The organism is Dyella ginsengisoli LA-4 (assembly GCF_000334915.1).
Classification (GTDB): Bacteria; Pseudomonadota; Gammaproteobacteria; order Xanthomonadales; family Rhodanobacteraceae; genus Dyella_A; species Dyella_A ginsengisoli_A.
Genome location: NZ_AMSF01000033.1, coordinates 54,889 through 110,281 on the forward strand (window position 1 = coordinate 54,889; position 55,393 = coordinate 110,281).

The window sequence follows — 55,393 nt, forward strand, 5'->3', positions numbered from 1 at the left end:
CAGAACTGGTCAAGCGGAAACCCAAGAGCGTTTTGGCCAAGGCTGAACCGAAGACGATTAAGCACGATCACGAAAAGTGGCTGAAATACTTCCTCAGTCAGCGTGAAATCGAGTTCATGCGCGAGCTGCGCAGCTCTGACGTAGCCACCCCACTATCGACCCATGCGAGCGTCGATGTGGGCGTCGTCACCGGCCGCAACGAATTCTTTGTGCTGACAAGTGAACAGGTTGAAGACCTGGGGTTGAACGGCTATACGGCACCATTGGTGTCACGCTCGGCTCATCTGCGCGGAGCGCGCGTAAACATGATGGATTGGCGGGCCATGGCCGAAGCCGGTGACAGGGTTCATTTGCTCGACCTCAAGAACCTGACCGAGTCAAAGCTGCCAGCGGCGCTCAAGCGCTACATCCGCTTTGGCGAAGAGCAGGAAGTCCATACCGGATACAAGTGCTCGATCCGAAAGCCGTGGTATGCCGTCCCTTCTGTCTGGATCCCCGACGGATTCTTGTTTCGCCAGATCTATGACTTTCCGCGCGTCGTCTTGAATGACGCAGGCGCCACGTCAACGGACACCATCCATCGGTTCACTGCAAAGAACGGAAACGCGGAACGCATCATCGCGAACACATATTCGTGGATGACCGCTGCGTCCGCGGAGATTGAGGGGCGAAGCTATGGCGGTGGGGTGCTGGAATTGGAGCCCACCGAAGCAGAACGCTTGCTCATGCCTGCGACCTTGAACGGCGCCCTTCCAGTCGAGGAGTGTGATCGTCTGACACGACTTGGGAAGATTGACGATGTTCTCCAAGAGAACGCACGCATCGTGCTGATGAAGCACATGGGCTTGACGAAAGCGGAAACGCTCCTTCTCCGTGACATTTGGATAAAGATGCGAGACCGAAGGCTATCGAGGCGGAAATCCGTCAGGGCTAACAGCGCGCCGGGTCCATCTGAATGAACGCTGGAACAGGGATGTTGGAGGCACGTGAGCGAGCGCGGGAAGCGGTGGCGTTGCTCGTCGCCAAGTTTCGGCGTAACGAGGCCGACTACCAACGCGCCGTCTACAATGAGACGCAGGCCCGAACGGAGTTCATCACTCCGCTGCTTGAAGCCTTTGGCTGGGATGTGCATAACGCCGCCGGCCTTCCGCTCAGCCTGCGTGAAGTGGTCGAAGAGGCTACCGTTGAAGTCGGCCCCGAGCGCCTCAACAAGCGCCCAGATTACGAGTTGCGACTGGCAAGGCAGCGCAAACTGTTCGTCGAGGCGAAGAAGCCCTCCGTGTCTATCGACAGGAGCCAGGAGGCAGCGTTTCAGACCAGGCGCTACGGATATTCCGCAAGCCTCCCTATTTCGGTGCTCACCAATTTTCGGCAACTTGCCATCTACGATTGCAGGCCAGTCCCTGACGCGCAATCGGAAGCGCGCGTCGCGCGCATCTTGCTGCTGACTTATGACGAGTTCGATGCTCGGTTCGACGAACTCTGGCCTCTGCTTTCGCGGGAATCGGTCTACTCAGGTAAGTTCGATGAAATATTCGAAGCCGACGAAGCTCGGCGCGGCGCCGACCAGTTCGACGACTATTTCCTGACTCAAGTCAGGCGCTGGCGCGCAAGGCTTGCTGAGGACATTTACGCAGCAGGATCAGCCCTTACTGCGAAAGAGCTGACCTACGTTGTCCAGCTTTTCCTCTCACGCATCATCTTCTTACGGATCTGCGAAGACCGGGACATCGAGCGATACGAAACGCTTAAGGACCTCCCGGCTGACAACACGTTCGACGCCCTCATGGCAGAGATTCGCCGGGCTGACGCGTTCTACAACTCCGGAATCTTTCGCCTCTTGGACGACGCCCGCCTGGGAGTCCGTATCAATGACGACACTTTGCACGGGATCCTTGCGGAGCTTTACTACCCTGAAAGCCCCTATACCTTCGCGGTCGTGGAGACGGAGGTTCTCGGAGAGATCTACGAGCAATTTCTGGGTGAAGAGATCCAGATTCAAGACGGCCACGTGGCCGTCGTCAGTAAGCCCGAGGTGCGAGAAAGCGGTGGAGTGGTGCCAACTCCCCGCTACGTGGTCGATGCCATCGTGGATCGCACGCTGCTACCTTCGCTGCGAGGAAGGAGCCCTGAGGAACTTGATGCATTTACGATTGCAGACATCTGCTGCGGTTCCGGCATCTTCCTCCTCTCGGTATTCGAGATGCTCCTGGACCACTACTTGGCGTGGTATGAAGGTCATGATCGTGCGTCGCATGTCGGAAGTCGCATCTACGACGCAGGCGCGGGTCAATGGCGCCTGACCTACGCGGAGAAGCGCCGCATCTTGTGCGCCCACATTCGCGGCGTCGACATCGATGCGGGTGCTGTTGAAGTCGCGCGCTTCAGCTTACTTCTAAAGCTCATTGAGGACGAGGAGGCCGCGAGCCTCCAAGATTTCGTCAACCACCATGGTGCGCGCGCCCTTCCATCCCTCGACAGTCAACTCAAGGCGGGAAACAGTCTCGTCAGCGAAGAAGAATGGGAAGCCGCTCTCGGCCCCATGACAGAACGACTTGCCGAGAAAATAAATCCATTCAGCTGGAGGCTCGAATTTCCACGCGAGTTCGAGCGGGGAGGTTTTGATGTCATTGTCGGGAACCCGCCCTACATCCGCATCCAGAACATGGCGACCTATTCACCGGAGGAGGTCGCTTATTATCACGACCCTCGGTCCCCTTACAGCACTGCCCGGCGCGACAATTTCGACAAATATGCGCTGTTCATTGAGCGCTCGCTCGAACTTCTAACGGACACTGGCCGTCTCGGGGTCATCACTCCCCACAAGTTCATGAACACTCAGGCGGGCCGATCGTTACGCTCCCTGCTGACAGCGCGCCCCATCATCGAGCACATCATTCACTTTGGGGTGAAGCAGGTTTTCGGTCGCCGCGCCGCAAACTACACATGCGTCTTGATCGCGTCCAAAAGTGGAGTCGGTTCGGTGACTCTTGAGAAGCCGAGCAAACTTGAGGAGTGGCGCTATAGCGGCAGCGCTGAGATAACTGAACTCGCTGCAGAAGCTCTGACTGCCGATAATTGGCAGTTCCAGGATGAATTGGTCACCGAGCTTTTCGAGCGCATCCGCGAAGCGCATCCAACCACGATTTCTGACGTCGCCGATGTCTTCGTAGGCGTTCAAACAAGTGCTGACGAAATCTATATTTTCGAGAGCGTTGGAGAGACGGAAGACACAGTGACTCATCACTGGGGCGGTCGCGACTGGCCGATCGAAAAAGCGGCGTTGCGACCTTCGCTACTTGATGTTCAGCTGCATGCCTACGCTCCCTGCCAATCCAATACTTGGATGATTTTCCCTTATGCCATCGAGGACACGGGAGATAAGCAAGTTGCTCGCTTGCTGCAACCAGACGAGATGGCCGCGCGCTTTCCCGTATGCCTTGCTTATCTGACAGCCCGTCAGCAAGAGCTTGAGCGTCGCAACGTCCAGGGAGGACCGAAGGCGGAGCGACAGTTCTACCAGTTTGGCAGGTCACAAAGTCTGAAGAAGTTTGGCACGCCAAAAATCATCTTTCCGGTTCTGTCTCTCGAACCGAGATATTCCTACGATGATACTGACGTCGTGGTCACCGGAGGTGGAAACGGACCCTACTACATGGCCCGCTCGCTGCCTGGTGCTCCGATCGATGACTACTACCTTCTCGCTTCGCTAAACCACCCTGTCAGCGAGGCCTTTATTCGAACAAACACCAGCACGTTCCGCGGTGGCTACTACTCCCACGGCAAACAGTATGTCGATGGGGTTCCCATCCCTCTCCCGAGCGAAGCCGACCTCACCTCTATCCGTGAGCAGGTCACCGAGCTGATCCAATTGAAGGCAAGGGCCGACAGAGCGGGGACCCCGCATGATCGTGAGCGAGCCGAACGGCGAGTGAGAGTGCTGCAGTCCCGCATCGAGAACAGGATGACGGCTATTTGGGGACTAAGCGAGGATGATATGGAGCTGATCCACAGCGTCCCCGTCCCAACGTAGCGTGTTCGATTTCCCCAATCGCGGCTTGATGCGCCTCGCCAGTAACTCGACACCGCGTTCTCGGTGTCGAAAGTTCGTGCCATCGATGGTTTGGTCAGCTAGTTCGTCCTGTTGAGCTCGTCCCACGCCTCCCGATAGGGATCCAGCCATCCAAGCCCACACCCGATTGCGAGCCCCTTCCGGTCGTAGTCTGGCAAGAACCGCCGCAGAACGCCGTCCTGATGGGCCTGCCCGCTCTTCCCAGGCGCCGCCAGCCACGCGGCGTGTGAGCGCTTGATCACATCCGCGACGACGGTGCTCGGCACCACCCAGCAGCTCGGTGCCTCATGGGCTTCGGGCGCTCCGAAGTCGACGAAGACATAGAACAGCGAGGGGCTGACGATCTCCTCATGCTTTGCCTTCATGTGCCAGCCGCCATCGCTTCCCTTCGCCACCCGCGACTTCACTTGGATCGCGGAGAGGCGGTGGCCCAGATCGTCGGACACGATGATGTCGGCATTTGGGACACCGGCCGGCGCGAGGGCGGCGATGAAGCCGCGCCGCAGGAGCTGGCACATCACGTAGTGCTCGCCAGCGGCGCCGAGAAGCGAAGATTTCGAGACCATGGTGTCCATGTTGGTGTCCCCGCATGGTATGGGCAAACGGATAGCCCCTGCCGCGCCAATCCGACGTCCGAAGGTGTGTTGCGCCTACATCGCCCGGTCGCTCTGGTGGGCATGCTGGCACTGCCCCGCAAGTCTGGCCCGATCCGACTGTGATGTCTGGCGATCGCCTGCCGACGTCGATGTCCGGTGGAACCGACGACCGGGGCATCCTTGTTCTGCCCCCCCCCTACGGTTCTGGCCCACCGATCTCGGCAATCGGGCGGGGGCCCGTCGTCGTTTGGATGCAGGGTTATTGAATGAGTTATAATTTGCATGTATTTTTGTCGTGCCGCCTCCACTCCCCAGAGCACCCGCCATGGCCAATGCCGACCTTGAAACTGTTCAGACCGCGCTTGCGCCCGTGGCGCCCATCCTGATCCGGTCCTATATCCGGGCTTGGGCGGACTGGCAGAAGGCGGGCTACCAGCACTGGCGAGCGCGCGGTCGCGCCAACTTCGTGTGGGAGCAGGCCGTCCACTATGCAGTTCTCGCGCTGACTGACGTCCCCGGCGTCACCATCAAGCTGCACAACGAGTCCTATCACTTCTTGATCAATGACACAGTCGCGTTCCGGCTGAAAAAGGCCGACAACGAGGGCTTCACCCGAAACTACCCCACTCAGGAAGCACTCGCCTTCCACGATCCGCAGATGCCGCTCACCGGGGTTCCGGCAGCCCAGCGCGTCGAAGTGACCTACTCCCTCAATCGCACGCAGACCGACCTCAGCGACATCGCAGTAGTGTCGCGGGAGGGGGACGCGATCGCGTGGAGCTATTCCTTGTTGCTGACCGATTCGGTAGCCTCCCTGCCCTCTTCCTCCACCCCCGCGAAACCCTCGTCCAGTGATGAGGCGGGTCGAACCGGATTGGTTCGCCGCAAGGGGCAGGACAACAAAACAGATGACACCGGTGAAGCCGGTGAGCAGTGATGGCCACGTTCAACAAAGACATACTCCGCACGGTCCGGCAGGCCCGCGGCAAGAGCCAGGCACAACTGGCCTCTGACGCCAAGGTCTCGCAAGCCGCCATATCCAAGATTGAAGCAGGCCTGATCGCCGACCCGTCACCCGACATCATCGACCGCCTCGCCCAGGCGGTCGATTTTCCTTCCAGCATTTTCTTTGAACCAGATCGCTCGTTCGGTCTGCCGATCAGCGTGCACGGCAATGCCATGTATCGCCGAAAAGCCAGCACCGGGAGCCGTGCGCTGGAGAAGTTGGAGGCCGATCTCAACATTCGCCTCATGCACGTCCGTCGCTTGCTGGCGGCTGCGGACGTTGAGGCGCAGTTGCCGTTGCCTGCGTTGGATGTGGACGAATATCAGGGCAACATCGATCTGATCGCTGAGATGGTGCGCCGCACTTGGCTGATCCCCAGCGGCCCCCTCCATAACCTCACGTCCTACATCGAGCGCGCCGGCATTCTCGTCGTCGAGTGCGACCTTTCCTCGGTCGGGGTGGACGGCCTCACGATCCGATCACTCGGCTCACCGCCTTGCATTTTCATTGACCAGTCCGCCCCAGGTGACCGCCAACGCTTCACATTGGCTCACGAGCTGGGGCACTTGGTCATGCATAGCGTCCCCTCTCCAACGATGGAGGACGAGGCCAACCGTTTCGCCAGCGCGCTGTTAATGCCCAAGCGCGACATCCGCCCCTACTTGATGGACAAGAAGATCAGCCTGGCCAAGATCGCCGCGCTCAAGCCGATCTGGCGGACGTCCATGGCGTCCCTGATCATGTGCGGCCAAGCGATCGGGAGCATCTCCGATACGCAGGCCCAATACCTGTGGCGGCAAATGAGCGCCATGGGCTACCGAAGGGCGGAGCCCGAGAGCATCGCCATCGAGCGCGAGCCCACGCGCGTCCTCGCGGAGCTCGTCGAATTTCATCTGGGCGATCTCGGATATAGCCTCGCCGACTTGGCCCAGAGCCTCCACATCCATCCCGATGAGCTCTGTGCGCTCTACGGTCTTAGTCAGGTGCCGAAGAGGGCCGGAGCCGGTGGCCACCTGACGTTGGTGAAGTAGCAGCCGGACAGCAGAGATAGACGCGGGCTACATCAGCCCGCGTGCTGCCAGGCTGGTCACCGGACCCGCGGTCACCAGCAGGTGATCGAGCACCCGCACTCCCACGATCTTGAGCGCGTTCACCAGCTCCGTGGTGAGCGTGCGATCCGATGCGCTGGGTTCTGCCACCCCGCTCGGATGGTTGTGAGCCAGAATGGCGGCTGCGGCGTTGATGTCGAGCGCTGCCCGGATGACTTCGCGCGAGTGGACGCTGGCGCCGTCGATCGTGCCGGTGAAGAGCTTCTGGCAGTCGAGGATCCGGTGGCGATTGTCGAGCCACAGGATGTGGAATTCTTCGTGAGGGAGGCTGCCGATGCGCATCCGGAGATAGTCGCCTGCATCGCTCGGGTTGCTGATGCTGCCCTGGCGTTCCAGCTTCGCTCGCAGAAGCGTCTCGGCGGTGCTCAGGATGTCTTGCTCGGTGATGTCGCCCTTGCGGCGGTAGTTGCCTTGGCTGTCGCGGATGAGGCTCATGTTCTTCTCCCGCGGCGCGGGATTGCGCCGTGGGCCCCGGTGAGCGACGCGAGAAGAGGCCTGCAGCACCGGAACGCCCCGCCGTGCGGGGACGTAGAGGCGGGAACACCGTGGACGAGGGGCGTGCCCCTTGCGCGGGACGATCGCTAGCCATCCTGGCTCACAACTAGGCGCCATTCCGGGTTGCCGCGGGAGATGTTGGGCATGTAGGCGTCCGCGCCTTGGGCGTGTCGTGCGCACATGACATCTCGGCCATGAAAAGATCGACGTGCGGTCGGGGGGACTTCCGATCCGGCGGAATATGGCTAGCTTGAATTAGGACCCCGGGCAATGTCGCCCGAAACGAACAGGTCCTAACCATGCGCCAGAAACTATTTCGAGCCGGCTCCCTCGCCCTCGCGCTCGCCCTCCTCGCCCCCTCCGCCTTCGCTTCAACGTGCCCATACACGTATCTCTGCGTCGGCGACACGACCAACGCGCAGCTTCCGAACCCCGCACCATCGACGCAAGCTCTTGGGGCGCAGTCCATCGCGTTCGGCGGGCAAGCTTTGACCAACGGATCGACGGCCATTGGAAGCGGGTCACTAGCTGGCTACAACGGCGGATTCGACCCCGCGACCACTCCCGCAAACGAATACGCGACGGCTATCGGATACTCCGCCCACGCATATGGCGCTGAGACGTTTGCTGGTGGTTACTCCAGCACGGCGAGCGGGATCGGCGACATTGCCATTGGCTCGCACGCGACGACTGACACTCAGAACACGGGAAGCACGAAGTATTCGACGGCGATCGGTGCCTACGCGCAAATCGATGGCTATAACGCCACCGGCGTGGGCACAGGTGTCGTTGTCAAAGGCAACAACTCGTTCGCGGCTGGCGTCAGCGCGCAAGCGATTGGTCTGAGCAACATCGCCATTCTCGGGAGCTCTACTGGATCCGATCACTCGATCGCGATCGGCGGCATTGCGAGCGCGCAAAACGCCAACGCTTGGGGCTTCTATGCCGAAGCGACCGCGCCAAATTCGGACGCAATCGGCGCGGGCAGCCGCGCGACTGAACAGGACACGGTCAGCTTCGGTGACCCGAACGCCACCTCGATCGGCAGCCCTACTGTTGGTTACTACCGCCGCCTCGTGAACGTTGCTCCCGGCACTGCGGAACACGATGTCACGAACCTGGGCCAGCTCATGGCCAGCACGGCCGCACTCGGCGGCGGCGCGTCGTTCAACGGCGGCGTTTTCACCGCTCCGACCTACTCGCTCGGCTCGCAGACGTTCCATGACGTGGGTTCCGCACTGACTTACTTGAACGGGCAGATCGGAACCGGCTCCGGTAGCGGCGCGACCACGCCAGTTTGGCTCGCTTCGACGGACACCACCACGGCCGCCAGCGCCCAGGGCACTGACGGCGCAGCCGTGGGCGCTGGGGCACAAGCCGGCAACGCCAACACGGCGTTCAACGTCGCGATCGGCGCACGTGCGCAAGCCGGAACGCTTGGCGCTGCCGCGAATGGCACGGGTGGCCAAGACACTGCTGTGGGCGTAGGTAGTTCCGCGACTGGAGTCGGTGCCGAGGCTTTCGGTTACCAAGCGCAAGCGACCGCCGCGTTCAGCACTGCGATCGGGAACGGCAGCCTCGCGGATCAAGCTGGCACGGTGAGCTTCGGCAACGGTCAGTCGGGCATCTACCGCCGCCTCGTGAATCTGGCCGACGGCACTGCGCCGCATGACGCGATGACCGTTGGCCAAGGCCAACTGGTCACGTCTATCTTCGGCGGCGGCGCGAACTTGCTGACTGACACCGCACCGACCTATGTCCTCAGCTCGCCGGGCGCTGCGGGTTCGTATTCCGACGTGGGCTCCGCGCTGTCGGCGCTGGATAACGGTTTGAACGCGGTCAACACGCGCATCGACAACTTGCCGCCGCCCGGCACGGGCCCAGCCGGTCCGCAGGGTCCCGCGGGTCCGCAAGGCGCCACCGGAGCGACTGGTGCAACCGGTGCTACCGGCCCGGCAGGCCCGCAGGGTCCGCAAGGCCCGGCTGGCACTGGCGGTGGCAATGGCACGGACACTATGGCGGTCCATTACGACGACGCTGACAAGGCGAGCGTCACTCTGGAAGGCGCCTCGGGGACTGCTATTCACAACGTCGCCACGGGCACCGCTCCGATGGATGCCGCGAACGTGGGTCAAGTGAACGCGGGCGATGCGGCAACGCTGGCCAGTGCCAACACCTACACGGACAAGCAAACGGCGCTCGACGCGAAATACGACAACAGCGGCAAGTCCACGATGACGCTCGCTGGCGCTGACGGCACCACCATCAGCAACGTCGCTGCAGGCGTGGCTCCAACCGACGCCGCAAACGTGAGCCAAGTCCAGGCCGCCGAAACCTCCGCCGTGAGCACCTCAGAGACCTACACCGACACCCAGGTCTCCAACGTCCGGTCATGGGCGCAGAGCTACACCGATCAGCAGTCCGCTGCGGCCGTTCGTCAAGCGAACGCATACACCGATTGGAAATTCCGCCAGCTCGATGACCGCTTCTCGCGTGTGACCGCCGTCGGCACCGCCGCCACTGCGATGGCTGCCAACTTCCGGGGCGACAACAGCCTGTCTGCAGGCGTGGGCTTCGCTGGTGGGCACAACGCCATCGCAGTCGGCTACCGCCATGTGATGTCCGGCGGGCACGTGTCTGTGAGCTTTCACGGTGCGATCTCCGGGTCCGAACGGACCGTGGGCGCTGGCGTCGGCTACAGCTGGTAAGGAGCACACGACATGAAATCCATCCTCTCTTCTCTCGTCATCGCTGCGGCCGTTCTGGCCGCGGCACCGGCGATCGCTCAAGACAACGTGCATCAGGCAGCCCAGGCAGCGGTAGAGGCCGCTGCCGAGGTTCGCGGTTCGCATGACGGTGCTTATCCCGATCTGGCCAATCCCCGTCAGGTGGCATCGCTGCCTTGGGGCGACCTGAATGCGTTCTCCGGTCCCCGCTTCGCAGACGTGTCCTCGTTCGAGCGATTTGGGCTGCACTCAGACGGCCTGCCTCGCACTGACTGCATGCCATTCATCACCCAGGTTGCGCCGCACTTCGATGACGTCTGGATCGCCGACGCCGACCCGCAAGCCGTCGGCGGATCGGTCTACACGAACGGCCATCTCGACCCATCGAAGCTCGCGCGCGCATGCCGCGCTCACGCCCGGCTCGGCTTCGACCTCATCACGCATTGATCCAAGGACCTCCCCATGACCACCATCGCTCTCAATCTCCACCATTACCGGCGCCGGCAAGGCTTCGGCTTGCTCGAAGTCATCCTGGTCTTCGCGCTCATCATTGCTGCTGCCGCGGGCACGTTCGCCGTGTTCCAGTCGGCCAACGCGTCTTCAAACGCGTCTACGGTCACAGAGCAAGTCAACACCGTGATCGCTAATCTCAGGACGAGCCCGTGGGGCATGGCACATGACTACACGACGATGCCTCTCGACGCATTGGTGACCGCTCGTCTGGCTCCACCGTCGATGATCCAGGACGGCCAAGCGGTCACGCCGTATGGCCCAATTCTCGTAGCACCCTGGTATCTGAATCAGCGTCAGTTTGACATCAACTTCAACCACATCCCCGACCTCGGCGGCGAGTGTTCGAAAGTGGTCGCGGCGTTCGGGGCTATGGGATTCGATGACATCCTCGTTGCGGGCAGCGGCCCGAATGACATCGGCGGCTCTGTGTATACGAACGGCAAGCTCGACATGAGCAAGGTTGCTCACTGGTGCAGCGGTCTGAACACGTCCGATGCGTCGGTCGGCATGGATCTCGTGGGGCACTGACATGACTCACGACGACATGCCACTGCACGCCGCTGTGATCACAGAAGACCTGGCTGAGCTTGATCGCTTGCTCGGCTTGCGCCACACCCACCCCGATATCCAGGTAGACGCGGTGGATGAACTGGGGCGCACGGCTCTGCATTACGCGAGCCTCAATCGCATCGAGGGCGCAGCGGAGAGGCTGATCCGGGCGGGCGCATCGCTTCAAATTCGGGATCGGTGCGGCGCCACACCGATCGACCTCTTCTTCGACGGCGAAGACGACCGACAGCTTGCTGAGCTGTCGATGTGACATCGATGATGAGTTGGCGTTAGGGCATAGACAGCCGGCGGATTTCTGCGAAAAAGAATGAATGGGGCGCGCATTTTGGCGCCCCAATAGCCATCCACTTCGAGAGATCACGACCATGAAAAATCTGTTGCCCGTCCTCATGTTTCTTGCGTTAACTGCGACAAGCGCGCACGCCCAATCCACTGCGCGTCACTGCCTTGAGTGCGACTCTGTAGCTGCTAGTCCGGGCAACATGGCGCTGATCAGTGCTGGGGCGTTCGCCATCGGTCCATCCGACTTCCATGGCTTCCATGGCTTGTATGGCTCAGGTTGGAATTCCGTAGCAAGCGGCAGCGACATCGATTCCCATGGTTTCGCTTCGATAGCCTGGAAACCGACTGGGAGCGAGCCAGACGGAATGAATGCCGTCTCCATGCCGGACTTGCCAGACTCGGTTTACACGAACGGGAAGCTCGACATGTCGAAATTCAATCACTGGTTGTTCAATCACTTGTTGGAAGAAGACTTCTGGCGCGAGCGATCTAGGTGAAGTCAGCGCCGTTTCCGCCCCCTTCCGCGCTAGCTAACCTGATGATGAAGATCGACGACGCTCGATCGACACTTAGCCGCTGATCGACGGTAACGTCATCTCACACACCGGGAGCCAGGAGACTGCTCATGTTTTCTTTCTTCAACCGCCAGCGCCAGCACCAGCGCATAATGTCGACGCTCAATCAGGTCACGCTCGACGCCGCGGAGCGTATGCAGCAAGACGCCGAGCGCTCTAATCGCCGCGCAGAAAATGCGAGGGAAGATCTGGCAGAAGACCAGCACTCCAGTTACATGCGGAAGGTCGGTGAAGCGCAGTTTTTGGAGAGCGAGTGCTACCGACTGAGTGCCGAGCTTGCCGACTACAGGGCGCTCGCTGAATACTGGAGCAACAGCTACGAACGTGCGCGCAGGACGGTGAATGTCCTGGTCGAGAACTGGCGTCCTACCGAGGCGTTGGACGAAGATATGGACGCACGCCAGGCTCGCTTGAAAGCGATTCATCAGGCGAGCTGGGAAGCCATCCTCGCGGACGAAGGCTGGCCGGCTCGCCGTGAGGCAAAGAACCAGGCTCGGATTAAGGAGCGCCGCGGCTAAAGCACCGCGGCCCGCCGCTGCTGTTGTTTCTGACGCGGCGTCGGCGTGGGGTTGTGCACCCGCTGCCATGCCTCTTTGAAGGCGGTGGCGACGCGTTGGAACAGCGGATCCGGCGTTGCTTGCTTGGGCGGTTCGGCGGCCTCTGGCCGCTTCGTCGTCCGCCCCGTGAGCCCTTCTTCGGTCACATTGAGCTGAAGTTGATCGCTCGCAATGTTCGCGTCGAGCGCGGGCCCATAGATGCCATCGACAGTGCCGTAGAGCGCGTAGCTCTGCTTCATGCGCGTGAACGCTACCAAGGCCAGCTGGCGGTCTGACACGCCGCCCGCGTTCTCACCCGCATAGTGATAAACCTCAGTTTTCGACTGCCCTTGCGCCTTGTGAATGGTCGATGCATAGCCATACTCGATCGCGCTGAAATCGCGCGTGTCGAACGAGATCCTGCTCCCGTCGTCTTTTTTGATGTCGCTGATCAGCGTCGCTTCAATCCGATGCCCGCCGCCTTCCAGGGCTTCGATCGCGTCGATGCGTGCGCGGCTGCCGTTCACCAGCCCCAACTTCGATTCTTTCGCGTTGAACCGCACGTGATCGCCCACAGCCAGCGGCAGGGGGCGTGTCTTCCCTTCTGTGCCATACGCAACTTGGATCACGTGGTCAGGTCCCAGTCGCCCGCGCGCGTGCAACCCTTCTCGGACCGCAGCGTTGAGCGCGTTAACTTCGGCCCGCTTGCTCGCGAGAATCGGCTTCTCGTGGATCGCTGTCGGGCTTCCAAGGTAGTCAGCGATCAGCGTCCGCATCGCCTCCGCGTCGTCATCGAACGCGCGGATCTGCCCACGCTTCTCCATGCGCGCGAGGATCTCGCGCCCTGCTTTTGCATTCTCGCCACGGCTCCGCAGTTCATCGCCGCCGACCGCGTAAAACAAGCCAGCCGTCTTCGTGTCCTCACTGTGCTTCTGCCGCCGGATGTCCGCAAGCGTTGCCCCGCCAACCGCTTTCGTGATCGCACGCATCGCGCCACCACGCTCCACGCTTTGGAGCTGCAAAGGATCGCCCTGCAAGATCACCTTGGCCTTTGCTTGCTCAGCGTGCTTCAGAAGCGCTGACATGCTGGGCGTTCCCACCATGCCCGCCTCATCCACCAGGATCAGACTCTTCGGCGTCAGCTTCGTCCTGCCGTCGTCCAGGCCTTTCAGCAGGGCTGCGATCGACTGCGAAGGGATGCCTGCTTCTGCTTCGAGCTTCTTCGCCGCATCCCATCCCGTCGCCGCACCGATCACGTCGTAGCCAGCGGCTCGATGGCTGGCAACAACGGCTTCGCTGACCGTGGTTTTTCCGGTCCCTGCCCGACCAACGAGCGATTGGACGGCGCCTTGGGATTGGGTGAGGTGTTCGACGGCCTTGCGCTGCTCGGGCGAGAGCTGGAAGCCGCGCGCCTTCTCCATCTGGCTGATCGCCTGCGTGACCTTGGCGGGCTCAACTCGATGGTCCTCGGTCGCCCTGGACTTCACGCTCTCAATCATGGAGCGCTCCTCTTCGACCACGGCTTGCGACGCGTAGCGCACTTGTCGATGACGCCGGGCGAGATGATCGCCCCGCTCGTCGTCGTGGATTTTCTCCGGTTGAATCACGTGCAAGTCGTTGCGCTGCACGAAAGCGTTGCACGCCTTGGCGACACCGTTCGCGTCGAGCGTTCCGGCATTTCGCTCCGCAATCTGTTGCAGGAGGTCATGCCGCGTCCAGACCGTTTTCATCTCATGCAACTTCGCCAGGATCTCAGCATCCTCCTTCGCCTGGTCTCGCATCACCGGCTTGCGCTCACGCTGCCGCAACGCCTCGGCGTCGGCGGGCATTCCGAGTTCAGGATGGCGAAGCCGGAAACTGTCGAGATGCGCTTTCCATTGTTGAGTCAACTCTTCAAAGGGTGGCTCGTCTTTCTGCTGCCGCGTTTTTAGGTTCGCGGCTTGGGGCGAGAGCGAAGGATCAGCCTTCATCGCTTGCTCGATCTGACCACGCCGACCGCTCATCTCTTCTGCGAGTTCGTCCGGGATCCCGGCGACTTTGAACGCGCGGAATTTTTCCTTCCCAGCATCGTCCAGGTGAATCTCGTCTTCGATCCCGAAGCCTAGGCCGGCCATTCCCGCTGCGAGTTCAGCCCGGTAGAGCGCCCCGACAGCCATTTTCTGGCGATAGATCTCGACCGTTTCCAGAGCGCCCCATTTGCCCTGGGCGTCGAGGGCTACGTTGTAGGCGACGCAGTGCGAATGGAGGTCGGGATCGCACTGGCTCTCGCTGCCGTCGAACGTTTGATCGTGGGGACGGGCGGCGAAATGGGTGTGGCGTGAGATGACCATTTGGGCATCGTGCACGTCAACACCGTTTTTCCCGCGACGCGTCTCTGCCGCTTGCTTCTCGATCCAGTCCAAGCTTTTGGCGACCGCGCGATGGTGAGCGTCGAGGATCTGATCGCGCAGCTCGCCGTCAGCCGCGGCGAACGCCACAGACACCGTCTTGGGCGCGCTGAACGTCATGTCCCAACCGATCCTCTGCTGGACCTCGCGCAGGATTGGGTTGCCGCTTTCATCGAGGCGGGGGTTCCCTTGGCGATCCTTCAGCTCGACCACCGCGGGCTTTTCGCCCGCGTTGCGGCGGAGCTTCGTGCCGTCCGGTGCAAGGCCCTGAGCCAGCTTCGCCATGTCCTCCACGTCGACGGCTTTTCGAGTCAGTCCGAGGGCCTTGGCGCCGCTGCCGAACCAGGCGGAGGCGACGACCTCCTTGCCGTCCGCACTCTGATAATAGTGCGTTGAGGTGAGATACTCAGGGATCGAGCTTCCTCCACTTGATCCGCTCTGAGTTTTCAACGCGCGAATGGTCAGCATGACGTTCTCCGATGGCCGCAAATGAGTTGTTCCAGGTGCTCTCTTGTGCACCCGGGTTGCGTGAGAAATTCGATGAGCCGGTGGCCGCTGACGATGAGGACGCGGCCACCTGCGTCGGCAATCGCGCCGCGGGAGCCTTCGCCGGTTCGCCCGGTGTGCACGAACAGCCCCAGAGCGCCATGTGTAGCGCATAGGGAAGCGAAGGCAGCGACATGCGCGCGCTGGATGTGCGCGGAGTAGCGCTTCGCTTGAATCAGCACGCGCTGACCGCGATGGGTGAGCTCGCCGTCGATGCCACCGTCGCCGGTGTAGCGGAGATTTCGCTGAATTCTGACGTTGTCATCTTCGACAGCGGTCAAGATCAGCTCCTCGAACGCCAACGGGTCAATCCTGCGGAGATAGCCCAGAGCGCGAGCAAAGCCGTTTTCTTGCCCCGCGATGTCGGCAATCTTCTGGCGTAGGCTGCGGCTGCGAGCCACTTTGTGGAGATGCCGGCGGCGCCCCCGCAAGCGAAAGCGATTAAGGAAACGAGACCACCAAGTGGTCCATCGAATCGAAGTAGGATTCAAGATAGCGTTCATCTATCGACGCTACCGAAACGCCGCCGGCTGTCTAGCCGCTATCGACCGGGTATTTGCACCGGCAGTGGTGGCAACTGTAGACCCGCCTCGACGCCGGCAAGCGGACTGGTTTCGCCCTCTTCCCGGAGCTGCGCGGCCAGATCGCTCAGCGGATGCGCTGTCTGCGCTTCTAGTGCAGCCCTCGCCCAGGCCTCAGCCAGCGCGATAGACGGGCTCGGCGACGGTTGCGGAACTTCGAGCTCAGGGGTGTCACCACCACCCGCCTTCGCTTTCCCCGCCACGACCTGCGTCCACTTAGCGGGACGGTGCGGCGTGCGGCGCTTCTTCGGGCTCGTCCCCTCGAAGTCGAGTTCGAGCAGATCGGGGCCGAGGCCCGCAACGATGGCGCGGATGCCCCAACCCAAGGGGAACCGCTTGCCTTTCTGCGGCCCCAGGCGATCGGTCAGTTCGTGAGGTGCGATGACGGGGCGCTGCTCTTCGTGCACCGAGAAATTCGTGTTCGTGGCGCTGCCGCCGCCGCTTGTGCTGACGTTCGTGATCGACCAGCGCGCTTTCCCGAACTGGTCCGAGATAGCGTCTCGGCTGAGCGACGGCTGCACGCGAAAGACGAGATGCGTGCCGATCATTGAGCCGAGGCTTCGCATGGTTTCCTCGCCCCATACCGCTCTGACTTGGTCGAGCGATTGCACAGAGGCGATGAAGACAACACCCTTCGAGCGGCCGCGCTCGATGAGACCGGCGAAGTCGATCTTGCCGACCGAGGGCAGCTCGTCGATCACAACCGCGATCGTCCGACCGTCTTCGTTGTCAGGCAGCGCTGCGGAGAGGAGCCGTGGGGTGAGGAGATTGAGCATTGCGCTGGCGAGCGCGGTGGTGAGTGAACGGTCAGGCCCCGCTTGGAAGATGACCTGGCGGATCTCGCCGTTGTAGCCATCCGCAGCCCATTGCCGCAGGGAGATCGACGGCCGCATGTCACCCGTTCCGGGGTCTTGTCCGTCGCCCCATGCCAATGCCAAGTCATCAACCAGCTTCGTGTAACTCGACAACGTGGCGAGGACGCTAGACGTCGCACTGCTCGCGGGATCAGCGACCAGGGCGAGCGCCTTGGGGAAGTCTGCGGCCATCCTCTCTGCCATGCTCTTCGCATCCACTGCGAGCCGGTCGGCCAGGCTCCGCCACCCCCAGTTCGTGCCATGGTCGTTCTGCAATGACCGCAGAACACCCTCCAACAATTGGCGTGCGGCGATCGACCAAAAGCGTCCGCTTCCCTCTTCTTCTCTGATGAGCGACGCGGCAAATACTTGTGAATCACTGGGGGTTCGCACGTCCTTTCCGATGTCCCAGACCAAACTTCGCCGATCCCACGGGCACACCAGCCCGACGGAACCGCCAAGAAAGTAGGACGTAAAGTCGCCTTTGACGTCGTAGATCCACGCCCGATGACCAGCATCGATGAGCTGCTGGATCGCCGGGACCAAAACGACTGTTTTCCCGGACCCGGGCGAGCCGTAGAGCAGGATCCCGCGGGTCGCCCTTCTCTTGTCTAGAGCGAGCGGTCCGAGTTGCAGGAAGGGCTTCCCTCTCGCTTCGTGCTTGCACGATTGCCGTGCTGCCTGGACCGCTTCCTTGCCTCTTAGCAACTGCGGCCCGGCCAGGTGGCGCATCCTCCGCGTCGGTCGTAGGCCGGCTTTCAGCACCCATCCGCCAACGATGCCCGCGGCAGCGAGCGCGGGCGCAAAACAGCGATGCACAAGCGACAGGTCCGGCGCCGCCGGGTTATCCACGATCGCATGGGGGTTGAGCCACCCCGCGGAGAGTGCATGGAGCACGATGCCCGGGTAGTCGAGGGCTTGTGCCAGGAAGCCACCGGCCGGGGGATGAGGAAGCGCGTGCCAGATCGCGGCGCTCAATCCGGCATAGACGATCGCGCCGACACCCAGGCCTGCGCCGACAGCATGGTCAACGCGCCGAACCCATCGCGAAGGTTCGAGACCCGCGGGCTCCGACTGCAAGAACAGGTTGAGGACGTTGTCTGCCATCACAGCCCCAGCGTTGGTTCCAGGCCGCGAGCCACGCGCTGCGCGTTGTGCTCCGTCAATCGCTTCAATGCGAGGCCGTAGTCCAGCGTCATGGCCAGCGCCTCAGGCGTGCGCCCGTCTCGATCACGTGGGCCATGCGGGTCTGCGCCGTGTGCGATCAACAGCTCCCAGGTTTGCGGTGACTTGCTTCTAACGAAAGCAGCTTCGTGAAGGGGTGTGCGACCAAACGTATCCTGTGCGTTGGGATCCGCCCCACCCGCCAGCAAAAACTCAGCGACGTGAATGTGGCCCTGGGCGGCTGCGATGTGCAGCGCTGTTGCTCCGCCGGGGCCGATCGCGGTTGGGCGAGCACCCGCAGCGCAGGCGGTCTTCGCCATTGGCACGCTGCCCGTGGCCGCTGCCTGGAAAAGGGTCTGCTCGGCGCTCATTGGACGCCTCCCGCTCGAATGAAGACGCGCGTGAGACGTGCGCGTCGCCACGCTCGATCAATCGCGCGATCCAAGGCTTCCACGGTCTCCCAGTAGCCTTTTTCGGCTGGTGCGGGTCGCTTCCCGTTGATGCGCCAGCGCGCCAGTGCGCCAGCGTCGAGCACGATGCCGAGTAGCACCTGGACAGTCAGCATCGGGATGAAGCGTTCGCGCTGCGCTTGGTAGATCGCTCGCTCGACGCGAGCCATGGCGCGTGCATGGGAGCGGCGGCAGACCGGGTTGTCGGGCGTCCACGCCAGAGCGCGCTCTGCGTCGAACGCCTGGCGGGCCGCTTTCTTGATCGCTTGGCGAAGGATATGGGGGCGCTTCATCGGCTCAGCCCCATCGCTTTTGTGGGCATCACTGGCTTGATCCGGGGCGCGCGGGCGATGGCAGGCTCCGGACGCTCACGCTGAGGCTGAGCCGTGGTCGCCTTCTGCCTCTCCTGCGTTTGCTCTTGGGCTTGGTAGAGGTCGAACTGGCGGATGTGCGTGACGATTTTCTCTGCGTCAGCGCACGCGCGGAAAATCTCGCGTGGATCTTGCCGAAGGGCTGCGAGCCAGCTCCCGAGATACGCATCGTGCTGGCCCGGGTCATGAGCGAGCCCCATCTCCTGACAGCTTAGATAACTTCCGATCTCAGCTCTCAGCTCTTCCCGGGCGTAGTCGGGCGATCCGAACGCGTGGGCCATGGACCGGTTGAGGCGCGACGGGTGCCCCGTCCAGTGCCCCAACTCGTGCAGCGCAGTGGCAGCGTAGCGGCCAGCATCCAAGAACTGACCGCGCTCAGGCATCACGATCCGATCTTTCGTGAGCGAGTAATGTGGCGTCGCGCCCGGCTCGTGGCGAATGTCAGCTTGGCTTTCTTTCAGCAACGCTTCGACACGCTCGATGGGGTCCCATGCGTGCTGCTGGATTTCGAGCGGCGGCATACCGTCGATTTGCGAGGCATGGAAGACCGCCGCATAGAACGCTCGCGGGCGTTCGAGCTGCACGGTCCGCTTTTCCCCGGTCGCTTTGTCGGTCTCCTCCTTTTCGAACTGCCAGAACTCCACACTGCGAGACTTCTCGCCGCGGCGCACTTGCCAGCCTTGGGCTTCCGCTTGCTTGTATGTAACCCATCGCGGATCTTGGTTTGGTTGGGCCATCAGTAGCGCGATGGCGTTGATCCCGCGGTAGCGCTTCCCGGTGGTCGGATTCATCGGGAGGCCGCCGAACTGGCTTTCTTCATACGGGCGCTGCCATGGAGCCGTGCCTGCTTCGAGCCGGGCGATGATGTCCGCTGCGACGCGCTCAGCGAACGGGATCTTGTCAGTGCTGGCCATGGTGCACCCCCTGGCCCCACGCAAATTGTTCCGGGGTGCGAGCAGTCAGCGCGTCATCGAGTGACAGTGCGTCTTCACGGAAGACGCCCGGGTCGTCAAACTGGGTGCGGACAGCGCGTTCGACTTCGCGCATACGAGCGCGACGAAAAAGATCAGCAAGTTGCAGCATGAGTGGAGCCTCGGCAGTGGGTCTCTCTTGACCGTAGGCCGAATCTGCCGGATCGGAAGTCCCCCCTCTGCTATGACGCCCGCGCGTAGCGCCGTGCTTTTCACCCCATCGCCTGGCAGGGCTCTTCTTACTCTTCCTGCTCTTGTCCTTGCCCTACGGAGTGCAGCGAATGCGGCACAACGCGAAAAGCCGGAGAAGCAAAAAAGCCCATCTGCCCGGCCCTCCCGGGCCAGTCGGGGGAAGAACGGAGCAAAACCCCACGGCCTGCCGAACTACATGCCTCACCAGCGCGGACGGGGCCTTGGGCGAGGCGGATCGGGCACCCGCTGGGGCGATGGCGCCGCGATAACTTGGGGCTGCGACGCCATAAAAGCGGCGCGCATGAAGCGCGACATCGGGACCGCTGTCTTCACCCAGACGCCCTTCACTTCGCCCGGCGCGAAACTGGCACCGCTGCACCGCCACTGCATGACCGCGTTAGCGACTTGCATAGCTGAAATAGGCGGCCTCAGCGCGTCTTGAAACTCACCCATGCGCTCGATGCCTTCGAGCAAGTGGCCGAGATGTTCGAGGCCGAAGCCCCCAAGGATGATCCCGGCCAGGGCGCCACCGAACGCCTCGGCGAAGCCGCCCTCGGTGTCCAGCTCGTTGCTTTCAGGGTCGATCGGGACGAAGACCCACAGGTCCTGCATGTCGGTCTCTGGTGTGTAGGCGTTAGGCGTCATGTCGGTCTCCGGGTGAGCATGCCGGCAGCGGTTGAGGTCCCCAGGTGTTCGCGGATTGAGCGATGGCCTGGGCGGCTTGGACGGTCCACGCGGTGGCCGCGGCGCATGATGCGACAGGGGTTGCAGCACCTCCGTCGATCCAAAGGAGCGAGCCTTCAAGTTCGCCCTTGCGATCGAGCTGCGTGAAGACCGCCGGGTTGAGAGCGGGACATCCTAGCGACCGGCCGACCGGGCCCGTTTGGCTCACGTAAGTCGCAGGGTGCAGCACCACGCCGCGCTCTCGCGCGTGAGCGTCGCTCGGGCTCAGTCCATCGAGGCGGTAAGCCTTCCCATGCTTCGCCATGTCATACGGCTCAGCGACTCGATAGAGGCCGAGGCTGGTCTCCCCACTACCGAGCGCGTCGCCGAACCGCGTGGGCCATCCGGTTTTGCCAGGATCTGAGCCCGCACCATGCGCGACCCTGGTCACGGCATCTACGATCGGATGGCTGGGATCTGAAAGATCGAGCACCCAAAACCGGCGCTGTGTGCTCGGTCGAGTCATGTCTGCGAGTAGCAAGCGCTTCGGCGCGTGGCCGGTAGTGCAGATCGAAGCCGTGACAGCTCGATCAATGGAGTGAGGCGGGGGAAGTGGTGGTGTGGTGGTAATCATCGCTGGTGGTCTCTAACGGGGTGGTGCCACCCCTCTATATTCACCGTAGGCGAAACCAGGGTTTTGTCGAGTCGATGTCGATCATGACTTTCAAAATGAAGAAGCCGTGGTTCTCAAGCCACGGCTTCTAGTCAGGTGGATGGGTCACGGCGGGGTCACATGCTCATGCCGCGTTTCTGCGCTTTCTTCGGCGGGGCAATCTCGCCGACTGGCACGGGGTTGTAGAAGCTCGGATGCGTCGGTTTCGAGAGCTGGCCCTGCCCGCCGCTGCCTTGGCTTCCTTGCTGCTGCGTCGGTTTCTGGGCACCCATGCTCAGCGCGGCGGCGAGGCCCATGCGCGGGCGCTGTTGAGCTTGCTTCTGTGCTGCGGAAGGTTCCTTCTGCGGCGCGGCCTGTGGCAGCGGACGCTGCCAAGCGGCGGGTGCCTGTTGTTGAGCGGCTTGCGCTTCCTTGCGCTGGCCGGACCGCCGACGAATGGCGTCTGGGGTCATCATCATCATTTCTCCTCTGTCGTTTCGATGGTTTCAGGGTTACGAATGGCGTCCAGCAGCGCTGTCAGGGGCTGGGGAGTCTCCTCGTCGTGTGTGATGGAAAGCTGGTCCTCTGCGTTGGCTCGCTCCGCTTCGGACGCCAGCGCAGCCTGGATCGCCTCTTGACGCGTCACCGCATCTTCTGCGGCGAGATCGCGGCGACCGGCGAAGTCGGGGTCGAGCAAGTCGTCGGGGATGGCGTTCATGGGCGCAACGACGCGCACGTAATCGCGTCGCGGCACACCACCACGCCGGACGCTCGCGAACGCCACGCCAAGCTCGCTCGTCAGCGACGAGAACTGCGACATTTCCAGGATCGGCTCTTCCTTCATTTCCCGGACCAGGATCAAGTCGTTCGCCAACTGATCCTCGAAAAAGGCTTTGTCGCCCTTGTCCATGCGCCCATCTTTGAACCGAGTGCCCCCCGTCTTGCGACGGAACGCGGCAAGCATTCGTGCCATTGGGTGGCCTTCGTCCCAGAGGGGCGCGCCGTAAGCCTTCGAAACCGACCCGACGAAATCGACCATCGCCGCGTCCGTCTCGCGCCGCGGCACGCGGCCCATCCCGACACCCTCTTGGATCCATTTCGCCGTTGCGGGGCTTGTGCGCATAGCGACACGGGACAGAAGACTGGCGAGCATCGCTTTCGTAGCGTTCTCGTTCTTGCTCGTCTGCAAGAGGCTTTCGATCGACTGCGTCGCGACGATGTAGTGACCGCCGAGACTGCGCGCCTTCGGGATCAGATCGGCGTCTGCGGTGGTCTGGATGTCTTGGAATTCGTCCAGGATCAGAAAGCACGGCGTCGCCGTCGGATCGACTTTCTGCCAGTCCCCGTTTGGACATCCAGCGCGCTGTTGCAGCTCACTGAGAATGCGTGCCTTCAGAAACTTGACGACGAGCGATGCGGAGGCCTGGCCATACAACGAGCCACTGATGTCCAAGCCAACGGCTTGCCCGTGCAAGCAAGCCTCTACGTGAGCGCCCGTATCAGCAGCAGCCCACCTCATGAGGTCTGGATGCGACAAATACGGAGAGAACCAGAGCGTCCAATTAGCCAGAACAGAGCCGCGCGTCTCAGCCGCCATGGCTTGCACCGTCTGCGTCGAGTAGAGATACGCTTCTTGAAGCATCCCGTCGATCACGCCTTCGCGCTGCGCGATCTGAACCCAATAGTCTTCGATCTCGTCGAGCCCATCTTCCCCGGACAGGAAGAGCTTCCCAAGACGGTCATGACACAGCAGCGACCACTTCCACGGTTGTCCTGATTTATCGCAGATCTGGTGCTTGACCATGGCTTCGAGCATGTAAGCCGCGGGCCGACAACAGGCGGCGGTCATGCCGTTCCAGGTGCGCTCGGAACCGCCACCACCGCCGACCGAAAGGTTGTTCTCTTCGTGCTGCCTCGAAATTGCTGACGCTGAAAGGGCCTGATAGAGACTTACCAGCTCATGCTTCGGGTTGAGCGCTACGTAGTCCCGCATACCGACGTGCTCGCCAGCGAGTGCGCCTTTGCCGTCAGCCAGCAGCAGACCGATCTTGTGTCCCGCACGACGTGCCCGCATCAGATCAACGATCTTCGGTCGCAGCTGGGTGCTCGTCTTACCGGAGCCGGTCTCGCCGAAGATGATCATGTGCGTCGAGAGATCGCGCAGGCTGATCGCCATAGGCAAACCTGGATCGGCAGCGAAGCCGTCTCCGCGGTGGGTCAGCTTGCCCATCGTCTGGCCGATCGTGATCAACGGGCTATCGTCCTTCGCCGCCGCAATCGCTTGAGCTTTCCGGGCGGCGACGTGCGATGTCACAGCGCTGCCGTCCTCACCGCCGGCCTTGCGACCTTGAATGGCCAGCCGCCTGGCGCGCTTGCGCTGCTCGCTCCACGAATGCGCGAGCGGCAGGAAGCAGCTCGGCAGAAAACAGATGAATGAGATGAGCGCAGACCGGCTCGAAGACGCCGCAAGAACTGGCAGAACCAAACCGAACAATGCAGCGGTGACCGCCCAGCCTTTCCGGGGTGCGGTTGCCGTGCGAATGAGCAACAGCGTCGCCAGGGCCAGCGCACCAGTGATGACGCCCAAGCCGCGAGGCAGAACCGTCGTGAGCATCGCGAACACGCCCAGCACGCCGAAGAGCAACGGGGTCGCGGCGCTGGTCGCACCGCTGCCGAGGTCTTCGGCGAGCATACGACCCGCAACCCGATACTGCCGGCCGCGAGAATCTGGGGCGCTCAAAATATACCTCGACTGACGATCCTCCAGATCCTTTCGGAGCGGCAGCATCTGGCCGTTGCCGGCGTCGAACAGGCCTTCTTTGTTCGCTTGCGGCACGTCCCAGCGCACGGCCAGGAGCTGAGCTTCATCGACGCTGAAATCCAGGATGGACTTCAAGGGCATCAACGTCCCTAGGATAGATTTGAGCTTCATGTCAGTGGCTCCCGAAATTCAGAGTGGGGGTCATGCCGCCGACAGGCGACACGTGCGAACGGATTTCGTGCGAGGCACCCACGATCAGCGCGAGCGCCAGAGCGAACGCGGCCAAGCCAACGCTCGTCCAAGCCGCGACATGACCCAGCATCCGGCGACGAACAGCGTCGATGATGAGCGTGCGCCGCTGGGTATCGGGGTTGCCGATACCGCCTGGCGGCTCGGGGCGATCACCGGGCACGTAATAAAAAGAAGCGGGGATCGGCGGCGCGATGCTTTCTGGTGTGCCGATCGCAAGGCACCCGAGGAAGCTCAGCACGCGAGAAGTGATTGAAGGAGTCATGGTGGGGACCTGTGTGTGGGGTGAGATCTGTGGGGATACAGATGACCCTAGGCCGAATCTGCCGAGTCGGAAGGGGTGATCAGTGCTTTTTCTTGAAGAAAGCGTCGAGCCGGGCTGTCTGGTCTTTCGCCCATGCGTCGTCGCTCTTCTTGTCCGCGTGCTGCATCGACTTCTGGATGTCGGCGGCGTGCGCGACCTTCCATGGATCCTTCTTCGGTGACACAACCACAGGACGAGGAGTGGGATGCACCACTGCGGCAGGCGGTGGCGGTGTGGTCGGCGAGATAGCGGGAGCAGCCGGCACCGGCATGGTTGCCGCGATGACCGGAGCGGTCGGCTTCTGAGGCGCCGTCGTGGTGACGACGGGCGGCGTTGCGACTACAGCGGTGCTCGCCACCGGGGCGGCAGACGCCTCGGCTTTCGCCGCAGCTGCTGCCGGGCTGGCTGGCCGGTGCATCCACCAGCGCACGCCGAAGGTCACACCCACCGCTAGCACCAGCACGCCCAGTCCGGTTGCCCACTGCTTCGGTGACACAGCCGCGATGGCCTGACCCAGCCGACGCGCGCCGGCTTGGCTTGCACGTGTGGCCGATCCCAGGGCCGCGCCGGTTTTCGCTTTCATCGCCTGCGCCGTCGCCCTGGCCGCGTCCGCGGCTTCGGGTGACAGAAAGCCGGCATCCGGTTGAGCCGAGCCAGCGCTGCCCCCGAACCCGTCGAAGTCATCAGCTATGGCCGGCGGGGGCGGCGAAGCCGCCGCCCCCTTGGCCGATTGTGTGGGTGCCGGCGCGGGAGCCGGACCTGACAGGAAGTCATCATCGAAGCCGCTCATCGCTCAGCCCTCCGACTTCGGGATCGGGCTGATCACAAGCCGCGGCGACTTGCCGGCAACCTCGATCACGCGAACCGTGGAGCCCGCGCGCAAGTGAGCGCGGATGCGAGAAGCGATCCAGGTGCGCTGAGCGACCGTGCCGTGCACCTCGATCGTCGTCGGATCGGAGGCGCCGTCCGCCAGGTTTGCGGCTTTATCGAGGACCGACGCGACATCGGCGGCATGAGCCTTCACGCCAGCGGCCGGCAAGTCGATGGTCAGGCGATCGAGCGCGTCCACCTGGGTGGCCTTGCCTTGGCCGTCTTTCGCTTCGACGGGCTTCGTGACCACGGTCGCCTTCCCGCCCTTGACCGCCTCCGCTTGCGCGGCCAGGGCGCGAGCCTGCGCCAGTTCATGCTGGTGGATCTGGACAGCGCTAATCGCGCCGACCGCAGCGCCGGCAGCGCAGCCTTTCAGCATGTCCGAGCCGTCGCCGATGATCTTGCCGAGCACGGCGCCTGCACCGCAGCCAAGGATGGCGCCCCCGGTTGCGGAGCGGGTGGTGTCCGATTTCGAGCCGAACACGCCGCCGACTTTCTGAGTAGCGGTGTCGATAGTGGCGCAGCCCTGCAACGCGAGGGCGGCGGCGAAGGTGGCGATGAGCGTGGCGTGAGAAAGCACGCGGGAAATGGATTGAGACAGTGTGCGCATGTGGGGATACCTCTGGTGTGGGGTGGGTGGGGAAAGGGAATGGGTTAGGCGAGCGCAGGCAGTGGCTGCCGCGGCTTGAGGCTGCGACGCTTGCTAGTGCGAGGAAGGACGCGACCGTCGATGGACGTGGCGACAGCGAGACGCCGGACAGCGCAGTCGAGCTTCTGCGGGTGATCAGCGAGCTGCTGCCAGATCAGCCAGCCGACGGGATCGCCGACCTCCTGGCTTTCACTGAGCGCTTTGCGCGCGAGGTCGTAGTGACCAGCGAAGTCGGCGGGCATCAGCATGTAGCGCTTGAATGTCGTGCTGGCGAGGTTCACGAGCGTGTCGTGCAGCTGCTGCTTCATCGCGGCGTTGCAAAGTGCTTCGACAGATTTCAGTGATGGACGTGAGGGCATGGGTGGTCTCCTGATTACCCGCGCTTCGCGGGCGTGACGGTCTGGCTGAGCGCTTCGATGAAGCGCGCGATCAGGTCGCGGTTGGTTTTGTCGGCAGCGCGGCTCGCCTCGACTTGCTGAGCGAGCGCCAACTTCGCTTCTGCGCGAAAGCGATCGGTTGCTTCACTGATCGCGGCGTGTGCGGACTGCTGAATGAGCTGCGTCGTCTCGTGCGTGTGCAGCAGTGACGCGACTGCCTCGCGCAGCAGGTCAGGCCGGCTCTTCCCAACGCGCTTCGCCAACGCGTCGAGCGCGGGCATCTGGTCATTCGGAATGCGGATCGTGATGGCGGTCTGCGTGCGCATCGTGGGGTTTCTCAGTCAGCGCGAAATGCGCTTCTCTAAAACCCAACGTAGGCCGAATTCGCCGGATCGGAAGCCCCTCTGGACCTGCAGTCGATCACGACATGGCAACGCCGTGAAATGGCGTTCTGGCGCGGTTATTGGCGGAATGGAGTGCGCGCACGGCAACGCGAGCGGGTTGCGGAGGCAACGCGCGGGTTCGTTTGCAGTGCTTGGTTTTGACGGCTATCAGACGCGCCGTTGCGATGCCGCTCGCTCCCATCGGAGGTGCGTCTGGTGTGTATCCCATTTTTCTGGGGATTAACGCTCCGCACAGAAGCTGAAGCATCCCGAAGCCGCCCCAGGTTCCCCGGCAAGAGATGCACGCTTCCCTGTGCGCACCCTCCCTCGTCTTCGCGCATGAGACGCCCCTCAGGCACCATCACGCGCATGGCCTCCGATGACTCCGACCGATCTCTCGAACGTGCCCGCCGTCTGCTCATTGTGCGGACCTGTGCTGCTCTTGCTCGTCTTCAATCTCGCGTGCTTGATGAGCGCTTTTCGTATGCGATGCCGGGTGAAAGTGCACCTGGTCAGACGCGAACAACGTGGCCCGTCAGCTCACTGTCGCCTTCCTCTCCTTGGCTCGCGGGTGTTCGAGACACGCTCTCTCTCGACTACATCCTCACCGCAATCTCGCGCGCCCAAGCCCAGCTGCTCGATGCCGTCGCCTCCTCGCAGCCGCTCGATGCGCTGGGGGTCTGCGTCGTGCTTCAGAGCGTCGCTGTCGAAGCGAGCGAGTGGACGCCACCCGTCCAAAAGCTGGCTCAGCAGTGGGGCGTCGAGCTGCCTAAATCACCGCAAGCGTCAGGCCGCTAGCAGGCGCCCCCTTCCGATCCGGCGTTAATTCTCTAACGTGAATGGAGACCCCTTCTCGGAGCTGCTCCATGTCCTCACTCTCACGTCAGCGCGACTGGCAAAACGCTCACCTTGGCTTGGATCGACGAGCCATTCGAATCACTCTGCCCGCCTCTCTCGTCTCAGATGCGGAAGCGCTGGCGAACGCCCAGGGCGTTTCTGTGCCCGGTCTCGTGGCCGCCGCGCTGGCATATGCCGAGCAACATCCGGATGAGGTTCTGTCGCTCTTGCCGATCATTGAGCGGACCCAAGGCATTCGGTTCCGGCCTCCTGTTCAAGCCAAGGGGCGAAGCCGTGATTGATCTACCCCCTGCTGACCTGCTCCCGTTTCTCGATCGCGTCGAGGCGGTCCGCAGGTTGCCGGCTCCTGTGCCCAAGTGGCTCCGATCGCGCGTGCTCGGTGAGGGCCTGGCGCGCTGTTGGCACTGCGAGGCGGCGCCGGCCACGCGGGCTGTCTATATTTTCTCGCCAGCGCTGGGCGGAGACGCTTCGGGCGCGAACGTCATCGCCAGCTGCGACCGCTGTGCGGTGCGTCATCGCCATAGAGATCCTTGGGAGCTGGCGTGGGCCGAAGGCAGTCACTGGTCGGAAGCAAAGGCGGCTCGAAGGCTGGAAGCGCTCGCGACGTGTGCACAGATGCCGGTCCCAAAAGCGCGTTCGCGTTCGAAAGCGCAGGCCCGAGCATGGCTCGAAGAGACGCGATGGACGGTGGCGCCGCGTGTGGGCGTGGTTGCTTGGCCGCTCGCTGGCGGCGTGCTGGCGGGGCCGGTTGTGACGGGAGCCAGCCCGGGTTGGGCAGCATTAGCGAGCGCTCTGCGTTCAATGGGCGGTGAGCGAGTGGCGCTCGCGCCCGGCGTGGTCTGGGTGCCCGCACCGATATGGATACAGGCGAAGTCGATATTGATCGAGCGCGGGGCGCTCGTGCACGATGAGGCGAAGGGCATCGGAGCGCGCCAATGGACAGCAACATGATGAACCCCGGATGGCCCGCGCTGGGACTCAGTCTCTTGTCCCTATTCGTGTCCTTCTGGCGGACCCGCAACCGTCTCAGAACTTCCTTGGGAACCGGGGACTATGGTCAGGGGATCTCAGTCTATGTTTACAACCCGACGGGCCAGGCTCTGCAGGTGATTGCCGTCGGGATGATCCAGGGTGATGGCAGCCTCAGCGACTGGATGGACGATGGCTCGATGATGTCACCGAGGATCGTCGCACCGCGCACGATGGAGGTGATAGAGAACCCGGACCTCACCTTCCAACTCCCGACGGTGTTCCGGCGGTCGTCCTCGAAAGGCTATGCCGGCTGCTATGTAAGGACAGCCGATGGCAAGGCTCACTATTCAATCCGCCGCCCCTTCCGCTGGTGGTTGCTGCTGCGTTGGCGGCGTGAGCGTGCTGCCGCGAGTGCGTGGTTGCTGGACGATTAGCCCGCGCGGGTAACCAGGTTCTGGCCCTTCTCGCGCAGGTAAGCCAGCCCCCACGCCGCGAGCGCAGCCATTGACGGCCCTAGTTCCGCGCCCGTGGCTTCGAGTCGAGTCAAGAGGCTGTCGGGCACCCAGACGCTTGCCCTGCGATCCCGCCGCCCGTCCCCGTCCCGCTCCGGGTAGATCAGTGACCCAGCGAACTCGATCGTCAGAGGCCCCTTCCGGCGCCCGTGCTCGAACTCGCAACCCAGACCGCCCTGGTCTTCGGGCAACGGGATCACCGTCAACGTCCCACCCTTCCGCTCTAGCTCGTTCAGGGCGAAATCAGCAAGCGCGCAGAGCGTCGGCGCCAGTCGCTCACCGGCGCCAGTGAGCCCTTCGCGCAGACCCGCGGGCAGGCTGACTTTCAGCTTGTAGTCGTCGAGCGACAGCTGCATCAGCGCGATGACGCGCCCGGCCCCAGGTTCGAGCGTGTGATGAAAAGCCGGGCCTGCGATCGCCTGGACATCTGCTCGCTTCTTCACCGGCTTGCGCACGACAGACGCGACCTTCGCCCGCGCCGGCGCGGCCGTGGCCTGGGTCACCCAGTCGATTTTCTTCGTCGTCTTCATGCCGCTTCCTTCCTATGCTGCGCGCCCAGGTGCGCGAGAACGCGCGCCACAGTGTCTTCGAATTCTTCGCGAGCAGCCGCGAGGCCAATGATGCCCGTTCCGTCTGTATATAGCGTCGCACCTTGGCCGAAGAGCGACCCATACGCCGCACGGTCTCGGACAACTGGAACCGCAAGGACGCTGGCCAGCCGTCGTTGCTCGGCTCGTTCAAGGCGAACGCGCGACGGTAGCAAGAGCGGCGGCAGTGAGCGATGCCGCAGGCTGTCGATCACGCGCGTCGCTGAGAAAAAGCTGCCGGGATCCAGGGGCGTCGGCACGATAACGAGGCCCTCGGGCAGCTGGTGCGCGGCCCGACCGCCCGGCGGGTGATCGTGGACGACGTAGTCATACGCTTGCGCGGCGCTCGACGTGAGCGATTTCAGAACCGGGAACGGTGTCGGTCGCCCCGCCGCTTGGGCTTGCGCGAGCCAACGCGTTGCGCCGCCCTGCGCGCCATTGGGATCGGCGTCCACCAGGGCGACCCGGTGGCCGCGATGAGCGAGCGCTGCGGCGAGTGAGAGCACTGCGGTCGTTTTTCCGCTCCCGCCTTTACTGCTGAAGATGTGGATGGCTTGCATGTCAGAAGCTCCTGGGTGCGAAGGCCAGCTGTGGCATGACGTGCAGCACCGAGGCCGTGTTGTCGTAGCCGTCGCGCTGGCTCTTGCCGTTGCAGCTCGACCCCAGGTGCTCAAAGGTCCCAAACCCTGTGATCGGAATCCGCCCCGCTTCTGCAATCTGCCGCATACGCTCGCGCAACCGGGGCGGGTTGCCCCATGACGCGGGAAGCTGAGACATCGCGTCGCGCGCTTCCGGATCTGCTCCTGCGTCCAGCAGCAAGTTCACGATCTGCTCTGCCCGGTCGAGTTTTGACTTCGGGCCGTGGAGCGCGAGGGAGTAGCAGCGGCAGGCGAGGTGGAGCGGCGTCAGCTTGGCGAAGAGCCGGACCCCGTTGATGTCCGGGCACGCTGCCAAGAGCTTCTGGACAGCTTCGACGTCGGCACGCTGAATCGCGTCCGCAAACAGCGCAGCGTCGGCGGTAGGCCTGGGCGAGTCGGTGACCTTGCGACGCGTGATTTCGATGAGAGCGGTGCTGATCATATGAGACCTCGGGTAATTTGGGATGGAAATTGGGGGTTCGTGCAACCCCCTTCTTTTCTCAAGCTAGTCGAAATCAGATGGACGTCAATCGCATGTCGATCATGGATTTGATCCGCGGGCGCGTTCGAGCGCCTGACGCAGCGGAGACACAAAAGAGGGCGGGACGCGCAGCGAGAAACCGGAGCGGAAGTCGTGCTCAGCTGGATGCCGATGCATGGCGGTGAGCAGCCCGTCGTCGGTCAGCGTGATCTCGCCCGGGGCGTAGCGGTTGTGGTCGTCGTGGGTGAAGTTGCCCATCGTCGGGCGATCGGGCCACATCTGGATATCGACGCTGATCCACAGATAGCCCTCCTCCGTCACGCCAATTCGGATCCGGAGGGTGTCGTCGAGGACACCCCACAAATTGGGTTCCTGCCAGGTGTAGAGGCTCATGATCAGTCTTCACCGGGGAGCATGACGGTGCCGACGGGCTCAGCGTTGTCACCGGGTCCGATCTGCATCTTGAGCTGCACCACATCGACGCCGCCGTCCTCTCGCTCTGCGTCGTATGCAAAGAAAAGGCAGTCGCCCACCGGCTCAGCCAAGCCCAACTTCGCCCGATGCTCGCTCTGTCGGTATTCCAGCATCGCCGCCGCGAGCACCGCGGTTGCTTTGGCGAGAAGCTCCGCGAGGTCAGTTCCAAACCCCATCGTTGCGCCCCAGGCGCTCGCCGTCATGGCCAAGGGCACTTTGAAGCCAGCGGCGCGGCTGGCGCTCTCGGGCACCTCAACCAGCACGCCATCGTCGATCGCCTCAGCCCGGCTATAGCTGTGGATCACGGGACCGAACATCGATTCATCGCTCATCTCTCTCTCCTTGGTCATTGCTGGCCCCAACAAGGGGCAGCGGGTGCGAACACGCTGCGAATGGCAGCCGCCCGCCCGGCAGCGGAGGCGCGGTCAAGAGAAGAAGTGATGGGGCTGGCGCGGCCCGCAGCCGAAGGCGAGGACACGGGCCCCGGAACGACTCTTGAGCGAAGAAGCCTCTGCGAGAGGGCCGCTCTCGCTCTTGCTCTGGATTTGAGCTCGTCGCAAGATCTTGTCGCCAGCCCTAGAGCTGGCCCATAACGACAACAACAAAGGAGAAGAACATGGGCGATTGGTCAGAAGCGATGGAAGACGGAGCGATCTGCCAGGGCTGTGCGCTGCCGATGGGCGGATCAGGACAGCCGGGGCTGTGCCCGGAGTGCGCAGCGCGGCGTGATGGCGAGGGGCGCGACAAACTCGGGCCCCGATGGCTTCCGGACAACAGCGCGAACCGCCCGCGCTGAGCGTCGCAGGGCCCCTTTCGGGGCCCTGTTTGCTATCAGGAGCCAGGGGCCCCGCGAGCCCCAGGCGCGGTTGCAGTGGTGTTCTTGCCCCCTTGTGCGCGAAGCGTGGGCAACGCGGTGGGCGATTGCGTGGGCAAGCCAAGGGCTTGTCCATCCGTCATCCACGGGGTTGTCCACCGGTGCCCATCGGGCATCGGGCACAATCGCCTCAGTAGCAAATCTGGGACGCGGACCATGCCGGACACTGCCACCACTTTAGAGCTTGCGGACCAGTTGCTGAGCACCGCCCAGGCTCTGTTGGCGCGGATGCGTCCGGCACTCTCGGCGCCTGATCGGCCTCGGTGTGCCCTTTTCCTAACGATCGTGGAGCAATACGAGTCGGCTCTTCATCTGGCGCGGATCGGCCTGGTCACCCACAGCGCGGTCCACGTGCGCTCGATGCTGGAAGCCCTGGTGGCCATGACCCTGTTGGGCCAGGACAGTGGGTTCGTAGACCAGATGCGCTACGAGCGGCTCCGGGGCGAAAAGAAGGTCTACGAAAACGTGCTGGCCAACACCACGGGACTGCCGCCCGACCAGCGCGTGGACCTAGACGCGCGTCTGGCCGCATGTAAGGCCGCCTTCGATCCACTCCATGCCAAGGGCCTGCGGCCGCATGTGATCAGCAAGGATTTCAGCAAAGCGGGTTTCGAGGATTTGGCCGCGCCCTACGCCATGCTCTGCGGGTTTTCTCACAATGACCTGTTCGTCCTGGCCTACAGGCATCAGGGTGACCAGGGAATGACGTATCGCGCAGCGGTTGCCCCTGAGGTGGTGCTCACGATCATGTCCGCGGCCATGGTCACCCTGGTCGCCGCGGCGCAGCCTTTGGATGGGTTGGCTAAGTTCCCCGATGGGCATTTCGAGCAACACATCGGGGAGATGGACCGGCTCTTGGGTGTATTCCTGACCGCCAACGCTCAATCGGCCTGATGCCATGGAACAGCTCCCCCAGTGCCTCTTCGATGTCTTCGCGCTCTCCCTGCCCCGCGGCTTGGGCTTCGGTGAGAACCCTCCCGTCAGTTCCTGGCGGAGTGATGATTGGATCACTGTCGGCGCGCTGACCATGAATGACACATCGAATAGGCATGGCGTCCTGGTCATGCGGCGCCGAGAAGACGAGGTGTGGGCCGTGCTCCGTTGGGACAAAGATGCCTTCACCGAAGAGGAAGCCACGGCGATCCTGCGTCAGGCGTGCGATGAAAAGGCGGCTCGGCTTCCGATTCCACCTGGCACGAGGCGGCGCCCTTCACTGGCTGACGTGAGCGGCAAAGAACCTAGCGGCATCTTTAAGCTGTTGGCGGAGCCCTGTCGGCATCGAGGGGCATGGATTCTCAATCAGTTGTATCTGGCCATGCCGAACCCGGATGAAAATTGGGCCAGCGACTGCCGCACTGACAATTTCCACACCCGGCTCTGGGAGGCGCTCTTGTTGGCCAGCTTCCGGGAGCAAGGGCTCCTCGTGACCCAGGATCACCCCTCGCCGGATTTCCACGTGTCCAACCGCAAGGGAGGTGAGGCGTGGGTCGAGGCGGTGACCGCCAACCCGGCTGAGCGCTACGACCACGCGAACGCCCAACAAGCCCCCATGCCACTGGATCGCCGCGAGCTCATGCTGGGCCCTGCGGCGGTTCGATTTGCTAAGACGATCAAGAGCAAGCTAGATAAGCGCTACGCCCACATGCCTCACGTTGCAGGGCGGCCCTTTGCAATCGCCCTCGCTGATTTCCACGCGCCTGGTTCCATGGTGTGGAGCCGGTCGGCGTTGATGGGTTATCTCTACGGGCTCTATGCCCACGAGGTTGAGGTGGAGGGCAAACGAGTGGCCGTGCCGGAAGATGTCGAGACGCTGATGGGGGATCAGCGCATCCCTGCTGGACTCTTCATGACTCCTGCAGGTGAAGAGCTGTCCGCCGTGATCTTCTCGAACGCTGCAACGCTGTCCAAGCTCAGTCGAGTCCCGCGGTCGTTTGGCGGTCCGACTGAGGACTACCGCTATGTGCGCTTTGGCGAATTCGCGGACTTTTCACCAGGCGCGCTTCGCGGCATCCCGTTCTGCATGGACGTGAACAGCGATGAATACCGCGCGCTCTGGGAGCCCTATCCCTATGAGCCTTGGACGGCAGAGATGGAAGTCTTCCACAATCCACGCGCCAAACACCCGATCAATCCAGCACTATTCCCTGAGGCCGACCACTGGCTCCCAATCGACGGGGTCATGGATTGCAAGCGCTACTACAAGCACAGCATCCTCAAATCACGCACCCTGATTCTCCGAGCAAATCAACCGGTCCCGAAGGTCGAGGATCTGGTGTTTGAGGAGACCGACGACAGCGCCGATAGTTGATCAGGCGGCACCGAGGTTAAAGACGAACGCCGCCCAGTGATGGGCGGCGTTATTCGTTGGTCGTCACTTGGCTGGGTAAGCGTAAGCGACGGCGCGACTGTAATCCCGGAGCAGTTCCGGGCGATACCAGTGCGCAGCGTCGCGGCGCCGGCCTTCTGCAAGCACCTTCTTCAGCGAGCGCCCTTTTAGCACCTCATCGTCCACGTGACGGCCTACGGCGATCAAACTACCGCGCGTTGCAAAATCGATGTTATTAGCGTTCATGGTGTAACTCCTCTATTACAAATGATGGACTGATGGACTTGCATTAAGGATCTCACAGCCGTGAATATCCTTAATTAAAAATCTAGGGATAAAAACATCTTCGTCAATCGCATATCAGACTAGATATTCAAGAAATGCGAAGCAAATCACAATTATTCGATTATCAATTACGTGATTTCGCGCTCGCGCTGCTGCCAATAGCGCGCACGAATTACGGGGGCAGTCACTCGCTCCAGCTCCGCTGCAATCCCCCGCCGAAACCGCTCGATGACGCCCTCAATTTGGTCCGATGGGATCCACTCGATCCAGAACCCCTCCTGGTTCGCGCTGTAGCCAAGCAAGTAGCCGCTCTGGTGCGGTTCGAGACGAAGGCCGACTTCTTTGCCAGCTTCAATGATGTCGGATGGGCTCATGCTTGCGGCTCCGAAGGGCAGTAGGTGGGGTTCACGATGCCTTTCGCACGTGCGTCAACGCATTGCGCGTCTGCGTAGTGGAAGATGGGCTGCTTCGAGTAGCCTGGCCGCGGACCACCGTAAGACTGCGCGATCAGGGTGTGGGTGCCGCTGGTGCAGAGCTTGGTCGCGTCCGCTGCTTCGGTGACTTCCTGGCCATCTACGTAGACGTGGGTCCAGCGCCCGGCTTCAGCACCGGCGATGCGCTGGCAGACATCAGCAGGAAGAGTGTCGAGCTCGACTTGCCAGCCATCAGCGGGCATCCCGCCGAGATTCGCGTTAGCGAGCGAGAGGGCGCCCCAGGCGGTGCTGTGCCAGTTGCCGGAGCCGTCTTGCAGCCAGCCCTGTTGCGAGGCCGTGTAGGCGGCGAGGTCAGAGAAGTTTTGGCGCGATGCGTAGGCGGTCGTGACGGCGTCATGGAGGTGATCTAAGCGGCTGATCTCTTGCTCAGCGCTTGCAGCGCCGGAAGCCGGGGAGAAGACGGCGACTGAGGCGGTCGTCAGAGCGAGGCCCAGGGCCAAGGCCAGGATCGTTTCGAAAAGACCGAAGCCGGTGGAAGAAGATGGGGTTTTCATAGTGATCTCCAGTGTGATTAAGGGGGTTCTGCAACCCCTCTATATAATCAACGTAGGCCGAATTTCGGCGTCGTCAATAGCACGTCGATCACTGTCGATCAGGGCATTGCAGAGAAAAGGTCCGAAATGATGTCTAACGCAACTTCGTCAATGGCGATGATGCGGCGCGAAGCGCCCTGCCCTGCTTTTCACCCACCCACTGACGGGCTTTTGTGCTTTTTTCGCTCTTCCCGGTTTTTGCTTTTGATGTTTTCCAATCTCCCGCCGAAAGGGCGAAGAGCGGGAAGAGCGGAAAAGCTCTATAGCCCGGCTCCGCCGGGCCTGACGGAGAAGATCGGGCCGGGCCTAAGCCCGGCGCTGTGGCTCGTGCTGTTCACCACCCATGAATAAAGAGTCCGCCGCGCCACCGCGCGGCGTCTTCTATCTAGGGTTTCTAAAAAGCTCTTTTCTAAAAGCTTTTATCTGCAAACCCGGAAACCCGCGCCGCACAAGGGTTTGGAGGGGGTGACCATCCCACTTATTGCCCCCTCCTGATCCCAGTTATTGCCCCTCCCCCATCCCACTTATTGCCCCTCCGTATCCCACTTATTGCCCCTCCGTATCCCACTTATTGCCCCCCTTTTATCCGAGTTATTGCCCCCCCTCATGCGTCTAGGGGGCTTGCCAAGATCAGATTTTTCGCTAGAAAAATGGCGAAGGCATGTGGCCTTCATGCAGAAGGCCCCGCCATGTATCGCCCCGCTCATCAATCGCCTGGCATCTCCCGCTTCGCTCCGCCTCCGCAGATCGCTCGCGCTCGCTATAGCCCGGATGGCCCCAGCTTTGAGCAGCAGCGCGTGGCGACGCTTCAGTCCGCGCGAGCACCGCAACCGCAATCTGGCCTACCGCTGGCGTTCGTCAGATCCGCACTCTTCGCAGTCAGCGACACCGGCACGCATCTGAAGCGTGAGCGTCTGCCCGTAGGCCCTTTGGCCGGCTCCCAGGCGCGCGCTGACGAGCCAACGCTGGTCTACACGGGCCCGCGCCTGGGTCAGCAGCACGCGCTCGTGTGGCAAGCGCTGATGACCCTCTCGATCCGCCGCAAATGTGCGGATCCGAGCTTCGGCGAGGAGCTGGTCATCAGCCGACGCGACATCCTCGAAGTGCTGGGCTGGAAGAGCACCAGCAGCGCCGCCCGTTCGTGGGTCTGGTCTTTGCTCCTGGACCTTCAAGGAGCCATCCTCGAACTTCGCACGCCTCGACACACGTTCTCTCAATCGCTGATCAGTAGCATCGAAGTGGACGAGGTCACGGGCCGCATGAAGATCCAGATCCCAGATCGGGCTTTAGCTCTACTCACCGATGAAGTCGCCTGCATCGACTTGACTCGCAAGCGCTCGCTGGGCAGGGACCCGCTTACCCTTTGGCTGCACGACTTCATCAGCAGCCAGCATAACGACCCGTCGCGCATGATCCCCTGGGCCGTCGATGCGCTTCGCACGCTCTCTGGCAGCACCAAGCCGCTCTCGAAGTTCCGCGCTTCGCTGAAGAAAGCGGCGGCAGCACTGACGACATGTGAGAGCCCGCTGCTAACGAAATGGCGGATCGACGATCAAGACCGGCTCGTCTACACGAAGACCAAGACCAGAGTCGTCTTCCTGCCCGCGCCTGCGCTTGAGGTTCAGGAAGCGAAGTCGAAGCAACAGCAGGCATGGGAGGCGGCGAGAGACCAGCGCGAGCGGATCATCCTGTGAAAGAAAAGGGCGCCCCGAGGGCGCCCATTGCCTTCATCCAGGAGCTCAACTAGGAACTGGTCAGTGCTTGGTGGATTGGGCGGCTTCCGCCGCGGTGGCTTCGTTGATGCGGGCCACCAAGGTTTCAAAGGTCGCCTCCACCTGTTCCGGCTTCGCCCCGCGCATGAGGGTTGCAAAGATACTGACCTCATAGATGACGTGTGAAATCACTTCGGCGTGATCCAGACCCTTCATCTCAGTCATGTCGTAGCCGATGCCCTGTTTCTTGCGGTCGTCGTTCGTCTTCAACTCGAAAACGGGCACCGCCTCACGTGGGAGCTGGGGCCATTCATTCTGAGCAAATCGCCAGGCGCGTTGGGTCAGCTCAGCGAGGTAGTCAAAGGTGATCGTATTCATGAGTGTCTCCTTGTGGGTTTAAGAAGAGGGGTTGCATAACCCCTCTATGATTTTCAATTTAGGCCGCATTTGAGATCTGTCAACGGCCCAAAACCGTCAGTCGATCATGACTTGGCATGCCTTCTCGCAGAGTTGGGTAAAACGCTCTGGGCGCGTTGAGGTCGCTGTGTCAGCGCCGCTTACTCCTGTGCGCCCGCCGTTTTTTCAACGGAAGCCAGTTCATTGGCTGAAGGCACGGAAGCGGCGCAACGCGGAACCGTCCTTCGAAAACACCCAAGCACCCCTCTCGCGTGTAGATGTAAACAGCCAGGGGCTTTCCGTGACTTTCGCGGCCAACGTTATGGTCCGAGTTCCGCGCGTCAATGATGGCCACGAAGGGGCAAACCGTCCCGTCATCAAACAGGATTTCGTAAGCATCGTGGACCCCCAAGTAGCCGCGCGTCACCGCGATGTTTTCAGCGGTCAACATTTCGGCCAGGGCGTTGGTCTGATTGTCAGGAATGAGGATGCGCAAGGCCCCCGCATTCCAACTAGCGAAGATGAAGCCCGCTTGCGCGTTTTCGGTATCGTAGTAATTGGTTTCCATGAGTTCGGGCCCATGGTTGATCACCAGAATGTGGTTCGTCGTCTCGCTCGGATTGAACATGGCTTTTCTCCTAGATTTGGGCATGACTTCCCCGTCACCGCGCGAGGCAGCTTTTGGGGGGTCGGTTGTTGGGAGGGTTTAAGGGATCAACGCCCTGGGCGCGTTGAGAGATGCGGAGGTGCAACGGTCACTTACGAACGAAATTCAGCCCTGTTCGACATAGATCGGCAGATCGTAAAGCTGCCCGTCCCGATCAAGATTGAGCCAGTCGGCGCCATGAGCGACAGCCATCCGGATCAGGCCAGCCAAGCCTTCGCTCACGCCTTCCAGCTCCACATCCCACGCCGCCGCGACTTCGGCTTCTGTGGCGTCCGCGGGAAGACCCACGTTGAGGTTCACCAAGGCGTTGCAGTCACCCCAAGTGACTTGCCCGTGGAAGTTGCCAATGCGGATGCCCGGGTTGCTGGCCATGGCTTCAAGGGCTTCGAGCTCGTGCTGGGGCACGTGAGCGAAGCTGGCATCCAGCATCACGCGCAGAAAGGGGTGCTCTTCGTAGTGGTTGCCGAAGCCATCAAAGGTCTTGCCGAGCCCATCGAGCAGCACCCGAATGGGCACCTGGTCCTGTAAAGCCAGGCAAAGCGATTCCAGGGCATCGCGGAAAACGTTGTCGAAAATCTCGCCGGAGGGAATGGCGCGATCAATGGCGTCTTGAAGGGTGTCGTGAAGATAGGACATGCGTTTCTCCTCGGGTTTGGGCATGACTTCCCCGTCACCGCTGTTCACTGCGATGAGGTGGGTCGTCGGTTGGTTAGGAAGTGCGGATCCCAACGCCCCGGGCGCGCTGAGATAGGTCGGCTGAGACCTGTAGATACAATGCGCCGACCTCAGACTTGAAACAAGCCCAAGTCATTGTTACGTTTATATTTTTTCACGTTCCAGGCTGCACCATTTGGCACCGCCTTGCATCGCCTGGCCCCAACCTGCACCGCCCAGCCGGAAATTTTTCGTTCAGGTTTTGGTGCCCAGGGCCGCAGCCATGATCTGCTGCAGGAACGCCGGATCTTGGCGCAACCGGTTCAGCACGACATCCATGTCCAGCCCAGGCCCCGGCGACGCCGACTTCTTGACTGGGAGGCCGAGGAGTTCACGCAAGCGGTTCTCCCGCTTCTGGAACAAGGGCCGAAGCGTGGTCGCTTTGTCTTCGAGATAGCGTCGGGTCGCGCCAGCGATCTTGCTGCCGCCTTTCCCCGCGGCATGGTGAAGCGCGGCTCCGGCGACGAGCAGGCGAGCCGTTTCCACCAGCTCTTCGTCGCTGCCCAGCTCGCGGGCCAGGGAGCGCCGCAGATCATGCGCCGTGAGCCGAACGCCCGTCTTCTCTTCGAGGGCGGTGAGGACACCGCGTGGGCTGCTGATCGGGCGTCCATGCTCGCGGGATGGAAACACATACTTGCCGGGGTCGTCGGGGCGCCACAATTCATTGAGCCGTTGACGCTCCAGCAGGATCTCGGTGGCCCAGGGGCAAAGGGGCACGACATCGAGCGACCCGCTTTTCGTCGTGTCTTCCGAGAGCCAGACCAGGCCGCGGCTGAAGTCCACCTGGTTCCATTCCAGCAGCTGGGTTTCCTGGGCGCGCGTGCCCCACAGGATCAAGCAGAGATACCAGTCGACCATCGCGGCCATATGGGGCTTGATAGCTTTGCTGCGCGGCGAGGCGCGCTTCGTGAAGACGGCTGGGTCGTGCGCTTCCTTCTGCATCGCCAGCAGGGCTCGGAGCCACTCGATGTGCGCATCCGATCGCGTGTCGAGCGCGGACTCAACCAGGCGGTCCTTGGGCCACTCCGCCTTGTTGGCTTCGCGCCACATCTGGAACGGCCCTTCGTCCCGTCCGGTTTTCAGTTTCAGCTGCTTCGCCGCCCGCCACCAGGCCGCATCCAAGTGCCGGTAGATCTTGTCGATCGTGCCCTTGGACACGGATTTGGGTCCCCAGCGCACCGAGACTGCTTGCCCCAGGGCTTTGCGCAAGAAGGGGGTGAGACTGGCTTCCACGTCTTCCAGGGCGAGGCTCTTCACCGGCACGTGCCACATGGGGGATCCTTCCATCCACCGCTGGACTTTGATGCGGTCCTCGGTGCTCGCGTCGCGCAACTTCGCGTCCACCTGCCGGCGCTTCCCGACACCGACCTGCAGCGGTGTGTCCTCAAGCTGGATCTTATGCTTGCGCTTCGCCTCGATGTGATCAGCGAACGCCACCGCCATGGTCAACCGACGCTCTTCTGCGTCTTGCCGAGACTCTTCTTGATGCTTCGCCCGATAGGCGCGCGGATCGGCACCTGCTTCCATGGCCACCAGCCACTCGCGGGCTTGCTTGCGGGCGTCCGCCAGGGCCAGGACCGTGCCGGTGTAACCATCGACTTTCCTGGCCCGCGCCATGGCGAGGACCTTGGTCTTGCCCAGAAACTTCCGCTGCACGCACCACGTCATGGCACCGGGCGTGATGCGCAAAATCAAACCGGGCTGGCCCTGCTTGCCTCCGTCGCGGATGCGCCATTCGCTCACGCTCTCTGGCGTCGGCTCGGAGATCGGGCGGCCGTTTTTATCCAGGCCGACGATCCACCGATCGAAGCTCAGCTGATCAATCATTCCTTTGGAAAACTCGAACTGCACGGCCATGTCGATCCCCTGCTCTACGAAAGCATCTGGGTCGATGATACCCCGGTTTCTGGAACCCCCACGGAACCCCGCAGGGCGGTTTCTGGCGGTGCATGGCGGTGCATTCAGCAAATTCGGGCCTAGCGGGCTTAGTGGTCCAATCTGCCCGCGAAGTCCCGATGCCAGCCTTGCAGCTCAACGCTTAAAGCCCAGTGCCGGCGCGGCCTAGGGGCTTGACGCCCCTTCGCTCTTCCGGTTTAATACGCGGCTCAACCTAGTTGATTGGCCGGGTAGCTCAGTTGGTAGAGCAGGGGATTGAAAATCCCCGTGTCGGCGGTTCGATTCCGTCCCCGGCCACCATGCATTTTCAAAGCCCGCCTCACGGCGGGCTTTTTTTTGTGCGAAAACACAGGTCCGGGCCTTTCCGCAAGACCCGGATCTCGCGAATGCGCTCTGCCGCACAGATTTGCGCTCCGGCTCTGCTTCACTGAAATGGCAGGTGGGGCAAATCTCCTCGCCTGATGCTCGATGCCAGCCTCTTCATCCCGTCGTCATTCACTCGCACACAAGGGGACAACTCCATGATCAGGAAATCAGCAACTGCGATTATCTCGTCGGCCCTTCTCCTCGCAGGGTTCGCAACCAGCGCGCTGGCGAAGGATTCGACGTCCGGGCTCGGCCAGTCCTGGCCGAACGCCACCGACGTCAGCGCCACCCCCCATTGGCATGTCTACGCGTTCCAGAAGGACGGGATCCGCTATGTCCAGGTGAACGACCTCAACGGCGGGGTACAAGGCGCCATCGCAACGGCCGGTGGGCAGATCCTGCTGCTGCCGATCGGCAGCGTTTCGCAGTACATGAAAGTCGCCAACGCGCCGGCCACGTCCGGAGAAACGGTCTACAGCGACGGCCAGGTCTCCATCAGCGCGACCCCGCTGAGCAACGGCGCAACGCAGTTCACCGTCACCGCCACCTGTACCGGTGATCCGGTGGAATGCAACTCGCACCTGGCGCCGAACGCGACGACCACCGGCCTGACCACCCAGGCCAGCACTGCGGCCGCCACCTGCACCGGCGATCCGGTGGAATGCAACTCGCATCTGGCACCGAAGGCAGCGACCACCAGCCTGACCACCCAGGTCGGCACTGCGGCCGCCACCTGCACCGGCGATCCGGTGGAATGCAACTCGCATCTGGCACCGAAGGCAGCGACCACCAGCCTGACCACCCAGATCGGCACTGCGGCCGCCACCTGCACCGGCGATCCGGTGGAATGCAACTCGCATCTGGCACCGAAGACGGCGACCACCAGCCTGACCACCCAGGTCGGCACCGCGGCCGCCACCTGTACCGGCGATCCGGTGGAATGCAATTCGCACGTGGCACCGAACGCGGCGACCACCAGCCTGACCACCCAGACCAGTGCCGCTACCTGCACCGGCGACCCGGTGGAATGCAATTCGCACGTGGCACCGGCCGCATCGCACTGACCGGGGTTTGACCTGCTGTGGAACGGGCGCCGCGGCGCCCGTTCCACAGCCTCCGGGCTCAGACTTTCGCGAGCATCAGGCTTATCAGCACCGCATCGTCCGTCACGCGCTCGCGCAACACGCCGCCGAACAGGAAGATCCGGTCCCTCACGGCGTCCGGCCCCATGCCGCTGGCCGACAGGCCCATCGAAAGATCGCGCAGACGCTCGCTGCTCATCGCCGATGCCGGCTGACGGATACCGCGGATACGCACCACGACTCCGCAACCGGCCTCGTCGGACGCACCGACGCGCACCTGCATGCTCAGGCCGGACACGCGGTGGTCCTGGCACAAATGGACGACCAGATCGCAGATCGAGCGATAGAGCACAACCTGCGCTTCGCGCCCGAGGTCCAGCCCCCGCTCGTTGCGGAACGTGCACCAGTAGCGCACGCCGGCATCGTTGAGTGCGCGGGCGACCGTCCCCTGCCGCAACTCCGCGGCCAGGCCACCTTCGCGCCAAAGCACCGGATACAGGCTGTCCGCCAGCCGGTAGATCTGCTGCTGGGTCTCGGCCGCACGCAGCCGATACTCGCGCTCGTCCGGTGCCGGAATCGTATGGCGGACCCGGTCGAGCAGCTCCGAGTAGCTGTTGCGGAAATTCTCCCGCAACCCTTCCAACGCGCTCGAAGTCTGCCGAAGCTGCATCTCGCCCAGCCACAGGTTCCGCTGCGCCAGGGCAAGCGCCATGCGGGCGTCCTGCTGCTTGCGCGCCTCCTGCTCGGACAACACGGCGATCCGCCCACCAAGCAGCAGCAGGGTGGTGATCGCGAAGGCGATGAAAATCTGCGCTTCGAGGGTTCCCGTGTCGTAGAGCGCCGGCATGGTGGCAACCACCGCAACGCTGGCGGCCGAGCCGCCGACGGCGGCTCCCTTCCAGCCATGGCGCAACGCCAGCAGCACGACCGGCAGGAACATCATCATGCGGGCGGCCTGCCTGGCCCCTTCCTGGTTGCTTGCAGCCCCGGCCCAGGCAAGCATCGTCAGCGCAGGGATCATCACGCTGACCGACTCGATCACCAGCCGGTTGTGGATCAGCCGTTGCCAGTGCAACTCGCCGTTGATGGCCATCTCGCGCAGACAGAAGACCAGCGGGACCGAAGCGAGCACGGCCGTGAAGTTGCCCACGAACCACCGCGCAGCGTAGACCGGCATCCCCTGCCAGGCGTAGTCGGCCGGAAGCCGCATCACCGAGAGGGACAACACGTTCATGGAGGCCCACAGGGCCGCGCACACGAATGCGCAGAGCACCAGCAGCGGAATGTTGATCCGCCCCTTTGAATCGAGAAGCGCAAGCCGCTCCTTGCAAAACGCCACGACCGGCATGGCCAGACCGATCGGAGGGATCACGTAGAGGCATGCCCACGCCACCCCGAAGCGGTCCACCGACAGAGCGGCCAGCACCACCAGCGTCAGGGTCTCGCCCCCGAGCAGGGCCGGCCAGTAGCGATAGCCCACCAGCAGCAGGGCGCAGAGACGAAAGCCTGCAAAAACCTCCCAGTGGGAGAATGAAACCTGCCGGAGCGCCAGCATTCCGGCGCTGTACAGCCCTGCCGCCAGCAGCTGCCTTGCAAGGAAACTTCCGTATCTGGACCGCAGCATTGCTCCCCCCATCTCCGTGCTGGCTACATCCCCTGTATTCCGGTAACCCGATTTAGATGAGACCACCGCGCCCATGGCGCGACCAGCCCACCCGTCCGGACCTCTTCTTCCCGCTTCCTTCCTTGCCATGCAAGCAGTTTGCCAAATCAACAGCGCCCGACACATGTCGTGAACGGAATCATCGGGCCCGAGGCTTTCAGTGCGCACACACGGCACCTGAACAGCTATCGGCCGGCACGCGCTCCAGCTTGAGCAACCTCCTGCAAAGATACACCGAACGCCGTCACAATTAGTGCCGCGCCGAGCCCTGACCACCCCCATGCACAAGAAACCCGTGTTTTTCGATCCCACCGGACGCCGGGCCAGCCGGCTGTCCCGCATGGGACTGACGCTGGCGGTCATAAGTACCCTGTTTGCGGTCGCTTTCGTGCTCAGCCTGTTCATCGCCCCGAGCATGACCGGCATCCGCCTGGGACAGCATGGCAAGGGGCTTCATGCGCTCGCCGGGGTCAAGATGGCGGCGCCCGAACTGGCCCGACCGGCGGCGAAGCTCGCCGCGGAGGTCCGGGCCAAGCAGAAGGCCGCGCACCATCACGCCCGCCCCGGGCGCCTGCACGGGCCCCCTCATGTTGCCCCGCCGCCCTCGCTGGACAAGCCCGATGGTCGCGCCCTGGCGATCGGCTTCTACGTGAACTGGGACGACAGCAGCTACCCCGCCCTCAAGCGCGCCCTGCCCACGCTGGACTGGGTGATCCCCGGCTGGATGAGCGTGAGTGGCCCTGACATGGCGCTCGACACGCATATCGATGCCAAGGCGCTGGATCTCATTCGTCGCGTCAAACCCTCCACGCCGATCCTGCCGTTGCTGCAGAACGCGGTGAACGGCGAATGGGACGGCACCGGCCTGGCGAAGATGCTGGCCAACCCTACTCTGCGCCACCAGCGCATCGCGCAGATCGTGGCCTTCCTCGATGCCAACAGGTTCCAGGGCGTCACGGTCGACTTCGAGAACCTGCCCGACAGCACCCAGCCGGACCTCAAGCAGTTCCTCGGCGAACTGGCTGACGCCTTCGCCCCGCATGGCTGGGGCATCGTGCTGTCGGTACCTTTCGACGACGAAGCCTGGGATTACGCCGGGCTGGCCAAGATAGTGGACTTCGAACTGCTGATGGCCTACGACCAGCACTGGGCCGGCCAGGATCCGGGCAGCATCGCCGCGCAGGACTGGTTCGAGAGCACGCTGGACAAGCGGATGAAGGAGCTGGACCCGGACCAGACCATCATCGCCATCGGCAGCTACGGTTATGACTGGGCCAAGGGCAAGACCGCCGAGGCGGTGACCTTCCAGGACGCCATGGACCGCGCCGCCGATGCCCAGGCCGATATCAGCTTCGACGACGACACCCAGAATCCGCACTTCTCCTACAGCGAGGACAACGGCACGGTCCACCAGCTGTGGTTCCTGGATGCGGCGACCGCGTACAACCAGATCCACGCCGCCGATGGCTACCAGCCCTACGGCTACGCCGTGTGGCGGCTGGGCTCGGAGGATCCGTCGATCTGGCCGCTGCTGGGACGGCCGTACGACTCGCCCGTGCCCGACTCGCTGCACGAGATCGACGCCGGCCAGGACATCGACATCGAGGGTCAGGGCGAAATCCTGCAGATCGCCTCCAAGCCCGAAGCCGGCGCACGCACCTTCACCGTCGACAAGGAAAGCGGCGAGATCGACGGCGAGCAGTACACCGCCCTGCCCAAGTCCTACGTGATCCAGCGCGTCGGCACGCAGCCGAAGAAGATTGCGCTGACCTTCGACGATGGCCCCGATCCGGACTGGACGCCGAAGATCCTGGACATCCTGAAGGAAAAGCACGTCCCGGCCACGTTCTTCATCATCGGCGAGAACGCCGAGGCCTCGCCGCGGCTGATCCAGCGGGAAGTGGCCGAAGGCCATGACGTCGGCAACCACACCTTCACCCACCCCAACCTGGGCGAGACGTCCCCGGGCATCACCGCGCTGGAGCTCAACGCCACACAGCGGCTGTTCGAGGCGCTGACCGGCCGCTCCATGCGGCTGTTCCGCGCGCCCTACTTCGGCGATGCCGAGCCGACCACGTCGGACGAGCTGGACCCGATCGCCCAGGCGCAGAAGATGGGCTACATCGCGGTGGGCCTGCACATCGACCCGGACGACTGGAAGCGTCCGCCGGCTGACGTGATCGTGCAGCGGGTGATCGACCAGGTGAACCACCAGTCGCCGGATCGGCAAAGCCGCGTGGTGCTGCTGCATGACGGCGGCGGCGACCGCGAGAACACCGTCGAGGCGCTGCCGCGGATCATCGACGCATTGCGCGCCGAGGGCTACCAGTTCGTCACCGTCTCGGAGCTGGCCGGTCTGACCCGCGACGAAGGCATGCCGCCGCTGACCATCGACTCGCTGTCGCAGTGGGCCGACCGCTCGGTGTTCCTCACTCTCGGCGGCTTCGGCCACCTGCTCAACTTCCTGTTCAAGGCGGCGATCTGGCTGGGCCTGGCGCGGCTCATCCTGCTCGGCGGACTGGGCGTGCTGAACTGGTGGCGCGACAAGCGCCGCGTGGTACCCGCGCTGCCCGAACCGGCGCCGCTGGTGTCGGTGCTGATCCCGGCCTTCAACGAGGAGAAGGTGATCGCCAGCTCGATCGCGCGCATCCTCGAAAGCCGCTACGACGCACTGGAAGTGATCGTGGTCGACGACGGCTCCACCGATGCCACTGCGCAGGTGGTCCGCGAACACTTCGCCGCCGAGCCGCGTGTGCAGCTCATCAGCGTTCCCAACGGCGGCAAGGCGAACGCGGTGAACACCGCGCTGCGCGCTTCGCACGGCCGCGTGGTGGTGGCGCTGGACGCCGACACCCAGTTCGAACCGATGACCATCGCCCGGCTGGTGCGCTGGTTCGCCGATCCCGCGATCGGCGCGGTCGCCGGCAACGCCAAGGTCGGCAACCGGATCAACCTGATCACCACCTGGCAGGCGCTGGAATACGTCACCGCGCAGAACCTGGAGCGCCGCGCGCTCGCCGCGCTGGGCGCGATCACCGTGGTGCCCGGCGCGGTCGGCGCCTGGCGGCGCGAGGCGCTGGAGCAGCTCGGCGGCTTCCCCGGCGACACGCTGGCCGAGGACCAGGACCTCACCATCGCGATCCAGAAGGCCGGCTACCGGACCCTGTTCGATGCCGAGGCGGTGGCCTGGACCGAGGCGCCGGATACCGCGCGCGGACTGGCCCGCCAGCGTTTCCGCTGGGCCTTCGGCACCCTGCAGTGCCTGTGGAAGCATCGCGACGCCACCTTCCGCCCGCGCTACGGCGCGCTGGGCATGGTCGCGCTGCCGCAGGTGTGGCTGTTCCAGATCGTATTCTCGGTAGTGTCGCCGCTGGTCGACCTGCTGCTGGTGTGGCAGATCATCGCCACGTTCCTGGACTATCTGCAGCACCGCGGCCAGTTCAACTACAGCAACCTGGTCACCATGGCCATGTTCTACGGCCTGTTCATGGCGGTGGACCTGGGCGCAGGCGTGCTGGCCTTCGCGATGGAGAAGCGCGAGCGCTGGAGCCTGCTGTGGTGGCTGTCGCTGCAGCGCTTCGGCTATCGCCAGCTGATGTACTACGTGGTGGTGCGCTCGGTCTCCACCGCGCTGCGCGGCCCGTCCGTCGGCTGGGGGCGGCAGGAGCGCAAGGCAACGGTGCAGGCAGGCGGAAACGGCGCCGATGGATCGGGCGAGGCTCACGCGCCGGCCTCGGAAAAGGAGCACGAAACCACCGACTGAACGCGGCTCCATCACGTGCCTTGCAGGTCGTCCGGGCCAGACTGGACGGATCGTCCACGGGCATCGAAGGAGACAGGCATGGACATCGGCATGATCGGGCTGGGCCGGATGGGCGGCAACATGGCCGAACGGCTCCGGCGCGCCGGGCACCGCGTGGTCGGATTCGACCCCTCGCCGAAAGCGCGCGAAGCCTGGACGGGCCGGGGCGGCGAAGCGGTCGCCTCGCTCGATACGCTGGTCGGGCAACTGCAGTCGCCGCGTGCCGTCTGGATGATGGTCCCCGCCGGAGAGATCACCGGGAAGACCGTCACCACGCTGAAGTCCCTGCTCGGCCGCGGCGACGTCCTCGTCGATGGCGGCAACGCCCACTACAAGGACACCCTGCAGCGCGCAGCCGAGCTGCAGGAGGCCGGTATCCACTACGTGGACTGCGGCACCAGCGGCGGCGTCTGGGGCCTGGCCGAGGGCTACAGCATGATGGTGGGCGGCGACGGCGAGGCCGTCGAGCGTCTGCGGCCGGTATTCGAGGCGCTGGCCCCCGCCGCGGACAAGGGGTGGGGCCACGTTGGCCAGGTGGGCTCGGGCCACTTCACCAAGATGGTCCACAACGGCATCGAATACGGCCTGATGCAGGCCTACGCCGAAGGCTTCTCGGTGCTCAGGCACAAGCGGGAGTTCGACCTGAACCTGCACCAGGTCGCCGAGATCTGGCGCGAAGGCTCGGTGGTGCGCTCGTGGCTGCTCGACCTCACCGCAGACGCGTTGAAGAAGAACCCGTCGATGGACGGCATCGCGCCCTACGTCGCCGACTCGGGCGAGGGCCGCTGGACGGTGGCCGAGGCGATCGACCTCAACGTCGCCGCGCCGGTGATCTCGCTCGCCCTGATCGAGCGGCTGCGCTCGCGCGATACCGACTCCTTTTCCGACAAGCTGCTGGCGGCAATGCGCAACCAGTTCGGCGGCCACGCGGTGAAGTCCGAATGAGCGCCGCCCGTTCCCGTCGCCGCGGTCCCGCCACACTGGCCATCGACGTCGGTGGCAGCGGCCTCAAGGCCAGCGTGCTCGGCCCGGACGGAGCGATGCTCTCCAGCCGTGTCCGCGTCGATACGCCTGACGCACCCTCCCCCGACGAACTGGTCGACGCGCTGGTCGCGCTGGTGCTCCCGCTGCCGTCCTTCGATCGCATCTCGATCGGCTTTCCCGGCGTGGTGCGCGACAACCGCGTGCTCACCGCACCGCACTTCGGCAACCAAGCGTGGAAGCACTTTCCGCTGGCCGAGCGTCTTGGCCAGCGTCTGGGCGACAAGCCTGTGCGCCTGCTCAACGATGCCGAAGTCCAGGGCTACGGGGTCATTGCCGGCCAGGGGCTCGAGCTGGTGCTTACCCTGGGCACCGGTCTGGGCTCGGCGCTGTTCCGCGACGGCGAGCTGATGCCGCACATGGAGTTCGCGCAATTTCCCGCGTTCGGCAAGAAAACGATGAACCGCTACGTCGGCAAGGCCGCCCGGCACAAGGTCGGCGGCAAGAAATGGAATCACCGGGTCGAAAAGACCATCGAGGCCTTCCGCACCCTGCTGCAGTTCGACCGGCTCTATCTCGGTGGCGGCAACGCGAAGAAGCTCGACATCGACCTGCCTCCGGATGTGCTGATCGTCTCCAACGAGGCCGGCCTGACCGGCGGCATCCGACTCTGGGACGAGCGTGGCGGCTGACTAGCCCGCGACGCCGAACAGCATGCCCACGCCGGTGGTGATCGCCATCGCCAGGGCGCCCCAGAAGGTGATGCGCATGGCGCCGGTCCGCACACTGGCGCCACCGGTGCGGGCGGCAACGGCACCCAGCAGCGCCAGGAACACCAGCGAAGTACCGAACACCCAGGGCAGCAACCCCTTTGGCGACGCCAGCGCCACGACCAGCAGCGGCAGCACGGCGCCCGCGGCAAAGCTGACCGCCGAGGCAACGGCCGCCTGCAGCGGTCGCGCCTTCAGCGCCTCGGTGATGCCGAGTTCGTCGCGCATGTGTGCGTCCAGCGCATCGTGTGCCATCAGCTGCTCGGCCACCTGGCGGGCCAGTTGCGGATCGAGCCCGCGGCCGACGTAGATCGCCGCCAGCTCCTTGTGCTCGCCTTCCACGTCGGTCTCCAGCTCCTGTCGCTCGCGCTCCAGGTCGGCCTTCTCGCTGTCCGACTGCGAATGTACCGAGACGTACTCGCCCGCGGCCATCGACATGGCTCCGGCCACCAGGCCGGCCGTGCCGGCGACCAGGATCGCCGATTGGCTGGCATGTGCCGCCGCCACGCCCATCACCAGGCTGGCGGTGGACACGATGCCGTCGTTGGCGCCCAGCACGGCGGCGCGCAGCCAGCCCATGCGCTCGGTGACGTGGCGCTCGCGGTGTCGATGATGCATGGATGTCCCCTGTGGTGGCGATCGGTCAGAGCATGCGCCGCAGAGTGTTGTCCTTGCGGCCGAAGTGATGCCACAGCGCCCCGAGGATGTGCAGCCCGATCACGTAATAGAAGATGGTGCCGACCGTGCCGTGGATCTCCTCCCACTGGTGGGCCAGCTCGCGGTTGCCGGGCCCGAACAGCGCCGGGAGCACGGTCACGCCGAAGAAGGTGATCGGATGGCCGCCGATCTGCAGTGTCGCGATGCCCATGATCGGCTGGGCGATCAGGAACAGGTAGAGCGCCAGGTGGGTCACCTTGCTCAACAGGCGGGTCCAGCGATCCGGCGGCGGCAGGATCGGCGGATCGACATGCGCGAACCGTACTGCCAGTCGCGGCAGTACCAGCAGCAGCACCGCGATACCGGCCAGGAAGTGTCCCGCCAGCACATTGCTGCGCAGGGCGCTGCCGCGCGGGAAGACCTCATGCAGATTGATCGCCAGGTAGGCGATCAGCACGAAGGCGAAGATGGTCCAGTGCAGCCAGCGCAGGGCCGGCGCATACCGGCTGGGCGTCGTCGGGGACATCGGGGGTGGACTCCTTGGAGCAGGTCTTGGGTCAGGCGGCGAGCGCCGCATCGACCATCTTATTCGCCTCGGCGATGAGGCTGTGCAAATGGTTCTCGTCACGGAAGCTTTCGGCGTAGATCTTGTAGATCGCCTCGGTGCCGGACGGGCGTGCGGCGAACCAGCCCTGCGCCGTCATCACCTTGATGCCGCCGATCGGCGCACCGTTGCCCGGCGCCTTGTCCAGCACCGCGGTGATCGGATCGCCAGCCAGTTCGGTGCCGGACACCTGCGCTGGCGACAGCTTGCCCAGCCGCGCCTTCTGATCGGCAGTGGCCGGCGCATCGACGCGATCGGAATAAGGCGTGCCGAGATCGGCAGTGATCCGGTCATACAGCTCGCCGGGATCGCGCCCTTCGCACGCGGCCATCTCCGCCGCCAGCAGCGACGGCACCAGGCCGTCCTTGTCGGTGCTCCACACCCCGCCATCCATGCGCAGCAGCGACGCTCCGGCACTCTCTTCACCGCCGAAGCCGAGCGAGCCGTCGAACAGGCCGTCGGCAAACCACTTGAAGCCCACCGGCACCTCGTACAGCCGGCGGCCCAGTCGCGCGGCCACACGGTCGATCAGCGACGTGCTGACCACGGTCTTGCCCACCGCCGCGTCGGCGCGCCAGTGCGGCCGGTGCCGGAACAGGTAATCGACCAGGGTGGCCAGATAGTGGTTGGGCAGCATCAGGCCACTGCTCCTGGCCACGATGCCGTGCCGGTCGTGGTCGGTATCGCAGGCGAAGGCCACGTCGAAGCGGTCCTTCATCGCGATGAGGCCGGCCATGGCGTACTTCGACGAGGGATCCATGCGGATCTTGCCGTCCCAGTCCACGCACATGAAGGCGAAGCGCGGGTCGACCACCTGGTTGACCACGCTCAGGTCGAGCCGGTAGCGCTCGGCGATCGGCCCCCAGTAATGCACACCCGAACCGCCCAGCGGATCGACGCCGAGCTTGAGTCCCGCGGCACGGATAAGGTCGAAGTCGACGATGTTCGCCAGGTCGCTGACATAGCTGGCCACGTAATCGTGCGTGACGACCCGGGGCGAGCGGCGCGCCTGCGCATAGGGAACGCGGCGCACCCCCTTCAGTCCGTCGGACAGCAGTGCATTGGCGCGATCCTGGATCCAGCGGGTGACGTCGGTGTCGGCGGGGCCGCCGTTGGGCGGGTTGTACTTGTAGCCGCCGTCGGCCGGCGGGTTGTGCGAGGGCGACAGCACGATGCCATCGGCCAGGTGTTCGGTGCGCCCCCGGTTGTAGACCAGGATCGCGTGCGAGAGCGCGGGCGTGGGCGTGTAGGGCGTGCCCACCGAGACCATGGCAGTGACCTCGTTGGCCACGAACACTTCCAGCGCATGCTCGAACGCCGGCGCCGACAGCGCGTGCGTATCCATCGCCACGAACAGCGGCCCGTCGATGCCCTTCATCGCCCGGTAGTCGCAGATCGCCTGGCTGATCGCCAGCACGTGGGCGGCGTTGAAGCTGCGCTGCAGCGAGCTGCCGCGGTGGCCGGAGGTGCCGAAAGCGACGCGCTGCGACGGGTCGGCCGGATCGGGCACGAGGTCGGCATAGGCGGCGAGCAGCTGCGGCACGTCGACGAGGATCGAGGCGGGAGCCGGCTTGCCGGCAAGGGAACTGAGTGTCGGGCTCATGGTGTCTCGAAGAAGTTCACGGAATACAGCAGGTGCACGCTGCCCCCCCGTAGGAGCCGCCTTGGCGGCGATGCTCTTGGCTTGTGCAAGGAAAGGCATCGCCGCCAAGGCGGCTCCTACGGGGGGAGGTATCAGGCACCGCTGTCGCGCAGCGCGCGGTAGCGACGGATCAGCGCATTGGTCGAGCTGTCGTGGGTGAGCTCGGGCTCGCCGCGATCGGTGAGTTCGGCCGCGGTGCGCCTGGCCAGCACCTTGCCCAGCTCCACGCCCCACTGGTCGAACGAATCGATGCCCCACACCACGCCCTGCACGAAGGTGGCGTGCTCGTACAGCGCGACCAGCGCGCCGAGCACGTGCGGAGTGAGCCGCTCGGCCAGGAGCGTGGTGCTCGGCCGGTTGCCGGGAAAGGTCTTGTGCGGCACGAGGTCCTCGGCCACGCCCTCGGCGCGCACCTCGTCGGCGGTCTTGCCGAAGGCCAGCGCCTCGCCCTGGGCGATCAGGTTGGCCATCAGCAGATCGTGCTGGTCGCTGCCGTCGGGCAGCGGCAGTGGGCTGAGCGGCTGGCCGAAACCGATGAAGTCGCAGGGAATCAGCCGCGTGCCCTGGTGGATCAGCTGGTAGAACGAATGCTGGCCGTTGGTGCCCGGCTCGCCCCAGTAGATCGCGCCGGTGGCGTAGTCCACGCGGCGGCCGTCCAGCGTCACGCCCTTGCCGTTGCTCTCCATGGTGAGCTGCTGCAGATAGGCGGGGAAGCGCTTGAGGTACTGCTCGTACGGCAGCACCGCCACCGTCTCGGCGCCGAGGAAATCGGTGTTCCAGATCCCGATCAGCCCCATCAGCGCCGGCAGGTTGCGCTCCAGCGGCGCGCTGCGGAAATGCTCGTCCATGGCGTGGAAGCCGGCGAGCAGCTGGCGGAAGCCGTCCGGACCGATCGCCAGCATCGTCGACAGGCCGATCGCCGAATCCATCGAGTAGCGGCCGCCGACCCAATCCCAGAAGCCGAACATGTTGGCGGTATCGATGCCGAACTTCGCCACCTCCTTCTCATTGGTCGACACCGCGACGAAGTGCCGGGCGATCGCCGCATCGTCCTCCAGCGCGGCCAGGCTCCAGCGCCGGGCGGCCTGCGCATTGGCCAGCGTCTCCAGCGTGGTGAAGGTCTTGGAGCAGACGATGAACAGCGTCTCGGCCGGATCGAGGTCGTGCGTGGCTTCGACGAAGTCGATGCCGTCCACGTTGGAGACGAAGCGGAAGGTCATGTCCCGTCGGCTGTAGTGGCGCAGGGCCTCGTAGGCCATCACCGGCCCCAGGTCCGAGCCACCGATGCCGATGTTCACGACATTGCGGATCGGCTTGCCGGTGTGACCCAGCCAGGTCCCACTGCGCACCCTGTCGGCAAACGCGGCCATCCGCTCGAGTACCGCGTGCACTCCGGGGATCACGTTCTCGCCATCCACCTCGACGCTGGCATGCGCCGGTGCGCGCAGCGCGGTGTGGAGCACGGCGCGCCCCTCGGTCGTGTTGATCTTCCCGCCCTCGAACATCGCCCGGGTGCGACCCGCCAGGTCGCAGGCCTCGGCCAGCGCGCGCAGCAGGTGCAGGGTCTCGTCGTCCACGCGCTGCTTGGAGAAGTCCATGTACAGGCCGACCGCCTCGGCGGTCAGGCGCTCGCCGCGCGACGGATCGGCGGCGAACAGTTCGCGCAGGTGGCGCTGGCCCCTGGCCTCGGCATGCGCGCGCAGCGCCTGCCACTCGGGTCGCTGGGTGAGTTCGGGAATCGGGGAAGAAGTCACGGGCGTTCCATCGGAGTGAGGGACGCCGGTCGTCGCGACCCGGCGTCAGGGAAAGGCGGCCTTCTAGAGTAAACCGAAGCCGGTGCGATCAGCGCTTCGCGGGGGGAGGCTCCGATCCGGCGCCGGCCGCATCGGACGCCGGGTCGTGCCAGCCCTCGCCGTCGGTGACCAGCGCGGCCGCGGCGTCGGGGCCCCAGCTGCCGGGCCGGTAGGTGTGCACCGGTTCGGGCAGGTCGAGCACCGGATCGACCACCGCCCAGGCGGCCTCGACACTGGCGTCGGAGGTGAACAACGTGGCGTCGCCGCGCATCGCATCGCCGAGCAGGCGCTCGTAGGGCGACTGCTGGTCGGCGCTCTCGCGCCGGGCCACCAGCTCGACCGACTGCCCGCGCATGGCCGCGCCCGGCTGCTTGACCCGCGTGCTGGCCGAGATCACCACCTCCGGGCTGAGCCGGAAGCGGAAATAGTTCGACTGCGGCGGCTCGACGGTGTCGAAGATCGCCAGCGGCGGCACCTTCAGGTCGACCAGGATCTCGGTGGCCGTGACCGGCAGGCATTTGCCGGTGCGGATGTAGAACGGCACGCCGGCCCAGCGCCAGGTGTCGATGTGCAGGCGCAGGGCGGCGAAGGTCTCCACGTTCGAGTCCCGGGCCACACCGTGTTCGTTGCGGTAGCCGTCGAACTGGCCGCGCACCACGTCCCGGGGCCGCAGCGGGCGCATGCCGCGGAACAGCCGCAGTTTCTCCGCCT

At 63.7% G+C, this 55,393-nt stretch carries 55 protein-coding genes and 1 tRNA gene (2 of these 56 running past the window's edge); 20 read left to right on the top strand and 36 right to left on the bottom strand.

Annotated features, from left to right (window positions below; all coding sequences use genetic code 11):
* Nucleotides 1–959 carry the 3' portion of an N-6 DNA methylase gene (locus tag C693_RS0109430; RefSeq protein ID WP_026107307.1) on the top strand. The gene continues 793 nt to the left of window position 1, outside the view, so the window shows 959 of its 1,752 coding nt (coding positions 794–1,752); its start codon lies beyond the left edge, outside the window; it ends in the stop codon at nucleotides 957–959.
* Nucleotides 960–973: 14 nt separating this feature from the next.
* Nucleotides 974–4,033, top strand: coding sequence for an Eco57I restriction-modification methylase domain-containing protein (locus C693_RS0109435; protein WP_017462021.1), 3,060 nt, complete (start codon nucleotides 974–976; stop codon nucleotides 4,031–4,033).
* A 98-nt stretch (nucleotides 4,034–4,131) separates the two neighbouring features.
* On the opposite strand, the gene C693_RS0109440 is transcribed toward C693_RS0109435, so the two are convergent.
* Entirely contained in the window at nucleotides 4,132–4,647 is a 516-nt protein-coding gene (locus C693_RS0109440; protein ID WP_017462022.1) for a hypothetical protein, read from the bottom strand.
* 346 nt (nucleotides 4,648–4,993) lie between these two features.
* Between C693_RS0109440 and C693_RS0109445 the strand changes: the two genes are divergently transcribed.
* Nucleotides 4,994–5,605, top strand: coding sequence for a hypothetical protein (locus C693_RS0109445; protein WP_017462023.1), 612 nt, complete (start codon nucleotides 4,994–4,996; stop codon nucleotides 5,603–5,605).
* A complete protein-coding gene (locus tag C693_RS0109450) occupies nucleotides 5,605–6,705 on the top strand; it encodes a helix-turn-helix domain-containing protein (RefSeq protein ID WP_017462024.1) in 1,101 nt (366 codons plus the stop codon). The genes C693_RS0109445 and C693_RS0109450 overlap by 1 nt, the downstream gene beginning before the upstream one ends.
* 27 nt (nucleotides 6,706–6,732) lie before the next feature.
* Here C693_RS0109450 and C693_RS0109455 read toward each other — a convergent pair whose 3' ends face one another.
* The gene (locus C693_RS0109455) at nucleotides 6,733–7,218 is read right to left on the bottom strand and encodes a JAB domain-containing protein (protein WP_017462025.1); all 486 of its coding nucleotides are present in this window, start codon (nucleotides 7,216–7,218) and stop codon (nucleotides 6,733–6,735) included.
* Nucleotides 7,219–7,577: 359 nt separating this feature from the next.
* Between C693_RS0109455 and C693_RS23635 the strand changes: the two genes are divergently transcribed.
* The 6 genes from C693_RS23635 (at nucleotide 7,578) to C693_RS0109485 (ending at nucleotide 12,462) form a co-directional block, all read left to right on the top strand.
* On the top strand, nucleotides 7,578–9,986 hold the full coding sequence (locus C693_RS23635; protein WP_157798580.1) for a YadA-like family protein: 2,409 nt from the start codon (nucleotides 7,578–7,580) through the stop codon (nucleotides 9,984–9,986).
* A 12-nt stretch (nucleotides 9,987–9,998) separates the two neighbouring features.
* Entirely contained in the window at nucleotides 9,999–10,451 is a 453-nt protein-coding gene (locus C693_RS22610; protein WP_017462027.1) for a hypothetical protein, read from the top strand.
* 15 nt (nucleotides 10,452–10,466) lie between these two features.
* Nucleotides 10,467–11,045 carry a type II secretion system protein gene (locus tag C693_RS0109470; RefSeq protein ID WP_017462028.1) on the top strand — a complete coding sequence of 193 codons (579 nt, stop codon included), beginning with the start codon at nucleotides 10,467–10,469 and terminating at the stop codon, nucleotides 11,043–11,045.
* Between the two features lies 1 nt (nucleotide 11,046).
* Nucleotides 11,047–11,337 carry an ankyrin repeat domain-containing protein gene (locus C693_RS0109475; RefSeq protein ID WP_017462029.1) on the top strand — a complete coding sequence of 97 codons (291 nt, stop codon included), beginning with the start codon at nucleotides 11,047–11,049 and terminating at the stop codon, nucleotides 11,335–11,337.
* Between the two features lie 115 nt (nucleotides 11,338–11,452).
* On the top strand, nucleotides 11,453–11,866 hold the full coding sequence (locus tag C693_RS23640; protein WP_157798581.1) for a hypothetical protein: 414 nt from the start codon (nucleotides 11,453–11,455) through the stop codon (nucleotides 11,864–11,866).
* A gap of 128 nt (nucleotides 11,867–11,994) precedes the next feature.
* Nucleotides 11,995–12,462 (top strand): hypothetical protein, encoded by a 468-nt coding sequence (locus C693_RS0109485; protein WP_017462031.1) that lies wholly within the window; start codon nucleotides 11,995–11,997, stop codon nucleotides 12,460–12,462.
* Here C693_RS0109485 and mobF read toward each other — a convergent pair.
* From mobF to C693_RS0109550, 16 genes are all read right to left on the bottom strand, one after another.
* Entirely contained in the window at nucleotides 12,459–15,335 is a 2,877-nt protein-coding gene (gene mobF / locus C693_RS0109490; RefSeq protein WP_017462032.1) for a MobF family relaxase, read from the bottom strand. The two genes, C693_RS0109485 and mobF, sit on opposite strands and share 4 nt — an antisense overlap.
* Nucleotides 15,329–15,916, bottom strand: a complete 588-nt coding sequence (locus tag C693_RS24490; protein WP_083868277.1) for a restriction endonuclease — start codon at nucleotides 15,914–15,916, stop codon at nucleotides 15,329–15,331. The genes mobF and C693_RS24490 overlap by 7 nt, the downstream gene beginning before the upstream one ends.
* Nucleotides 15,917–15,954: 38 nt before the next feature.
* A complete protein-coding gene (locus C693_RS21450) occupies nucleotides 15,955–17,955 on the bottom strand; it encodes a type IV secretion system DNA-binding domain-containing protein (RefSeq protein WP_017462034.1) in 2,001 nt (666 codons plus the stop codon).
* Complete coding sequence (locus C693_RS22615) at nucleotides 17,955–18,383, bottom strand: ankyrin repeat domain-containing protein (protein ID WP_017462035.1); 429 nt, start codon at nucleotides 18,381–18,383, stop codon at nucleotides 17,955–17,957. The genes C693_RS21450 and C693_RS22615 overlap by 1 nt, the downstream gene beginning before the upstream one ends.
* Nucleotides 18,380–18,754, bottom strand: coding sequence for a hypothetical protein (locus tag C693_RS0109510; protein ID WP_017462036.1), 375 nt, complete (start codon nucleotides 18,752–18,754; stop codon nucleotides 18,380–18,382). Before C693_RS0109510 ends, C693_RS22615 begins: the two co-directional genes overlap by 4 nt.
* On the bottom strand, nucleotides 18,751–19,746 hold the full coding sequence (locus C693_RS0109515; protein WP_017462037.1) for an ArdC family protein: 996 nt from the start codon (nucleotides 19,744–19,746) through the stop codon (nucleotides 18,751–18,753). The genes C693_RS0109510 and C693_RS0109515 overlap by 4 nt, the downstream gene beginning before the upstream one ends.
* Nucleotides 19,733–19,915, bottom strand: coding sequence for a hypothetical protein (locus tag C693_RS24005; RefSeq protein ID WP_198506853.1), 183 nt, complete (start codon nucleotides 19,913–19,915; stop codon nucleotides 19,733–19,735). Before C693_RS24005 ends, C693_RS0109515 begins: the two co-directional genes overlap by 14 nt.
* A gap of 281 nt (nucleotides 19,916–20,196) precedes the next feature.
* On the bottom strand, nucleotides 20,197–20,640 hold the full coding sequence (locus C693_RS0109520; protein WP_017462038.1) for a hypothetical protein: 444 nt from the start codon (nucleotides 20,638–20,640) through the stop codon (nucleotides 20,197–20,199).
* Nucleotides 20,630–21,292 carry a murein L,D-transpeptidase catalytic domain-containing protein gene (locus C693_RS24495; protein ID WP_083868278.1) on the bottom strand — a complete coding sequence of 221 codons (663 nt, stop codon included), beginning with the start codon at nucleotides 21,290–21,292 and terminating at the stop codon, nucleotides 20,630–20,632. Before C693_RS24495 ends, C693_RS0109520 begins: the two co-directional genes overlap by 11 nt.
* Nucleotides 21,293–21,447: 155 nt before the next feature.
* Nucleotides 21,448–21,792, bottom strand: coding sequence for a hypothetical protein (locus C693_RS0109525; RefSeq protein ID WP_157798583.1), 345 nt, complete (start codon nucleotides 21,790–21,792; stop codon nucleotides 21,448–21,450).
* Nucleotides 21,789–24,242, bottom strand: coding sequence for a type IV secretion system DNA-binding domain-containing protein (locus C693_RS0109530; protein ID WP_017462040.1), 2,454 nt, complete (start codon nucleotides 24,240–24,242; stop codon nucleotides 21,789–21,791). Before C693_RS0109530 ends, C693_RS0109525 begins: the two co-directional genes overlap by 4 nt.
* Before the next feature lies 1 nt (nucleotide 24,243).
* On the bottom strand, nucleotides 24,244–24,585 hold the full coding sequence (locus C693_RS23645) for a hypothetical protein (RefSeq protein WP_157798584.1): 342 nt from the start codon (nucleotides 24,583–24,585) through the stop codon (nucleotides 24,244–24,246).
* Nucleotides 24,586–24,664: 79 nt separating this feature from the next.
* Nucleotides 24,665–25,414 carry a hypothetical protein gene (locus tag C693_RS23650; RefSeq protein ID WP_157798585.1) on the bottom strand — a complete coding sequence of 250 codons (750 nt, stop codon included), beginning with the start codon at nucleotides 25,412–25,414 and terminating at the stop codon, nucleotides 24,665–24,667.
* A 3-nt stretch (nucleotides 25,415–25,417) separates the two neighbouring features.
* Entirely contained in the window at nucleotides 25,418–26,104 is a 687-nt protein-coding gene (locus tag C693_RS0109540) for a hypothetical protein (protein WP_017462042.1), read from the bottom strand.
* A gap of 44 nt (nucleotides 26,105–26,148) precedes the next feature.
* On the bottom strand, nucleotides 26,149–26,451 hold the full coding sequence (locus C693_RS0109545) for a hypothetical protein (RefSeq protein ID WP_017462043.1): 303 nt from the start codon (nucleotides 26,449–26,451) through the stop codon (nucleotides 26,149–26,151).
* 65 nt (nucleotides 26,452–26,516) lie between these two features.
* On the bottom strand, nucleotides 26,517–26,846 hold the full coding sequence (locus C693_RS0109550) for a ribbon-helix-helix domain-containing protein (RefSeq protein WP_017462044.1): 330 nt from the start codon (nucleotides 26,844–26,846) through the stop codon (nucleotides 26,517–26,519).
* A 923-nt stretch (nucleotides 26,847–27,769) separates the two neighbouring features.
* On the opposite strand from C693_RS0109550, the gene C693_RS23655 reads away from it, so the two are divergent.
* Both C693_RS23655 and C693_RS0109555 read left to right on the top strand, forming a co-directional pair.
* On the top strand, nucleotides 27,770–28,042 hold the full coding sequence (locus tag C693_RS23655) for a hypothetical protein (RefSeq protein WP_157798586.1): 273 nt from the start codon (nucleotides 27,770–27,772) through the stop codon (nucleotides 28,040–28,042).
* A gap of 654 nt (nucleotides 28,043–28,696) precedes the next feature.
* Nucleotides 28,697–29,167 carry a hypothetical protein gene (locus C693_RS0109555; protein WP_017462045.1) on the top strand — a complete coding sequence of 157 codons (471 nt, stop codon included), beginning with the start codon at nucleotides 28,697–28,699 and terminating at the stop codon, nucleotides 29,165–29,167.
* Here C693_RS0109555 and C693_RS0109560 read toward each other — a convergent pair.
* From C693_RS0109560 to C693_RS0109580, 5 genes are all read right to left on the bottom strand, one after another.
* Entirely contained in the window at nucleotides 29,164–29,775 is a 612-nt protein-coding gene (locus C693_RS0109560; RefSeq protein WP_017462046.1) for a hypothetical protein, read from the bottom strand. The genes C693_RS0109555 and C693_RS0109560 overlap by 4 nt on opposite strands.
* On the bottom strand, nucleotides 29,772–30,392 hold the full coding sequence (locus C693_RS0109565) for a ParA family protein (RefSeq protein ID WP_017462047.1): 621 nt from the start codon (nucleotides 30,390–30,392) through the stop codon (nucleotides 29,772–29,774). The genes C693_RS0109560 and C693_RS0109565 overlap by 4 nt, the downstream gene beginning before the upstream one ends.
* A 1-nt stretch (nucleotide 30,393) precedes the next feature.
* The gene (locus C693_RS0109570; protein ID WP_017462048.1) at nucleotides 30,394–30,912 is read right to left on the bottom strand and encodes an ankyrin repeat domain-containing protein; all 519 of its coding nucleotides are present in this window, start codon (nucleotides 30,910–30,912) and stop codon (nucleotides 30,394–30,396) included.
* Between the two features lie 99 nt (nucleotides 30,913–31,011).
* Nucleotides 31,012–31,344 (bottom strand): hypothetical protein, encoded by a 333-nt coding sequence (locus C693_RS0109575; protein WP_017462049.1) that lies wholly within the window; start codon nucleotides 31,342–31,344, stop codon nucleotides 31,012–31,014.
* Between the two features lie 2 nt (nucleotides 31,345–31,346).
* Nucleotides 31,347–31,757: a DUF6573 family protein gene (locus tag C693_RS0109580; RefSeq protein ID WP_017462050.1), complete on the bottom strand. Its 411-nt coding sequence runs from the start codon at nucleotides 31,755–31,757 to the stop codon at nucleotides 31,347–31,349.
* A 698-nt stretch (nucleotides 31,758–32,455) separates the two neighbouring features.
* Here C693_RS0109580 and C693_RS0109585 point away from each other — a divergent pair.
* Complete coding sequence (locus tag C693_RS0109585) at nucleotides 32,456–33,193, top strand: DUF5677 domain-containing protein (protein WP_017462051.1); 738 nt, start codon at nucleotides 32,456–32,458, stop codon at nucleotides 33,191–33,193.
* A gap of 4 nt (nucleotides 33,194–33,197) precedes the next feature.
* Nucleotides 33,198–34,607: a hypothetical protein gene (locus tag C693_RS0109590; RefSeq protein ID WP_017462052.1), complete on the top strand. Its 1,410-nt coding sequence runs from the start codon at nucleotides 33,198–33,200 to the stop codon at nucleotides 34,605–34,607.
* 63 nt (nucleotides 34,608–34,670) lie between these two features.
* Here the strand turns inward: C693_RS0109590 and C693_RS23660 are convergent, their stop codons facing one another.
* From C693_RS23660 to C693_RS0109600, 3 genes are all read right to left on the bottom strand, one after another.
* Entirely contained in the window at nucleotides 34,671–34,871 is a 201-nt protein-coding gene (locus tag C693_RS23660) for a hypothetical protein (RefSeq protein WP_157798587.1), read from the bottom strand.
* Between the two features lie 167 nt (nucleotides 34,872–35,038).
* Entirely contained in the window at nucleotides 35,039–35,284 is a 246-nt protein-coding gene (locus C693_RS0109595; RefSeq protein ID WP_017462053.1) for a hypothetical protein, read from the bottom strand.
* Nucleotides 35,281–35,898: a hypothetical protein gene (locus tag C693_RS0109600; protein ID WP_017462054.1), complete on the bottom strand. Its 618-nt coding sequence runs from the start codon at nucleotides 35,896–35,898 to the stop codon at nucleotides 35,281–35,283. The genes C693_RS0109595 and C693_RS0109600 overlap by 4 nt, the downstream gene beginning before the upstream one ends.
* Before the next feature lie 728 nt (nucleotides 35,899–36,626).
* Here C693_RS0109600 and C693_RS0109605 point away from each other — a divergent pair.
* Complete coding sequence (locus C693_RS0109605; protein WP_157798588.1) at nucleotides 36,627–37,631, top strand: hypothetical protein; 1,005 nt, start codon at nucleotides 36,627–36,629, stop codon at nucleotides 37,629–37,631.
* Nucleotides 37,632–37,691: 60 nt separating this feature from the next.
* On the opposite strand, the gene C693_RS0109610 is transcribed toward C693_RS0109605, so the two are convergent.
* The 4 genes from C693_RS0109610 to C693_RS22620 form a co-directional block, all read right to left on the bottom strand.
* Nucleotides 37,692–38,027: a hypothetical protein gene (locus tag C693_RS0109610; protein ID WP_017462056.1), complete on the bottom strand. Its 336-nt coding sequence runs from the start codon at nucleotides 38,025–38,027 to the stop codon at nucleotides 37,692–37,694.
* 169 nt (nucleotides 38,028–38,196) lie between these two features.
* Nucleotides 38,197–38,673, bottom strand: a complete 477-nt coding sequence (locus C693_RS0109615) for a hypothetical protein (RefSeq protein ID WP_017462057.1) — start codon at nucleotides 38,671–38,673, stop codon at nucleotides 38,197–38,199.
* A 144-nt stretch (nucleotides 38,674–38,817) separates the two neighbouring features.
* Nucleotides 38,818–39,348, bottom strand: a complete 531-nt coding sequence (locus C693_RS0109620; protein ID WP_017462058.1) for a hypothetical protein — start codon at nucleotides 39,346–39,348, stop codon at nucleotides 38,818–38,820.
* Nucleotides 39,349–39,621: 273 nt separating this feature from the next.
* Nucleotides 39,622–41,283: an integrase family protein gene (locus C693_RS22620; RefSeq protein ID WP_017462059.1), complete on the bottom strand. Its 1,662-nt coding sequence runs from the start codon at nucleotides 41,281–41,283 to the stop codon at nucleotides 39,622–39,624.
* Between the two features lie 263 nt (nucleotides 41,284–41,546).
* Between C693_RS22620 and C693_RS0109630 the strand changes: the two genes are divergently transcribed.
* A tRNA-Phe gene (locus C693_RS0109630) sits at nucleotides 41,547–41,622 on the top strand.
* Between the two features lie 221 nt (nucleotides 41,623–41,843).
* A complete protein-coding gene (locus C693_RS24010; RefSeq protein WP_198506854.1) occupies nucleotides 41,844–42,752 on the top strand; it encodes a hypothetical protein in 909 nt (302 codons plus the stop codon).
* A 58-nt stretch (nucleotides 42,753–42,810) separates the two neighbouring features.
* Here the strand turns inward: C693_RS24010 and C693_RS0109640 are convergent, their stop codons facing one another.
* Complete coding sequence (locus C693_RS0109640; RefSeq protein ID WP_198506855.1) at nucleotides 42,811–44,394, bottom strand: MASE1 domain-containing protein; 1,584 nt, start codon at nucleotides 44,392–44,394, stop codon at nucleotides 42,811–42,813.
* Between the two features lie 319 nt (nucleotides 44,395–44,713).
* Between C693_RS0109640 and C693_RS21475 the strand changes: the two genes are divergently transcribed.
* The 3 genes from C693_RS21475 to C693_RS0109655 are packed head-to-tail and all read left to right on the top strand — an operon-like array spanning nucleotide 44,714 to nucleotide 49,908.
* Nucleotides 44,714–48,196 (top strand): polysaccharide deacetylase family protein, encoded by a 3,483-nt coding sequence (locus tag C693_RS21475; RefSeq protein WP_017462063.1) that lies wholly within the window; start codon nucleotides 44,714–44,716, stop codon nucleotides 48,194–48,196.
* 15 nt (nucleotides 48,197–48,211) lie between these two features.
* On the top strand, nucleotides 48,212–49,180 hold the full coding sequence (gene gnd, locus C693_RS0109650; RefSeq protein WP_277813085.1) for a phosphogluconate dehydrogenase (NAD(+)-dependent, decarboxylating): 969 nt from the start codon (nucleotides 48,212–48,214) through the stop codon (nucleotides 49,178–49,180).
* Complete coding sequence (locus C693_RS0109655; protein ID WP_017462065.1) at nucleotides 49,177–49,908, top strand: ROK family protein; 732 nt, start codon at nucleotides 49,177–49,179, stop codon at nucleotides 49,906–49,908. Before gnd ends, C693_RS0109655 begins: the two co-directional genes overlap by 4 nt.
* Here C693_RS0109655 and C693_RS0109660 read toward each other — a convergent pair whose 3' ends face one another.
* The 5 genes from C693_RS0109660 to zwf all read right to left on the bottom strand — a co-directional run.
* Nucleotides 49,909–50,604: a VIT1/CCC1 transporter family protein gene (locus C693_RS0109660; RefSeq protein WP_017462066.1), complete on the bottom strand. Its 696-nt coding sequence runs from the start codon at nucleotides 50,602–50,604 to the stop codon at nucleotides 49,909–49,911.
* Between the two features lie 25 nt (nucleotides 50,605–50,629).
* Nucleotides 50,630–51,169, bottom strand: a complete 540-nt coding sequence (locus C693_RS0109665; protein ID WP_017462067.1) for a cytochrome b — start codon at nucleotides 51,167–51,169, stop codon at nucleotides 50,630–50,632.
* Nucleotides 51,170–51,200: 31 nt separating this feature from the next.
* On the bottom strand, nucleotides 51,201–52,850 hold the full coding sequence (gene pgm / locus C693_RS0109670; RefSeq protein WP_017462068.1) for a phosphoglucomutase (alpha-D-glucose-1,6-bisphosphate-dependent): 1,650 nt from the start codon (nucleotides 52,848–52,850) through the stop codon (nucleotides 51,201–51,203).
* 131 nt (nucleotides 52,851–52,981) lie between these two features.
* Nucleotides 52,982–54,643, bottom strand: a complete 1,662-nt coding sequence (gene pgi, locus C693_RS0109675) for a glucose-6-phosphate isomerase (protein ID WP_017462069.1) — start codon at nucleotides 54,641–54,643, stop codon at nucleotides 52,982–52,984.
* An 88-nt stretch (nucleotides 54,644–54,731) separates the two neighbouring features.
* Nucleotides 54,732–55,393: the 3' portion of a glucose-6-phosphate dehydrogenase gene (zwf, locus tag C693_RS0109680; RefSeq protein ID WP_017462070.1), read on the bottom strand. Its footprint extends 760 nt past the window's final position; only the last 662 of its 1,422 coding nucleotides appear in the window; its start codon lies off the right edge, out of view — the gene reads right to left on this strand; it ends in the stop codon at nucleotides 54,732–54,734.

What these genes read in the sequence shown, in the direction of transcription:
- C693_RS0109435 (WP_017462021.1), top strand. Translation starts at nt 974, where the DNA reads ATGTTGGAGGCACGTGAGCGAGCGCGGGAAGCGGTGGCGTTGCTCGTC.
- C693_RS0109440 (WP_017462022.1), bottom strand. Translation starts at nt 4,647, where the DNA reads ATGGACACCATGGTCTCGAAATCTTCGCTTCTCGGCGCCGCTGGCGAG.
- C693_RS0109445 (WP_017462023.1), top strand. Translation starts at nt 4,994, where the DNA reads ATGGCCAATGCCGACCTTGAAACTGTTCAGACCGCGCTTGCGCCCGTG.
- C693_RS0109450 (WP_017462024.1), top strand. Translation starts at nt 5,605, where the DNA reads ATGGCCACGTTCAACAAAGACATACTCCGCACGGTCCGGCAGGCCCGC.
- C693_RS0109455 (WP_017462025.1), bottom strand. Translation starts at nt 7,218, where the DNA reads ATGAGCCTCATCCGCGACAGCCAAGGCAACTACCGCCGCAAGGGCGAC.
- C693_RS23635 (WP_157798580.1), top strand. Translation starts at nt 7,578, where the DNA reads ATGCGCCAGAAACTATTTCGAGCCGGCTCCCTCGCCCTCGCGCTCGCC.
- C693_RS22610 (WP_017462027.1), top strand. Translation starts at nt 9,999, where the DNA reads ATGAAATCCATCCTCTCTTCTCTCGTCATCGCTGCGGCCGTTCTGGCC.
- C693_RS0109470 (WP_017462028.1), top strand. Translation starts at nt 10,467, where the DNA reads ATGACCACCATCGCTCTCAATCTCCACCATTACCGGCGCCGGCAAGGC.
- C693_RS0109475 (WP_017462029.1), top strand. Translation starts at nt 11,047, where the DNA reads ATGACTCACGACGACATGCCACTGCACGCCGCTGTGATCACAGAAGAC.
- C693_RS23640 (WP_157798581.1), top strand. Translation starts at nt 11,453, where the DNA reads ATGAAAAATCTGTTGCCCGTCCTCATGTTTCTTGCGTTAACTGCGACA.
- C693_RS0109485 (WP_017462031.1), top strand. Translation starts at nt 11,995, where the DNA reads ATGTTTTCTTTCTTCAACCGCCAGCGCCAGCACCAGCGCATAATGTCG.
- mobF (WP_017462032.1), bottom strand. Translation starts at nt 15,335, where the DNA reads ATGCTGACCATTCGCGCGTTGAAAACTCAGAGCGGATCAAGTGGAGGA.
- C693_RS24490 (WP_083868277.1), bottom strand. Translation starts at nt 15,916, where the DNA reads ATGAACGCTATCTTGAATCCTACTTCGATTCGATGGACCACTTGGTGG.
- C693_RS21450 (WP_017462034.1), bottom strand. Translation starts at nt 17,955, where the DNA reads ATGGCAGACAACGTCCTCAACCTGTTCTTGCAGTCGGAGCCCGCGGGT.
- C693_RS22615 (WP_017462035.1), bottom strand. Translation starts at nt 18,383, where the DNA reads ATGAGCGCCGAGCAGACCCTTTTCCAGGCAGCGGCCACGGGCAGCGTG.
- C693_RS0109510 (WP_017462036.1), bottom strand. Translation starts at nt 18,754, where the DNA reads ATGAAGCGCCCCCATATCCTTCGCCAAGCGATCAAGAAAGCGGCCCGC.
- C693_RS0109515 (WP_017462037.1), bottom strand. Translation starts at nt 19,746, where the DNA reads ATGGCCAGCACTGACAAGATCCCGTTCGCTGAGCGCGTCGCAGCGGAC.
- C693_RS24005 (WP_198506853.1), bottom strand. Translation starts at nt 19,915, where the DNA reads ATGCTGCAACTTGCTGATCTTTTTCGTCGCGCTCGTATGCGCGAAGTC.
- C693_RS0109520 (WP_017462038.1), bottom strand. Translation starts at nt 20,640, where the DNA reads ATGACGCCTAACGCCTACACACCAGAGACCGACATGCAGGACCTGTGG.
- C693_RS24495 (WP_083868278.1), bottom strand. Translation starts at nt 21,292, where the DNA reads ATGATTACCACCACACCACCACTTCCCCCGCCTCACTCCATTGATCGA.
- C693_RS0109525 (WP_157798583.1), bottom strand. Translation starts at nt 21,792, where the DNA reads ATGATGATGATGACCCCAGACGCCATTCGTCGGCGGTCCGGCCAGCGC.
- C693_RS0109530 (WP_017462040.1), bottom strand. Translation starts at nt 24,242, where the DNA reads ATGAAGCTCAAATCTATCCTAGGGACGTTGATGCCCTTGAAGTCCATC.
- C693_RS23645 (WP_157798584.1), bottom strand. Translation starts at nt 24,585, where the DNA reads ATGACTCCTTCAATCACTTCTCGCGTGCTGAGCTTCCTCGGGTGCCTT.
- C693_RS23650 (WP_157798585.1), bottom strand. Translation starts at nt 25,414, where the DNA reads ATGAGCGGCTTCGATGATGACTTCCTGTCAGGTCCGGCTCCCGCGCCG.
- C693_RS0109540 (WP_017462042.1), bottom strand. Translation starts at nt 26,104, where the DNA reads ATGCGCACACTGTCTCAATCCATTTCCCGCGTGCTTTCTCACGCCACG.
- C693_RS0109545 (WP_017462043.1), bottom strand. Translation starts at nt 26,451, where the DNA reads ATGAAGCAGCAGCTGCACGACACGCTCGTGAACCTCGCCAGCACGACA.
- C693_RS0109550 (WP_017462044.1), bottom strand. Translation starts at nt 26,846, where the DNA reads ATGCGCACGCAGACCGCCATCACGATCCGCATTCCGAATGACCAGATG.
- C693_RS23655 (WP_157798586.1), top strand. Translation starts at nt 27,770, where the DNA reads ATGTCCTCACTCTCACGTCAGCGCGACTGGCAAAACGCTCACCTTGGC.
- C693_RS0109555 (WP_017462045.1), top strand. Translation starts at nt 28,697, where the DNA reads ATGGACAGCAACATGATGAACCCCGGATGGCCCGCGCTGGGACTCAGT.
- C693_RS0109560 (WP_017462046.1), bottom strand. Translation starts at nt 29,775, where the DNA reads ATGAAGACGACGAAGAAAATCGACTGGGTGACCCAGGCCACGGCCGCG.
- C693_RS0109565 (WP_017462047.1), bottom strand. Translation starts at nt 30,392, where the DNA reads ATGCAAGCCATCCACATCTTCAGCAGTAAAGGCGGGAGCGGAAAAACG.
- C693_RS0109570 (WP_017462048.1), bottom strand. Translation starts at nt 30,912, where the DNA reads ATGATCAGCACCGCTCTCATCGAAATCACGCGTCGCAAGGTCACCGAC.
- C693_RS0109575 (WP_017462049.1), bottom strand. Translation starts at nt 31,344, where the DNA reads ATGAGCCTCTACACCTGGCAGGAACCCAATTTGTGGGGTGTCCTCGAC.
- C693_RS0109580 (WP_017462050.1), bottom strand. Translation starts at nt 31,757, where the DNA reads ATGAGCGATGAATCGATGTTCGGTCCCGTGATCCACAGCTATAGCCGG.
- C693_RS0109585 (WP_017462051.1), top strand. Translation starts at nt 32,456, where the DNA reads ATGCCGGACACTGCCACCACTTTAGAGCTTGCGGACCAGTTGCTGAGC.
- C693_RS0109590 (WP_017462052.1), top strand. Translation starts at nt 33,198, where the DNA reads ATGGAACAGCTCCCCCAGTGCCTCTTCGATGTCTTCGCGCTCTCCCTG.
- C693_RS23660 (WP_157798587.1), bottom strand. Translation starts at nt 34,871, where the DNA reads ATGAACGCTAATAACATCGATTTTGCAACGCGCGGTAGTTTGATCGCC.
- C693_RS0109595 (WP_017462053.1), bottom strand. Translation starts at nt 35,284, where the DNA reads ATGAGCCCATCCGACATCATTGAAGCTGGCAAAGAAGTCGGCCTTCGT.
- C693_RS0109600 (WP_017462054.1), bottom strand. Translation starts at nt 35,898, where the DNA reads ATGAAAACCCCATCTTCTTCCACCGGCTTCGGTCTTTTCGAAACGATC.
- C693_RS0109605 (WP_157798588.1), top strand. Translation starts at nt 36,627, where the DNA reads ATGTATCGCCCCGCTCATCAATCGCCTGGCATCTCCCGCTTCGCTCCG.
- C693_RS0109610 (WP_017462056.1), bottom strand. Translation starts at nt 38,027, where the DNA reads ATGAATACGATCACCTTTGACTACCTCGCTGAGCTGACCCAACGCGCC.
- C693_RS0109615 (WP_017462057.1), bottom strand. Translation starts at nt 38,673, where the DNA reads ATGTTCAATCCGAGCGAGACGACGAACCACATTCTGGTGATCAACCAT.
- C693_RS0109620 (WP_017462058.1), bottom strand. Translation starts at nt 39,348, where the DNA reads ATGTCCTATCTTCACGACACCCTTCAAGACGCCATTGATCGCGCCATT.
- C693_RS22620 (WP_017462059.1), bottom strand. Translation starts at nt 41,283, where the DNA reads ATGGCCGTGCAGTTCGAGTTTTCCAAAGGAATGATTGATCAGCTGAGC.
- C693_RS24010 (WP_198506854.1), top strand. Translation starts at nt 41,844, where the DNA reads ATGATCAGGAAATCAGCAACTGCGATTATCTCGTCGGCCCTTCTCCTC.
- C693_RS0109640 (WP_198506855.1), bottom strand. Translation starts at nt 44,394, where the DNA reads ATGCTGCGGTCCAGATACGGAAGTTTCCTTGCAAGGCAGCTGCTGGCG.
- C693_RS21475 (WP_017462063.1), top strand. Translation starts at nt 44,714, where the DNA reads ATGCACAAGAAACCCGTGTTTTTCGATCCCACCGGACGCCGGGCCAGC.
- C693_RS0109655 (WP_017462065.1), top strand. Translation starts at nt 49,177, where the DNA reads ATGAGCGCCGCCCGTTCCCGTCGCCGCGGTCCCGCCACACTGGCCATC.
- C693_RS0109660 (WP_017462066.1), bottom strand. Translation starts at nt 50,604, where the DNA reads ATGCATCATCGACACCGCGAGCGCCACGTCACCGAGCGCATGGGCTGG.
- C693_RS0109665 (WP_017462067.1), bottom strand. Translation starts at nt 51,169, where the DNA reads ATGTCCCCGACGACGCCCAGCCGGTATGCGCCGGCCCTGCGCTGGCTG.
- pgm (WP_017462068.1), bottom strand. Translation starts at nt 52,850, where the DNA reads ATGAGCCCGACACTCAGTTCCCTTGCCGGCAAGCCGGCTCCCGCCTCG.